General features: G+C 68.2%; 60 protein-coding genes, 1 tRNA gene, 1 other RNA gene and 1 pseudogene (2 of these 63 running past the window's edge). 26 read left to right on the forward strand and 37 right to left on the reverse strand.

Going from position 1 to position 56417, the window contains the following annotated elements; all coding sequences use genetic code 11:
- The 3 genes from A5775_RS09245 to A5775_RS09255 all read right to left on the reverse strand — a co-directional run.
- Positions 1–1372, reverse strand: partial view of an alpha/beta hydrolase gene (locus A5775_RS09245; protein WP_067251013.1) — the 5' portion only. 464 nt of this gene lie to the left of the window's left edge; 1372 of the gene's 1836 nt are visible here — the first part of the coding sequence; the start codon lies at positions 1370–1372; the stop codon falls past the left edge of the window.
- A gap of 326 nt (positions 1373–1698) precedes the next feature.
- Positions 1699–2325 (reverse strand): restriction endonuclease, encoded by a 627-nt coding sequence (locus A5775_RS09250; protein ID WP_067251014.1) that lies wholly within the window; start codon positions 2323–2325, stop codon positions 1699–1701.
- 132 nt (positions 2326–2457) lie between these two features.
- A complete protein-coding gene (locus A5775_RS09255; RefSeq protein ID WP_067251016.1) occupies positions 2458–2760 on the reverse strand; it encodes a DUF4193 domain-containing protein in 303 nt (100 codons plus the stop codon).
- Positions 2761–3096: 336 nt separating this feature from the next.
- Here A5775_RS09255 and A5775_RS09260 point away from each other — a divergent pair, with 336 nt between their 5' ends.
- Positions 3097–3792 (forward strand): HAD family hydrolase, encoded by a 696-nt coding sequence (locus A5775_RS09260; RefSeq protein ID WP_067251019.1) that lies wholly within the window; start codon positions 3097–3099, stop codon positions 3790–3792.
- Between the two features lie 14 nt (positions 3793–3806).
- On the opposite strand, the gene A5775_RS09265 is transcribed toward A5775_RS09260, so the two are convergent.
- Together A5775_RS09265 and A5775_RS09270 are read right to left on the reverse strand one after the other, a co-directional pair.
- Positions 3807–4307, reverse strand: coding sequence for a DUF6328 family protein (locus A5775_RS09265; RefSeq protein ID WP_067251021.1), 501 nt, complete (start codon positions 4305–4307; stop codon positions 3807–3809).
- Between the two features lie 45 nt (positions 4308–4352).
- On the reverse strand, positions 4353–4721 hold the full coding sequence (locus tag A5775_RS09270) for an STAS domain-containing protein (protein WP_156660635.1): 369 nt from the start codon (positions 4719–4721) through the stop codon (positions 4353–4355).
- A 168-nt stretch (positions 4722–4889) separates the two neighbouring features.
- On the opposite strand from A5775_RS09270, the gene A5775_RS09275 reads away from it, so the two are divergent.
- From A5775_RS09275 to A5775_RS09300, 6 genes are all read left to right on the forward strand, one after another.
- On the forward strand, positions 4890–5792 hold the full coding sequence (locus tag A5775_RS09275; protein WP_067251026.1) for an STAS domain-containing protein: 903 nt from the start codon (positions 4890–4892) through the stop codon (positions 5790–5792).
- A gap of 22 nt (positions 5793–5814) precedes the next feature.
- Positions 5815–6204 (forward strand): STAS domain-containing protein, encoded by a 390-nt coding sequence (locus A5775_RS09280; protein ID WP_067251028.1) that lies wholly within the window; start codon positions 5815–5817, stop codon positions 6202–6204.
- Positions 6194–6604 (forward strand): anti-sigma regulatory factor, encoded by a 411-nt coding sequence (locus A5775_RS09285; RefSeq protein WP_067251393.1) that lies wholly within the window; start codon positions 6194–6196, stop codon positions 6602–6604. The genes A5775_RS09280 and A5775_RS09285 overlap by 11 nt, the downstream gene beginning before the upstream one ends.
- Positions 6597–7217 (forward strand): SpoIIE family protein phosphatase, encoded by a 621-nt coding sequence (locus A5775_RS09290; RefSeq protein ID WP_067251032.1) that lies wholly within the window; start codon positions 6597–6599, stop codon positions 7215–7217. Before A5775_RS09285 ends, A5775_RS09290 begins: the two co-directional genes overlap by 8 nt.
- 1 nt (position 7218) lies before the next feature.
- Positions 7219–9435, forward strand: coding sequence for a SpoIIE family protein phosphatase (locus tag A5775_RS09295; protein ID WP_067251035.1), 2217 nt, complete (start codon positions 7219–7221; stop codon positions 9433–9435).
- 78 nt (positions 9436–9513) lie between these two features.
- Positions 9514–10515, forward strand: a complete 1002-nt coding sequence (locus A5775_RS09300; RefSeq protein ID WP_082952935.1) for an iron-containing redox enzyme family protein — start codon at positions 9514–9516, stop codon at positions 10513–10515.
- Here the strand turns inward: A5775_RS09300 and A5775_RS24720 are convergent.
- From A5775_RS24720 to A5775_RS09325, 6 genes are all read right to left on the reverse strand, one after another.
- Positions 10463–10711: a CDGSH iron-sulfur domain-containing protein gene (locus A5775_RS24720; RefSeq protein ID WP_082952936.1), complete on the reverse strand. Its 249-nt coding sequence runs from the start codon at positions 10709–10711 to the stop codon at positions 10463–10465. The genes A5775_RS09300 and A5775_RS24720 overlap by 53 nt on opposite strands.
- Positions 10708–11397: a HemK2/MTQ2 family protein methyltransferase gene (locus A5775_RS09305; protein WP_067251038.1), complete on the reverse strand. Its 690-nt coding sequence runs from the start codon at positions 11395–11397 to the stop codon at positions 10708–10710. Before A5775_RS09305 ends, A5775_RS24720 begins: the two co-directional genes overlap by 4 nt.
- A gap of 107 nt (positions 11398–11504) precedes the next feature.
- Positions 11505–12059, reverse strand: a complete 555-nt coding sequence (locus A5775_RS09310) for a type 1 glutamine amidotransferase domain-containing protein (protein WP_067251040.1) — start codon at positions 12057–12059, stop codon at positions 11505–11507.
- Between the two features lie 38 nt (positions 12060–12097).
- A complete protein-coding gene (locus tag A5775_RS09315) occupies positions 12098–12469 on the reverse strand; it encodes a malate dehydrogenase (RefSeq protein WP_067251042.1) in 372 nt (123 codons plus the stop codon).
- A 16-nt stretch (positions 12470–12485) separates the two neighbouring features.
- Positions 12486–13472: an LLM class F420-dependent oxidoreductase gene (locus A5775_RS09320; RefSeq protein WP_067251046.1), complete on the reverse strand. Its 987-nt coding sequence runs from the start codon at positions 13470–13472 to the stop codon at positions 12486–12488.
- 62 nt (positions 13473–13534) lie between these two features.
- Complete coding sequence (locus tag A5775_RS09325; RefSeq protein ID WP_067251396.1) at positions 13535–13999, reverse strand: GatB/YqeY domain-containing protein; 465 nt, start codon at positions 13997–13999, stop codon at positions 13535–13537.
- A 111-nt stretch (positions 14000–14110) separates the two neighbouring features.
- Here A5775_RS09325 and A5775_RS09330 point away from each other — a divergent pair, with 111 nt between their 5' ends.
- Genes A5775_RS09330 through A5775_RS09350 form a run of 5 tightly spaced genes read left to right on the forward strand, consistent with a single transcriptional unit; the run spans position 14111 to position 19401 of the window.
- Positions 14111–15277, forward strand: coding sequence for a hypothetical protein (locus A5775_RS09330; RefSeq protein ID WP_067251051.1), 1167 nt, complete (start codon positions 14111–14113; stop codon positions 15275–15277).
- A gap of 17 nt (positions 15278–15294) precedes the next feature.
- The gene (locus tag A5775_RS09335) at positions 15295–15948 is read left to right on the forward strand and encodes a DUF4129 domain-containing protein (protein WP_067251054.1); all 654 of its coding nucleotides are present in this window, start codon (positions 15295–15297) and stop codon (positions 15946–15948) included.
- The gene (locus tag A5775_RS09340; RefSeq protein WP_067251398.1) at positions 15948–17087 is read left to right on the forward strand and encodes a DUF4350 domain-containing protein; all 1140 of its coding nucleotides are present in this window, start codon (positions 15948–15950) and stop codon (positions 17085–17087) included. The genes A5775_RS09335 and A5775_RS09340 overlap by 1 nt, the downstream gene beginning before the upstream one ends.
- Positions 17084–18079, forward strand: coding sequence for a MoxR family ATPase (locus A5775_RS09345; protein WP_067251057.1), 996 nt, complete (start codon positions 17084–17086; stop codon positions 18077–18079). The genes A5775_RS09340 and A5775_RS09345 overlap by 4 nt, the downstream gene beginning before the upstream one ends.
- Positions 18079–19401 (forward strand): DUF58 domain-containing protein, encoded by a 1323-nt coding sequence (locus tag A5775_RS09350; protein WP_067251063.1) that lies wholly within the window; start codon positions 18079–18081, stop codon positions 19399–19401. The genes A5775_RS09345 and A5775_RS09350 overlap by 1 nt, the downstream gene beginning before the upstream one ends.
- A gap of 72 nt (positions 19402–19473) precedes the next feature.
- Here A5775_RS09350 and A5775_RS09355 read toward each other — a convergent pair whose 3' ends face one another.
- Positions 19474–20475, reverse strand: a complete 1002-nt coding sequence (locus tag A5775_RS09355; RefSeq protein ID WP_067251066.1) for a stage II sporulation protein M — start codon at positions 20473–20475, stop codon at positions 19474–19476.
- A gap of 77 nt (positions 20476–20552) precedes the next feature.
- On the opposite strand from A5775_RS09355, the gene A5775_RS09360 reads away from it, so the two are divergent.
- Positions 20553–21428: an RDD family protein gene (locus A5775_RS09360; protein ID WP_067251069.1), complete on the forward strand. Its 876-nt coding sequence runs from the start codon at positions 20553–20555 to the stop codon at positions 21426–21428.
- A gap of 7 nt (positions 21429–21435) precedes the next feature.
- Here the strand turns inward: A5775_RS09360 and A5775_RS09365 are convergent, their stop codons facing one another.
- Positions 21436–21780, reverse strand: a complete 345-nt coding sequence (locus A5775_RS09365) for a hypothetical protein (RefSeq protein WP_067251071.1) — start codon at positions 21778–21780, stop codon at positions 21436–21438.
- A gap of 199 nt (positions 21781–21979) precedes the next feature.
- Between A5775_RS09365 and A5775_RS09370 the strand changes: the two genes are divergently transcribed.
- Complete coding sequence (locus tag A5775_RS09370) at positions 21980–22708, forward strand: PadR family transcriptional regulator (RefSeq protein WP_067251073.1); 729 nt, start codon at positions 21980–21982, stop codon at positions 22706–22708.
- A gap of 33 nt (positions 22709–22741) precedes the next feature.
- Here A5775_RS09370 and glpK read toward each other — a convergent pair whose 3' ends face one another.
- Positions 22742–24268: a glycerol kinase GlpK gene (gene glpK / locus A5775_RS09375; RefSeq protein ID WP_067251401.1), complete on the reverse strand. Its 1527-nt coding sequence runs from the start codon at positions 24266–24268 to the stop codon at positions 22742–22744.
- A 135-nt stretch (positions 24269–24403) separates the two neighbouring features.
- Here glpK and A5775_RS09380 point away from each other — a divergent pair, with 135 nt between their 5' ends.
- Together A5775_RS09380 and A5775_RS09385 are read left to right on the forward strand one after the other, a co-directional pair.
- Positions 24404–25888: a glutamate--cysteine ligase gene (locus A5775_RS09380; RefSeq protein ID WP_067251075.1), complete on the forward strand. Its 1485-nt coding sequence runs from the start codon at positions 24404–24406 to the stop codon at positions 25886–25888.
- Positions 25889–25898: 10 nt separating this feature from the next.
- Positions 25899–26579 (forward strand): class I SAM-dependent methyltransferase, encoded by a 681-nt coding sequence (locus A5775_RS09385; protein WP_067251078.1) that lies wholly within the window; start codon positions 25899–25901, stop codon positions 26577–26579.
- A gap of 3 nt (positions 26580–26582) precedes the next feature.
- Here the strand turns inward: A5775_RS09385 and egtE are convergent, their stop codons facing one another.
- The 8 genes from egtE to A5775_RS09425 form a co-directional block, all read right to left on the reverse strand.
- Positions 26583–27689: an ergothioneine biosynthesis PLP-dependent enzyme EgtE gene (egtE, locus tag A5775_RS09390; protein ID WP_231995140.1), complete on the reverse strand. Its 1107-nt coding sequence runs from the start codon at positions 27687–27689 to the stop codon at positions 26583–26585.
- Between the two features lie 47 nt (positions 27690–27736).
- A complete protein-coding gene (gene egtD / locus A5775_RS09395) occupies positions 27737–28702 on the reverse strand; it encodes an L-histidine N(alpha)-methyltransferase (RefSeq protein WP_067251082.1) in 966 nt (321 codons plus the stop codon).
- On the reverse strand, positions 28702–29424 hold the full coding sequence (gene egtC / locus A5775_RS09400) for an ergothioneine biosynthesis protein EgtC (protein ID WP_067251084.1): 723 nt from the start codon (positions 29422–29424) through the stop codon (positions 28702–28704). The genes egtD and egtC overlap by 1 nt, the downstream gene beginning before the upstream one ends.
- Positions 29424–30734, reverse strand: a complete 1311-nt coding sequence (gene egtB, locus A5775_RS09405) for an ergothioneine biosynthesis protein EgtB (protein ID WP_067251086.1) — start codon at positions 30732–30734, stop codon at positions 29424–29426. Before egtB ends, egtC begins: the two co-directional genes overlap by 1 nt.
- The gene (gene egtA / locus A5775_RS09410; protein ID WP_067251089.1) at positions 30731–32041 is read right to left on the reverse strand and encodes an ergothioneine biosynthesis glutamate--cysteine ligase EgtA; all 1311 of its coding nucleotides are present in this window, start codon (positions 32039–32041) and stop codon (positions 30731–30733) included. The genes egtB and egtA overlap by 4 nt, the downstream gene beginning before the upstream one ends.
- A 179-nt stretch (positions 32042–32220) precedes the next feature.
- The gene (locus A5775_RS09415; protein WP_067251092.1) at positions 32221–32883 is read right to left on the reverse strand and encodes a sensor domain-containing protein; all 663 of its coding nucleotides are present in this window, start codon (positions 32881–32883) and stop codon (positions 32221–32223) included.
- Positions 32884–33013: 130 nt separating this feature from the next.
- The gene (locus A5775_RS09420; RefSeq protein WP_067251094.1) at positions 33014–33508 is read right to left on the reverse strand and encodes a hypothetical protein; all 495 of its coding nucleotides are present in this window, start codon (positions 33506–33508) and stop codon (positions 33014–33016) included.
- A gap of 149 nt (positions 33509–33657) precedes the next feature.
- Entirely contained in the window at positions 33658–34059 is a 402-nt protein-coding gene (locus A5775_RS09425; protein ID WP_197512475.1) for a hypothetical protein, read from the reverse strand.
- 182 nt (positions 34060–34241) lie between these two features.
- Between A5775_RS09425 and A5775_RS26220 the strand changes: the two are divergent.
- A pseudogene (locus A5775_RS26220) lies at positions 34242–34394 on the forward strand (HNH endonuclease); the annotation flags it as partial.
- A 111-nt stretch (positions 34395–34505) separates the two neighbouring features.
- Here A5775_RS26220 and A5775_RS24730 read toward each other — a convergent pair.
- The 4 genes from A5775_RS24730 to A5775_RS09440 all read right to left on the reverse strand — a co-directional run bounded on the left by A5775_RS24730 (position 34506) and on the right by A5775_RS09440 (position 38751).
- Complete coding sequence (locus tag A5775_RS24730; protein ID WP_197512451.1) at positions 34506–34934, reverse strand: cupin domain-containing protein; 429 nt, start codon at positions 34932–34934, stop codon at positions 34506–34508.
- Between the two features lie 330 nt (positions 34935–35264).
- Entirely contained in the window at positions 35265–36419 is a 1155-nt protein-coding gene (locus tag A5775_RS09430; protein WP_067251099.1) for a DUF4185 domain-containing protein, read from the reverse strand.
- A gap of 7 nt (positions 36420–36426) precedes the next feature.
- Entirely contained in the window at positions 36427–37485 is a 1059-nt protein-coding gene (locus A5775_RS09435) for an aspartate-semialdehyde dehydrogenase (RefSeq protein WP_067251101.1), read from the reverse strand.
- A complete protein-coding gene (locus A5775_RS09440) occupies positions 37486–38751 on the reverse strand; it encodes an aspartate kinase (RefSeq protein WP_067251103.1) in 1266 nt (421 codons plus the stop codon).
- Between the two features lie 294 nt (positions 38752–39045).
- Here A5775_RS09440 and leuA point away from each other — a divergent pair, with 294 nt between their 5' ends.
- A complete protein-coding gene (leuA, locus tag A5775_RS09445) occupies positions 39046–40854 on the forward strand; it encodes a 2-isopropylmalate synthase (protein WP_067251106.1) in 1809 nt (602 codons plus the stop codon).
- Here the strand turns inward: leuA and A5775_RS09450 are convergent, their stop codons facing one another.
- Positions 40855–41847: a DEDDh family exonuclease gene (locus A5775_RS09450; RefSeq protein ID WP_067251108.1), complete on the reverse strand. Its 993-nt coding sequence runs from the start codon at positions 41845–41847 to the stop codon at positions 40855–40857.
- 167 nt (positions 41848–42014) lie between these two features.
- On the opposite strand from A5775_RS09450, the gene A5775_RS09455 reads away from it, so the two are divergent.
- Genes A5775_RS09455 through A5775_RS09465 form a run of 3 tightly spaced genes read left to right on the forward strand, consistent with a single transcriptional unit; the run spans position 42015 to position 44390 of the window.
- On the forward strand, positions 42015–43256 hold the full coding sequence (locus A5775_RS09455; RefSeq protein ID WP_067251110.1) for a Mur ligase family protein: 1242 nt from the start codon (positions 42015–42017) through the stop codon (positions 43254–43256).
- A gap of 4 nt (positions 43257–43260) precedes the next feature.
- On the forward strand, positions 43261–43956 hold the full coding sequence (locus tag A5775_RS09460) for a type 1 glutamine amidotransferase (protein WP_197512479.1): 696 nt from the start codon (positions 43261–43263) through the stop codon (positions 43954–43956).
- Positions 43957–43967: 11 nt separating this feature from the next.
- Entirely contained in the window at positions 43968–44390 is a 423-nt protein-coding gene (locus A5775_RS09465) for a hypothetical protein (protein ID WP_067251114.1), read from the forward strand.
- Positions 44391–44396: 6 nt separating this feature from the next.
- Here the strand turns inward: A5775_RS09465 and recR are convergent, their stop codons facing one another.
- Positions 44397–45008 carry a recombination mediator RecR gene (recR, locus tag A5775_RS09470; protein ID WP_064935010.1) on the reverse strand — a complete coding sequence of 204 codons (612 nt, stop codon included), beginning with the start codon at positions 45006–45008 and terminating at the stop codon, positions 44397–44399.
- 13 nt (positions 45009–45021) lie between these two features.
- The gene (locus A5775_RS09475; RefSeq protein WP_067251116.1) at positions 45022–45366 is read right to left on the reverse strand and encodes a YbaB/EbfC family nucleoid-associated protein; all 345 of its coding nucleotides are present in this window, start codon (positions 45364–45366) and stop codon (positions 45022–45024) included.
- Between the two features lie 98 nt (positions 45367–45464).
- Here A5775_RS09475 and A5775_RS09480 point away from each other — a divergent pair, with 98 nt between their 5' ends.
- Positions 45465–46226 carry an Rv3717 family N-acetylmuramoyl-L-alanine amidase gene (locus A5775_RS09480; protein WP_082952939.1) on the forward strand — a complete coding sequence of 254 codons (762 nt, stop codon included), beginning with the start codon at positions 45465–45467 and terminating at the stop codon, positions 46224–46226.
- A 7-nt stretch (positions 46227–46233) separates the two neighbouring features.
- On the opposite strand, the gene A5775_RS09485 is transcribed toward A5775_RS09480, so the two are convergent.
- Positions 46234–46671 (reverse strand): SRPBCC family protein, encoded by a 438-nt coding sequence (locus A5775_RS09485; protein WP_067251119.1) that lies wholly within the window; start codon positions 46669–46671, stop codon positions 46234–46236.
- A gap of 80 nt (positions 46672–46751) precedes the next feature.
- On the opposite strand from A5775_RS09485, the gene A5775_RS09490 reads away from it, so the two are divergent.
- Together A5775_RS09490 and A5775_RS09495 are read left to right on the forward strand one after the other, a co-directional pair.
- Positions 46752–48167 (forward strand): FAD-binding oxidoreductase, encoded by a 1416-nt coding sequence (locus A5775_RS09490; protein ID WP_197512453.1) that lies wholly within the window; start codon positions 46752–46754, stop codon positions 48165–48167.
- Complete coding sequence (locus A5775_RS09495) at positions 48164–49474, forward strand: class I SAM-dependent methyltransferase (protein WP_197512455.1); 1311 nt, start codon at positions 48164–48166, stop codon at positions 49472–49474. The genes A5775_RS09490 and A5775_RS09495 overlap by 4 nt, the downstream gene beginning before the upstream one ends.
- Positions 49475–49489: 15 nt before the next feature.
- Here the strand turns inward: A5775_RS09495 and A5775_RS09500 are convergent, their stop codons facing one another.
- The 3 genes from A5775_RS09500 to ffs all read right to left on the reverse strand — a co-directional run bounded on the left by A5775_RS09500 (position 49490) and on the right by ffs (position 52938).
- Positions 49490–51343, reverse strand: coding sequence for a DNA polymerase III subunits gamma/tau (locus A5775_RS09500; protein WP_067251121.1), 1854 nt, complete (start codon positions 51341–51343; stop codon positions 49490–49492).
- Positions 51344–51418: 75 nt separating this feature from the next.
- Positions 51419–52702, reverse strand: coding sequence for an aminotransferase class I/II-fold pyridoxal phosphate-dependent enzyme (locus tag A5775_RS09505; RefSeq protein WP_156660647.1), 1284 nt, complete (start codon positions 52700–52702; stop codon positions 51419–51421).
- Between the two features lie 141 nt (positions 52703–52843).
- Positions 52844–52938: signal recognition particle sRNA small type (gene ffs / locus A5775_RS09510), an RNA gene on the reverse strand.
- Between the two features lie 65 nt (positions 52939–53003).
- Between ffs and A5775_RS09515 the strand changes: the two genes are divergently transcribed.
- Both A5775_RS09515 and A5775_RS09520 read left to right on the forward strand, forming a co-directional pair.
- A tRNA-Ser gene (locus tag A5775_RS09515) sits at positions 53004–53092 on the forward strand.
- Positions 53093–53182: 90 nt separating this feature from the next.
- Positions 53183–53986, forward strand: coding sequence for a hypothetical protein (locus A5775_RS09520; RefSeq protein ID WP_067251125.1), 804 nt, complete (start codon positions 53183–53185; stop codon positions 53984–53986).
- Between the two features lie 9 nt (positions 53987–53995).
- On the opposite strand, the gene A5775_RS26035 is transcribed toward A5775_RS09520, so the two are convergent.
- The 4 genes from A5775_RS26035 to A5775_RS09535 form a co-directional block, all read right to left on the reverse strand.
- Positions 53996–54127 (reverse strand): hypothetical protein, encoded by a 132-nt coding sequence (locus tag A5775_RS26035; protein WP_255362108.1) that lies wholly within the window; start codon positions 54125–54127, stop codon positions 53996–53998.
- 18 nt (positions 54128–54145) lie between these two features.
- A complete protein-coding gene (locus A5775_RS09525) occupies positions 54146–54685 on the reverse strand; it encodes an NTP transferase domain-containing protein (protein ID WP_067251410.1) in 540 nt (179 codons plus the stop codon).
- A 310-nt stretch (positions 54686–54995) separates the two neighbouring features.
- Complete coding sequence (gene lpdA, locus A5775_RS09530) at positions 54996–56384, reverse strand: dihydrolipoyl dehydrogenase (RefSeq protein ID WP_067251128.1); 1389 nt, start codon at positions 56382–56384, stop codon at positions 54996–54998.
- On the reverse strand, positions 56384–56417 hold the 3' portion of the coding sequence (locus tag A5775_RS09535) for a dihydrolipoamide acetyltransferase family protein (protein WP_067251130.1). 1181 nt of this gene lie beyond the right edge of the window; 34 of the gene's 1215 nt are visible here — the last part of the coding sequence; the start codon falls outside the window, past its right edge; its stop codon occupies positions 56384–56386. The genes lpdA and A5775_RS09535 overlap by 1 nt, the downstream gene beginning before the upstream one ends.

Raw genomic sequence — 56417 nt, forward strand, 5'->3', positions numbered from 1 at the left:
CCACTGTGGTCGAGCCATAGGAATGGCCCATGACGGTTACGTGGGAGGGGGCACCGTCGTGAGTCACCGCGAGCGCGTTGACGTCCCCGGCGAGAAGGCCGCCCCCGTTTCTCGCCAGCGTCGTTTGGCCGATCTGAGGGTCAATTGCGCTGTCGGGCGCGTGATAGCCCATCCACACCAGAACCGAATTGGACTTGGTCGGGTCGGCTCGCTGGGCTTCGCTGTAGACATTGAGCCCATCACGGTGCGTCAGGTAGCCGTCCCGGACACTGCTGCCAGTCCCCGGCACCAGCACGGTGGTGTTGTCGGCATGGTCAGGGTTGCCGATAGCAATGGCTTCCCTGCCCCGGCCCTCGAACGCCTCCGGGTCATAGGTCTGTAAGAAGACCGGGTTCTTGCCGCCGTCGGAATCTGTACTGAGCCCACTCTTGGTCTTCACCGCGTTGTCGTAGCGCGTGACGGCCGACGGCGCGAGGCCATACAACTCCGGGTGTTGGGTCACCTGGTCGACCGAAACCTGATTTTGCGCGGCGGCGTTCTCGACGCGGGCGATGTCGTCGTTCATCACCGCCTGGTTGACCGTGTCACGAGAGACGGTGTCGATGCCGTTGAGGTTGCCCAACTCGGGCGGATGCTGAGCGAGTAGCTGATCCCTTTCCTGCTGGCTGAGGGAATCCCACCATCGCTTGACATCTTCGGGCTGGGTGCCAGGTGGCGGGACTGCGAACTCTTCGGGGCTCGCCTGGGCGTCCGCCGGCGCGAGGGGCTTGGGGTCGTAGCCGTCGGAACGCAGGGTGGTCAGTGAGTTCTGCAGCGTGCCCGAATAGCCATTTCGTATGCCCTGCAGTTGACCCAGGGCTGATCGCGTGTCGTCGGCAGCATCGGCTTTAGCGTCGTTGATCAACGACTGCAGCACACTTCGGGAATTCGCGTCCAGGGCGGGGTCTTGCAGGTCCTGGATGGCCGCCCCGATGATGGTGTCGAGCTGCTGCAGTTGGGCCTCTAACGTGGCGATTTCTTTGGCGCCGGCCTGCTGCGCCGCGGCCAAGGCGGCGGCGACGTTCTGCAGGTCCGCCGCGATCTTGGGCAGTTGCAGGGATTGCGCACCAAGCGATTTGACGGTGCGCTGCACTTCGGCGGAATCGTTGATCGGGTGGTCGCCATTCTGGTGATTCCAGGCCGCATTGAAGCGGCTGCGGGCTTGCTCGAAGGCATGGTCGGCCTCCGCGGTGCATCGGCCCGCTTGATGAAACGCATCCGCCAATTGAGAAATCTCGAATGGGCTGCCGGCCTGCAAACTCCGGTTGATCTCCCAGGGATCACCGCCAGCCTCGGCGATCAGGGCGGCAGCGCTTAGCCAGACCAGCTGCATCGCACCGCCCGCGAATCCGCTACGTGTTCTCCCAGAGCAGCTATGACGCTACCCCCGCTGGCGGTCGTCCAAGCCGGCCACTCGCCGGAGTTCGCCATCGATGTTCGCGATGCCTCGCATAGATAAGCAGGTTATGGGTGAACGTCGGGGACCGCACTTCACCAACGGCGCCAGCCTCGACGCGGTGCCGACCGGGGTCCTGTCGAAACCATCGGCCACGCACTGCAAGTCATGCCCGCGCTCGAGCGCCCGGTCATTGACGACACGGCTCGGCGCTGACGTGAACAGCGCCGGAATGCACTGCGCTCCGGGGCATCTCGCGGCCGCTAGTTTCCGCCGCCGGTGCCCGGCGCGACGCTCGGTGCGCGCCGGGGGCCGCGCACCGGGATGGGCGCCACCCGCGTCCAGCCCTGCAGCTGCGTGCGCCCTACCAGCCGGCATTGGTGGGTCAATGCCAGCTGGCGGGCCGCCTTGGTGAACGTCTGGTTGGTCACCACGACCGTCCGATTGCAGCCGTACTGCAGCGCCCCGGAAACGACCTGTTGCACCGCGGCGACACCGACGGCCTTCGCGAGCCTTTTGCATTGCACCGCCATGCGGACACCGTCTTTCTTGGCGATCAGATCCACCCCGTAGTCACCGGTGCTCGCCGTCGGCGTGACGACGTAGCCGGCGACGCGAAGCTGGGCGGCGACGAATTCCTCGAATTCGGCGCCGGGCATTCGATCGATGGCCCGCAGCCCGGATCTCGCATATTTCAAGTCGCGCCGGCGGTGTGCGTCGGCCTGATAGCGGTCCCGTTGCACCGAAAGCCACCACAGGAGCACGACCGCCACCACGAGCCCGCCGAGTCCGGCCAGAAATCCGGCCGGCGCGCTGCCGGTGGCCTTCTGCGTGAAATACCAAGGGAGAGCTAACCCCAGCAAGAGGAGCGACCCCAGAATCTTCTCCATGACTCCTCAACGTGCCGTTCGCGCCGACGCGGACTTGTCCGATGAAGATAGATCAAGCCTGTGACATCTCGGCGCAGGCGCGAGTCGGCGCCACGGCACGCTCAGCGGGTCAACCCGCAAGCCCTCGCGTCGTTACGCGCAGTCAGCGCAGACCGGAAGGCCGGAGCTGGAGCGACGCAACCGGCTGCGGTGCTGCACCAAAAAGCAACTCGAGCAGGTGAACTCGTCGGCCCGCTGGGGAACCACGGTCACCGTCAGCTCTTCCCCGGACAGGTCGGCACCGGGCAGCTCGAAGACGTGCACGTCGTTGGGGTCCTCATCCACCACGGCGGTGCCGGCCCCCTGCAGGGTCGGTGCCAGCTCGCGAAGCGGGGACTTGTCCTGGGTGTCGTTGTCGGATAGACGGCGTGCGTCGTAGTCGGTGGTGGTCGCCATCGGAGTTCCTCCCTGCTCTGCAACGGGCTGACGCACTTTCCTGTACTCCCCCGTGGCGCAGGCAGTACCCCGTTCGCGCACGCCCTACACCCATCTGAGAAAAGAAATTTCGGCCGCGGTCAGCATCCGCTTACGTGTCCGGGGTCTCCCCCGCCGGGCCGGGATAACCGACCGCGCCGCTCCCGCGGTAATCCAACCTGGTTGCTCGTGAGAACCATTGGGTGCCAGCGCTATTCGCGCGAACGCGCGGACGAACCTGGCGGCGGTTGCGCGGATCACCACGACGCCCCACCACCGCCTGGTGTCAGCCCGGCCCGGCATGGGTATGCCCGGCATATGACAGTGCGACCGGATGCGGGCGGCGCGCCCGCCGTCCTGTTCGACGTCGACGGGACCCTGGTGGATTCGAACTACCTGCACGTCCACGCGTGGCAGCGCGCGTTCGAAGCCGAAGGCATTGTGGTGGGGTCGTGGCAAATCCACCGCTGCATCGGCATGGACGGCTCGCGGCTGGTGCGCACGCTGTCGGATGACGCGCCCGCCGATGTGGCCGAGCGGCTCAGCGACACACACAGCCAGTACTACCGGGAGCTCACCGGGCTGCTGCAACCGTTGCCCGGGGCCCGCGCATTGCTGCGCCGGGTCGCGGACCTGGGGCTGCAGGTCGTGCTCGCCAGCTCGGCACCCGAGGACGAATTGGAGATCTTGCGCAAGGTGCTCGATTGCGACGACGTCATCTCCGCGACGACGTCGTCCCGGGATGTCGACACCGCCAAACCCGAACCGGGCATCGTGCGGGTAGCGCTGGACCGAGCCGGGGTGGACGCCGAGCACGCGGTGTTCGTCGGGGACGCCGTATGGGATGCGCACGCCGCGGCGGGTGCGGCATTGCCGTGCATCGGACTGCTCAGCGGCGGCATCGCCCGTGCGGAGTTGCAGGAGGCCGGGGCCACCCCGATCTTCGCCGATCCGCAAGACCTGCTCGACCACCTGGAATCCACCCGGATCACGGCACTCGCGCCCGGCCGCTGACCGCGGGTGCGTGTCTACATGCCGCGGGTGCGCAGCATCAGCGGCAGCACCAACCAGAAGAAGATGAACAGCGGCAGCGCGCACGCCCCCGCGACGAGGCCCACGTCCCGCCCGGCCACCGCGGCGAAAATGATGGTGGTCACGCCGATCAGCGCCAGGCCGAGCAGCCCGAGCCCGGCGTAGGCGCAGCGGTGAGCGGCGGACACGAGAACTTGGAGCCGATGCCGCCGGAAGAGGATCCGGTGCATGGCAACCGGGGCGATCAGCAACACCGTCGAGCACACCGCGCAGACCACTGTGGCCAGATAGACCTCGCGCATGTGGTGGCCGAGTACATCGAATCGCTGCTGGAACGGCAGCGTCAACAAGAATCCGGTCAGCAGCTGCACCCCGGTCTGGACGACGCGCAGCTCCTGCAGCAGGCTGTTCCAATTGCGGTCCAGCCGTTGCACTTCGGTTTCACCACGCGCACGGTGATCCCACCGCTGGTCGTCTTGCGGATGATCGACGTCCATAGCCGCGATCATCGCACCTGGCGCGCCCGGCGTCGCGCGGAATTGCTAGCCGCTGAATTTGCCGTCGCGCACCGCGGTCAACGCATCGTCGAGCGTCGGGTACAGCGGGAACGTCTTGTCCAGACCGGTCAGGTGGATCGGCCGGCGTGTGGCCGGACCGCGCGCGACCACGCCGAACCCGGTGTCCTTGCCCAACTTCTCGTAGGTCGCGGCCAGGATCTTCAGCCCGACCGAACCGAGGAATTCCACCGCCGAGAGATCGATGACAAGTGCCGTGGGATTCTCCGCAACGACCGCGCCGATGGCCTGTTCCAGGGCGGGAGCCGTGACCAAATCGATTTCGCCGCTGACACTGACCACGGAAACACCGTCGTGGTCCTCAACCAACGTGGTAATCGAGTCAGGTGCTGACAATGGCAATCCTTTGTCCTGGGCCGTGGCGTCGTTCAACCCTAGCCTGCCGTACGAACTGCGGGAAGAATATGCCCTCTACACGTGCCCCGCGGCAACCCACGCTAGTCTCCCAAAGGGAACTGCAGACCGCAGGGCGTGACGCGTACTCGGGAGGCCTGGGGAGGCCATATGTCAGATTCGCCATCGGATTTCCACAGTAGCGGCACCGGAGCGCAAGTCGTCGGCATTTCCAGCGAGGGGTTGCTGCCCCAGCTAGTTCAACATCTGCGGCAGAACCGGACCGTTTTGCGAGAGGAATGGGCCCGCCGCATCACCGTGGCCGAGTTGCTCACCGCGATGACCCCTGAGGAGCTCTTTTCCGAAGCGACGGCCGTCTACGACAACTACGTCGAGGTGCTCGAGACCGGTAGCGTCGAGGCGCTGCAGGCCTATGCGCGTGACCTGTCCGAACGCATCATCCCGCGAGGCGTGGAAACCGACGAGGTCGTCGGCATCGTCCTGCTGCTCCGCGACGTGCTGGCGCGCTCGTTGTTCGAGAAGTACCAGACCGAATTCGAGATGCTCAACCGGGTGCTGGACGCCTATGAGCCGGCCGCCAACCGGATCGCCAACACCGTGGCGGTCAGCTTCGTGCAGGAACGCGAGCGCATCATCCGCCAGCAGCAGGAGGCGATCCGGGAGCTGTCGACGCCGGTGCTGCAGGTGCGTGAGCAGCTGCTCATCCTGCCGATCATCGGTGTGCTGGACAGTCAGCGCGCTCGCCAGGTCACCGAACAGCTCTTGCGCGCCATCCGCGCCAACCGGGCGAAAGTGGTGGTCATCGACATCACCGGTGTGCCGACCATCGACTCGACGGTGGCCAACCACCTGGTGCAGACCGTCGACGCGTCGGGGTTGATGGGTGCCAGCGTGATCATCACGGGCCTGTCCTCGGAAATTGCGCTGACATTGGTGACGATCGGCCTGGACCTGTCCAAGATGAACGCCGTCGGTGACCTGCAGGGTGGCATCGAGGAAGCCGAGCGGCTGCTGGGTTACGAGGTGACTCGTACCGGCGAGCAAACCGGGTGACAGTTAGGAACGCGAGCGCCGCATGCCAGTACCGATCCTGAAACAAGGTTCAATCCTCATCGCCTCGGTGCAGGCCGCGTTGTCCGACTCCGACGCCGAACGGCTGCGCTACGACCTCATGGAGCGCGTCAGCCGGTTCCGCGCGCAGGGCATCATCGTCGACGTCACCGCCATCGACGTGATGGATTCCTTCGCGGCCCGGTCGCTGCGCACGATCGCGCACATGACCCGGCTGCGCGGCGCGGACACGGTGATCGTCGGCCTGCAGCCGGAGGTGGCCTTCGCGATGGTCCAGCTCGGTCTGGCGTTCGACGACATGAACACCGCACTCGACCTGGAGGAGGGCCTCGCACTCCTGAATCGTCAACTGGCGCAGCGAAAACCGACGATCGGGCGAAATGGTGGCGGCTGATATCGTCTTCGCCATCGACAATCCCGACGACATCGTCGAAGCCCGCAAGGCCGGACACCAACTTGCCCTCGACTTGGGATTCTCGCTGACCGACGTCACAATGATCGCCACCGCGATCTCGGAAATCGCCCGCAATATCACCAGCTACGCCGGCCGCGGCTCCGTCCGGGTCGGGGTGGCCGACCGGGAGGGCCGCAAGGCCCTGGTGGTGCGCGCCGAGGATCAGGGGCCCGGGATCGCCGACATCGAACGCGCGATGGAGGACGGTTATTCGACCGGCCGCGGGCTGGGGATGGGGCTGCCGGGTGCGCGCCGTTTGATGGACCGGTTGGTCGTCGAGTCCACTGTCGGCCAGGGAACCGTCATCGAAATGTGGAAATGGGTCCCTCCCCGTGCATGAAAGCGGCCGCTTCGGACCCATCGAGTGGGCGAGGGCGGGCCGCCCTTTGCCCAGCGAGTACACCTCCGGCGATCGTGGTATCGCCGTCGACGTCGACGGCAATGCCGCGCTGTTCGGCGTATTGGATGGCCTCGGCCACGGGCCTGCTGCCGCGGAAGCCGCGCTGCGTGCCATCGATGCGGTCAACTGCGCCTGTTCCGAGCGGGTGGAGGTTTTGATTCAGCTCTGCCACCGCGTGTTGACCGGCACCCGAGGAGTCGCAATGACGTTGGCGCGGGTGGATTTTGCCGCCAACACGCTGACGTGGACCGGTGTGGGCAACGTCTCCGCCGATCTGGTGGCCAAGGCACCCGCCGGGGTCAACATCCGCTCCAGTGCACGTCTCACCGCGGGCATCGTCGGTTACCGCATACCGGAAATCCGGCCCGCGCAGGTAATTTCGATTCGCCCCGGCGACCTACTCGTGATGAGAACCGATGGAATCGCCGACGATTATTTGGACCACATCGACTTCTCGGCCACCGCTATGTCTATCGCTGAGGAACTACTCGGAAAGCACGCCAAGGAATCCGACGATGCGATGGTGCTGACCGCACGTCACAGGGGGCGTTGACATGAGCGAGCACGACGGCTTCCACGCGCAGTACGCCGCCGCGCTGCGCGCCTACCTTGACACCCGCGACGAGGCCAGCTTGGCGATCGGCTACGAGCTCGGTCGCACGGCGCTGCAGGATCAGGTCAGCCTGCTCGAGATCGTCGAGAACCACGTCCGGCTGGTGTTTGACATCGCGCAAGACGCGCGCATCGATGGGCCGATCGCGCTGGAGTTCCTGCTGCAACTGCTGGTCCCCCTCGACGTCGCCATGCGCGGTTTCATCGACGGCAACAGGCGCTATGCGGAACAGCGGGCGCGCGCCGAGGGGCTGGCCGACCGCGACAAATTCCGCAACGCGCTGGTGAATTCGCTACAGGAAGGGTTCTTCGTCGCCGATCACGAGGGCTCCGTGGTCGAGATAAACAGCGCCTTCATCGACATCCTCGGGTTTCCCAGCGAGGGTTTGCCCTACCGGTGGCCGCACCCGTGGCTGGTCGACACGAAGACGGCGGCCGAACAAATAGGCCTGGTGATGAACCACGGCAGGGCCGACTACGAAACGCCGATCCGCCATGGCGACGGGCATCTCGCCTGGGTGAAGGTGAGCATCAGCGCGGTCAAGGAATCCGGCAGTGACCGCGACGCCTACGTCGGGACCATTCGCGATATCACCGCGGAACGCGCTTTTGCGGCGCGGGAGAGCGCGGTGCTGCGCCTGGCCACGGCGGTGGCGGTGGCCAAGAGCGTCGACGAGTTGTTGTCGATCACGCTCGACGAGTGCCGCGCGGCAATCGACGTGCAGCGCGTGGTCGCGGTGTTGTGGCCCAGCGGCGAGGGCGACCCGACGGTCCACGTCGCGGGCGAGCCCCCGGCAACGTCGTGGCGCAAGCTGGACCGGTCGTTGCGTGACACTTTCCAGGATGCGCGTCACCAACTACCGCTGACCGCGAAGACCGTTGAGTCACAAGATCATCCCGGTAAGGCACAGGGATTGGTCGCGGTGCTCTCCGGCACCGGGGACCTGGCGCTGTGGCTGGAACTACGCACACCTCGCTGGGTCAGCGGGGAGGACCGCCTGTTGGTCACCGTGTTGATCAGCCATCTGAGTCTGGCCATGCAGCATGTCCGGCAATTCGAGAACGCCCGCGAGACGTCGCTGACGTTGCAGCGTGCGATGCTCCCACCGGTGCAGCCCCCACCGGGTTTCACGGTGCGCTACGAACCAGCGGTGCTGCCGTTGGAGATCGGCGGTGACTGGTATGACGTGTTGCCCATCGGCGATCACCGTATCGGCATCGTCGTCGGCGACTGCGTGGGTCGCGGCCTGCCGGCGGCCGCGATCATGGGGCAGCTACGCAGTTCCGCGCGAGCGCTGTTGATCAACGGTGCCGAACCCGCGGTGCTGCTCGATCAACTCGACTCGGCGGCATCACTCATCCCGAATGCCTACTGCACCACCGTCTTTCTCGCGATCCTGGACACCGAGACCGGAGCGTTGCAATACAGCAACGCCGGGCACATGCCGGCCGTGCTCACCGGACCCGAGCCCGGCACGACGACCCTGTTGACCGATGCCGCCTCGGTACCGCTGGCGGTTCGCCGCGATGCACCGCGCCCGCAGACCACGCGCGTGCTGCAGCCCGGCTCGACCCTCATGCTGTTCACCGACGGGTTGGTGGAACGCAAACATGAGTCGATCGACGACGGAATCGCCCGCGCGGCAGCGGTTCTGGCGCAGACGATGACGTTGCCGTTGGACACCGTCGCCGATGAGGTGCTTCGTGAGCTGGCGCCGGAGGCCGGGTATGACGACGACGTGGCGATGGTGATCTACCGTCACCACCAGTCTCCGCTACGCATCGAAAGCAACGCGACCGCAGATCAATTGGTCCGCATCCGGCACCGGCTGGCGGACTGGCTGCGCGCCGCCCACATCACGGATGAGCTGGCCGCCGACATCGTGCTGGTCGTCAACGAAGCCTGCACCAACTGCGTCGAGCACGCGTACCGGGGATTCGTCGCCGGGACCATGGTGGTCGAGATCAGCCTTGACGGCGACGAAGTACGCACCCGGATCACCGATTACGGTTCGTGGAAGCCACCGGCCACCAACCCGGTCAACGGTGGGCGCGGCTTGCCGCTGATCACGGCGCTCAGCCAGTCGATGGAACTCGAGACCGCAGCCACCGGCACCACGGCCGCCATCACCTTCCGATTGCCGACAGAATCCGATTAGTGCACGCCGAAAAGTGTTGCGGCGCCGTTTGCCGGGGCCCCGTTACGGGTAGTCACCGGCGTGACTTCCACACCAACCATGACTGAACCCGTCCTGCCGGCGGCGCACGGGCCGCTGTCGACGGCCGTTCGTTGCGCACTGACCGGGCCGCCGTCGGTTGACCACTTCGCGCGCATCGGTGCATCCGTCCGCGATTCCGACCCTTACGGCCTGGATCTGCAGCTGGCGCTGTCCGTGTGCTACGAGCTGCACTACCGCGGGTTCACCGGCGTGGACCCCGCGTGGGAGTGGAACCCCGCGCTGCTGGCGCTGCGCGCCGAGCTGGAGCGCGTGTTTTTGGCCGGCGTGCGCCGCGACGTCGGGCCCATCGAACCCGACCGGACGGCGGCGGCCGAGATGGAGGCCATTTCGGTCGAACCCGTCGACGGCACCGGCCCGTCGTACTACCTGCGTGACACCGGAACGTGGCAGCAGATGTGCGAATACTTCGTGCACCGCTCCCTGTATCACCTCAAAGAGGGCGATCCGCACGCGTGGGCCATTCCGCGCCTGATGGGCACCGCCAAGGCGGCCTTCGTGGCCGTGGAGTTCGACGAGTACGGCGCCGGGCGGGGCCCGCGACTGCATCAGCAACTGTTCGCCGATCTGCTGGCGGCGGCCGGGCTGGATGCGACGTATTGGGGTTACGTCGACGCGGTTCCGGCCGAATCGTTGGCGGTGGTCAATCTCATGTCGCTGTTCGGACTGCACCGCTCCTTGCGCGGCGCCGCGATCGGGCACTTCGCGTCAACCGAGATCACTTCCCCACCGGGATCCCAACGCATGGTGCAGGCCTTGCAACGCCTGCAGGCACCCGCAGCCTGCATCGGCTTTTACAGCGAGCACGTCGAGGCCGACGCGGTACACGAACACGTCGTGCGCAGCGATGTGGTCGGCGATCTCGTCGCACGCGAGCCGCAGCTCGAGCAGGATGTCATTTTCGGGATCCGTGCCCACGCCGCGGTGGAAAACCGCTTGGCGGAAACGATTATGGCTTCGTGGAAGCAGGATCAGACGTCGTTGCGGGAGCCGCTGCGGTAGCGGTCGCCTCGTTGAGGCGACGGCACCTGCGATGGCTGGTGTCGCACAGGGGGTACCTGCCGCTGCGCCGGCAGGTACAGATCGCCACCATGAAGCGGTCGGACTCGACGACTTCGCCGCCGGGCATCTCGATCCGCACCGGACCCGACACCAGCACCGGCCCGTTGGGAACCACCTGAACCCGGGTGGGGCTCATTGCTTTTCCGCCCGGATCACGATCAGCTCTTCTTCCCGGCGCCCGCGCGGTATCAAGCCGACCTCCTCCAGCCAGTTCGCCCGGGACGACATCACCGGTCCGAACGGAATCCATTTCGAGGCAATCACTTCCGCGTCCATGCCGGCCCATTTGAGGGAATCCAGCGACTGTTGCACACCGGCGAGCGCCGAGTGCACCAGCAGCAGGGTCCCCCCGTCGCGCAACAGCTTGGGCGCCGATTCGCACAGCGGGTCGAGTATCAGGCGGCCGTCTTGGCCGGCATTCCAGGCCCACGACGGACCGGCGGCCGGGCAGACCTCGTCCAGCTCGGCGCCGGGCGGGGTGGGTACGTAGGGCGGATTCGACACCACAACGTCGAACGGGGCGCACTCCACTGCGGCTATCCACGACCCCTCGCGAATGTCGACATCGACGCCGGCGACCGCGGCGTTCGCCCGAGCGCAGCGAACGGCCTGCGGGCAGATGTCGAAGGCCGTCGCCTCGGCGCAGCCCATTCCCGCAGCCGCGATCGCGACGAAACCGCTGCCGGTGCACAAATCCAGGACGCGCCGTCCCGGGATCAGACCGGTATCGTGCATCACATCCACCAGCAGCCTGGAATCCTCTTGTGGCGAATACACGTTCTGAGTGGGCAAGACAGTGGGCTCGGGATACGTGGTCGTCACTGTTGGCCTTTCGAGAACCCCTACACGGATCGCCGCTCATCACGGCTTGGCGGGATAATGCCCGCAAACCCCCACATTCAAACCGACCGGCCCGAAAGTCGTCGCGGCTAACCGGCCGTCACATGGGCTAACTGCTCGACGACCGCCGCGCAGAACGCCGGGAGGTCCGATGGCGAACGACTGGAGATCAAATTGCCGTCGACGACGACCTCCTCGTCTACCACATGGGCGCCAGCGTTGCGGAGATCGGTGCGGATGCTCGGGTAGGACGTCAGCGTCCGATCCACTGCCACACCAGCTTCCACCAGCGTCCAGGGCCCATGGCAGATGGCGGCCACCGGTTTCCCCGACCTGACGAAATCACGGACGAACGCAACGGCGGAACGGTCCATGCGCAGCTTGTCCGGGTTCACCGTCCCGCCTGGGAGCACCAGGCCGTCGAATTCGTCCACCGACGCCTCGGACACCTTCCGGTCGACGGTGAACGTCCCGGCCGGTTCGAGATCGTGGTTGCGCGCCTGAATTTCGCCGTCCTCGAGCGAGAGCACCTCGACGCGCGCACCGGCCTCTTGCAGCGCCGTACGCGGCTGGTCGAGCTCCACTTTTTCCACGCCGTCGGCTGCGAGAAACGCTATTTTCTTTCCTTGCAATTCGTTTGACATCGCCGCTTTCCTTCCTGCGATCAACGGTTCCCCTCGGATCAAAGAGTTCGCAATGCGGCGTAGAGGTCCAAGCCGCCGATCCCGGACAGGACCGCGGCCGAGATGGCGCCCCGGCGCCGTCGCCCGGGACCGCGGGCGATCACACCCGCGATCAACAGGGCCATATCCGCGACGTCGCCCGCTACGCGCGTCCAGACCAGCTTGTCCCGACCGCCCAGCAGGGCCGCGCCGTGGCCGCATTCGCGCACCCCGAGCGCGCGGATCACCCGCCGGGAGCGGCTGGTGTCGTCTACGCCCGCGATCGCGGCGACTTTGCCCGGGGCCAGAAGTTCACCCAGCCCCAGGCCGAAACTGGCACCGCCGAGCGCCTTGACCAATGTGGCTGTGGTGTCGCCGGATTGATCGCTCATCTCGCTCCCCCGCCGCTCAGTTTGCCGCCTTGCGCAGCGCCGCAAGCAACGGTTCAGCGGCCTCTTTGAGGAACCTCTCCTGGGTTTGCCCGCCGATCTGAATGAGCGCGATGTCGGTGAACCCGGCTTCCCAGTAGGGCCGGACGCCCTCGACGATCGCGTCCAGGTCAGGGCCGCACGGAATGGTGTCGGCGACGTCTTCGGGGCGGACGAATTGGGTGGCACCGGCGAAGCCGGCCGGGGTCGGTAGGTCGGCGTTCACCTTCCAGCCACCGGCAAACCAGCGGAACTGGTCGTGCGCGCGTTTGACGGCGGTATCGCGGTCGGGATCCCAGCACACCGGTATCTGGCCGATCACCCGCCCGCCGCCGGCGAGGTTGGCGGCCTGACGGGCGCCGTGCCAGCCGTCGACGAGCTCCGCGTTCGGTTCCGTCGCGATCAGATGGTCGGCCAGCTTGGCGAACTTGTCGATCGCCCTGGGGCCGCCGACGGCCACCCCGATGCCGACCGGGACGTCGGGCACGTCCCACAACCGCGCCGAATCGACCTGGAAATAGTCGCCGGTGAAGTCCACCAGCTGCCCGCCGAACAGTTCCCGGATGATCTTGATGGCCTCACGCAGCATGTCCTGCCGACGGCCGACGGCCGGCCAGCCCTTGCCGACGACGTGCTCGTTGAGGTTTTCCCCACTGCCCAGGCCCAGGGTGAACCGGCCGTCGGACAGGATCTGCACGGTGGCGGCCTGCTGGGCGACGATGGCCGGGTGATACCGCATCGTCGGGCACGTCACATAGGTGTAGAGATCCACCCGTTCGGTGGCCTGTGCCACCGCACCCAGAACCGCCCAGGCGTTGGGCGCGTGCCCCTGCGAGGTGAGCCACGGTGAAAAGTGGTCACTGCAGACGTGGAAGTCGAAACCGCGCTGTTCGGCCGAAATGGCGTACTGGACAAGCTCTTTGGGTCCACTCTGTTCGGTCATCAAAGTGTAGCCAAAATTGGTCATGCGCAATTGGGTACCCGGCTGCACCGGGGGCAAACGACGTCACCGAAACGGTCGGGGACTTCCTAGAGGCGCTCTTTGACGGCGGCGGACAGGCGGGCGCCGTCGGCCTTGCCGGCCGCGATCGCGGTGGCGGCCTTCATCACCATGCCCATCTGTTTCATGCCCGGCCGCTCGCCGATCTCCTCGGCGACCTGCGCGATCGCGGTGTCGGCAACGTCGGCCACCTCCGCCTCGGTGAGCGGGGTGGGCAGGTACTCGTCGATGACCCGCGCCTCGGCGTGCTCGTTGGCGGCGAGATCTCCGCGCCCGTTCTGGGTGTAGATCTCCGCGGATTCGCCCCGTTTGCGGGATTCTTTGGCCAGCACCTTGATGACCTCCTCGTCGGTGAGGTCTTTGGCCTGCTTACCGGAGACTTCCTCGGTTTGGATCGCGGCCAGCAGCATGCGCAGGGTGGCCGTGCGCAGCTTGTCCCGGGCCTTCATCGCCGCGGTCAGGTCGGTCCGGAGCCGGGATTTGAGTTCCGCCATGCCTGAGACGCTACGCGTGGGCGCGGGGTCGACATTGTGAAATGCCACGAGCGCCGACAGGATGGAGCGCATGACGAACGACGCGCCCGGCTGCAAAGGCCTCGGGGTTCGGTGAGCGCGCCGCCGCCTGGTTATCCGGTTGGCCCGCCACCGGCATACGGCCCACAACCTCAATATGGCCCACCCCCGGTGTACGGTCCGCCCCCTGCGTATGGCCCCCCGCCGGGTTATCCACCCTCGTCCGGCTACGGGGTCCCGCCGGGCTACGGGGTCCCGCCCGGCTATGGCCCGCCGCCGGGCTACGGAACGGTCAAACCCGGCATCATCCCACTGCGGCCGCTGACCCTCGGCGACATCTTCAACGGGGCGGTCGGCTACGTTCGCGCCAACCCGAAGGCGACGTTGGGTCTGACCGCCATCGTGGTGGTCGTCATGCAGATCATCACCAAGGTCGCCTTCTTCGGACCGTTGGCCGCCCACGACCGGTTCACCACCGATCAGTCCGACAGCCTGACCGCGGGGGTCCTGGGCGCGTGGTCGGCGTCGGTGGGGGCCGGCATGCTGGTCGGCTGGCTGGGCGGCATGCTGCTGTCCGGAATGCTCACCGTCATCGTCGGGCGGGCGGTGTTCGGGTCGCCGATCAGCATCGGTGAAACCTGGGCCAAGATCCGCGGGCGGTTGCTGGCCTTGCTCGGCCTGGCACTGCTGGAGGCCGTCGTGGTGGCGGCCCTCGCCGGGCTGGTCGCGGTGATCATCGGCGTGCTGGCGGCGATCGGCAACGCCGCGGCGGCCGTGGTGCTCGGCATCCCGCTGGTGCTCGTCGTCGTCGCCGCGCTGGTGTACCTCTACACCGTGGTGCTGTTCGCCCCGGTGCTGATCGTGCTGGAGCGGCTGCCCGTCCTGGACGCGATCACCCGGTCGTTCAAGTTGATCCGCAACGGCTTCTGGCGGGTGCTGGGCATCCGGACGCTCACCTTCCTGGTGGCCTCCATCGTCGCCAACGCCGTCGCGGTGCCGTTCAGCATCGTCGGCCAGGTTTTCCAGATCACCTCGTCCGGCACGGCTTTCCTGATCAGCACCGCGGTGCTCTCCGTCGGCGCAGCGATCGGTGAGATCATCACCGCACCATTCAACGCCGGAGTCATCGTTCTGCTGTACACCGACCGCCGGATGCGCGCCGAGGCGTTCGACCTGGTTTTACAGACCGGAGCCGCCCAGGGCCCCTACGCGGCCGCGTCCACCGACCACCTCTGGCTGACGCGGCCGCTGTACGGCTGAGCGAGGACTAGCTGAGCATGCCTTCCATCGACATCGATCGCGATGCCGCGCACCGCGCCGCACAGGACGAACTCCACAAGCCGATCTATTCCAAGGGTTCGGCGGGAGACCAATTCCTCGACTGGCTCAACGACCTGATCTACCGGATGTTGCAGAAGACTTCCACGGTTCCGGGCGGATGGCTCACTGCGACAGTGCTTTTCATCCTGATGGCGATCGCGGTGGCGGTCGCCGTCCACATCGCGCGGCGCACCATGCGCGCCCGCCGTGGCGGTGACCATCTGCTGTTCGAAGCCGCGCAACTGACTGCCGCCCAGCATCGCGCGACGGCCGAAAGCTATGCGGCCGACGGCGATTGGGCGGCCGCGATACGCCACCGGCTGCGCGCCGTCGCTCGCCAGCTCGAGGAGACCGGCGTGCTCGCGGCGGCCCCCGGCCGTACGGCCAACGAGCTGGCTCGCGATGCTGGCGCCGCGTTACCCCATCTGGCCGGCGAATTAGCTGAGGCGGCAACCGCTTTCAACGACGTCACTTACGGCGAACAGCCGGGCACCGAGGCGGCCTACCAGATGATCGCCGACCTCGACGATCGCCTGCGGTCCCGCTGGCAGGGTGTCCCGGTGGAGCCCGGCCGGCCCACCGTGCCCGAGTCATGGGCGCAGGTGCGGTGATGGCCACGATCACCGATGGCCGTCCGGAGACCGCGCCGCGGGATCGGCGCTCCTGGCGCTGGGTGCTTGTCGCGCTGCTGGTGCTGGCCGCCATCGCCGGTGTCGACGCCTACCTGAGCGCACCGCGGCCCGGTGCGCGGATGGACCCGGCGTCCACCGGCCCGGACGGCGCCCACGCGCTGGTCGAGTTGCTGCGCAACGCCGGAGTCGACGTCGTCGTGGCCGACAGCATCGCCGACGTCGAACATGCGGCCCGCCCGGACGCACTGATCCTGGTGGCGCAGAGCCAGTACCTGACCGACACGGTGGCCGACCGGCTGGCGAAGATCCCGTCGGATCTGCTGCTGGTGGAACCGACGACGCGGGTCCGCGAGGCGCTGCTGCCGGGCGTGGGTGTGTCGGGCGCCGGCGGCTTTGACAGCGACCCGAATTGTACTCTGCGCGAGGCGGTCCGGTCCGGTTCGGTTAGGTTCGGGCCGAGCACCACCTATGCGGCCAAGGACGGCCGGGCGATGACCCGCTGCTACGACGGCGCGCTCATCCGCTTCCGAGACGGCGGGCGGACCCTCACCGTGGTTGGGAGCACCGACTTCATGACCAACGGCGGCCTGTCGCACGCGGGCAACGCCGCGCTGGCGATGAATTTGGCCGGGGATCGGCCCCGGCTCGTGTGGTACGCACCCCATCACGTCGAGGGTGAATCCTCCACCCAGGCATCGCTTTTCGACCTGATTCCACAGAACGTGATCTGGATCGTGTGGCAGCTGGCGCTGGTGGTGCTGCTGGTCGCCGCGTGGAAGGGCCGCCGGCCCGGCCCGCTGGTGGCCGAGGAGTTGCCGGTGGTGGTGCGCGCGTCGGAGACCGTCGAGGGTCGCGGCCGGCTGTACCGGTCCCGGCGGGCGCGCGATCGCGCCGCCGCCGCGTTGCGCACCGCCACGGTGGCGCGGCTGCTGCCTCGGCTCGGCCTCGGCGCCGGCGCATCGCCGGCGGCGGTGGCTTCCACCGTGGCCCAGCGCACCGGGTCCGATGCCGGGTTCGTCTCCTACCATCTGTTCGGTCCGCCCCCGACGACCGACAACGACCTGTTACAACTTGCCCGTGCGCTCGACGACATCGAAAGGCAGGTCGCACACCCGTGACTCAACCCACGCAACCATCCCCGCCGGCGGTAGCCGAGTCGCCCACCGCTGAATCGGCACGTGAGGCACTGCTGGCGTTGCGCGCCGAGCTCGCCAAGGCCGTCGTCGGACAGGAGGGCGTGGTCAGCGGCCTGGTGATCGCGCTGCTGTGCCGCGGCCATGTACTGCTGGAAGGCGTTCCGGGAGTGGCGAAGACGCTCCTGGTCCGGGCGCTGTCCGCGGCGCTGCAGCTGGAGTTCAAGCGGGTGCAGTTCACCCCCGACCTGATGCCCGGCGACGTGACGGGTTCCCTGGTATACGACGCCCGCACCGCCGCGTTCGTGTTCCGGCCGGGTCCGGTGTTCACCAACTTGCTGCTGGCCGACGAGATCAACCGGACCCCACCCAAGACCCAGGCCGCACTGCTCGAGGCGATGGAGGAGCGCCAGGTCAGCGTGGAAGGTCAACCCCAGCCGCTGCCCGACCCCTTCATCGTTGCCGCGACCCAGAATCCGGTGGAGTACGAGGGCACCTACCAGTTGCCCGAGGCCCAACTGGATCGCTTTCTACTCAAACTGAACGTGACGCTGCCGCCGCGCGACGCCGAGATCGCCATCCTGCACCGGCACGCGCACGGCTTCGACCCCCGCGATCTGTCGGCGATCAAGCCGGTGGCCGGGCCGACCGAGCTGGCCGCCGGCCGTGCGGCCGTGCAACACGTGCTCGTCGGCGACGAGGTGCTCGGCTACATCGTCGACATCGTCGGGGCCACCCGCTCCTCTCCCGCGCTGCAGCTGGGCGTGTCCCCGCGTGGGGCGACCGCCCTGCTGGCCACGGCGCGCTCCTGGTCCTGGCTGTCGGGCCGCAACTACGTCACCCCCGACGACGTGAAGGCCATGGCCCGACCGACGCTGCGGCACCGGGTGATGATGCGACCCGAGGCCGAACTCGAAGGGGCCACGCCCGACGGCGTGCTCGACGGGATCTTGGCGTCGGTTCCGGTGCCCCGCTAGTGATCCTGACCGGACGCACCGGGCTGGTCGCGCTGATCTGCGTCCTGCCCATCGCGGTGTCGCCTTGGCCGGCAACGGCTTTCGTGGCTCTGCTGGCGGCGCTGGCCGTCGCCGTCGCCGTCGACATCGGATTGGCGGCCCGCACCGCCAGCCTGCGCTACGTTCGTTCCCCCGATGGCTCCGTCCGGCTCGGGCAACAGGTGGATTGCGAGCTGGTGATCCACAACGAGGGCCGACGGCGCTTCCGCGGCCAGATCCGCGACGCCTGGCCCCCCAGCGCCCGCGCGCAGCCGCGGACCCACCCGGTCAACATCGCCGCCGGGCACGATCAGCACGTCGCGACGCGACTGGCACCGGTGCGCCGCGGTGACCAGCGCGCCACGGTGATCACCGCCCGATCGATCGGCCCGCTGGGCTTGGCGGGACGGCAACGTTCGCAACCGGTGCCCGGACAGCTGCGGGTGCTGCCACCGTTCCTGTCGCGCAAGCATTTGCCGTCGCGGCTCGCCAAGCTGCGGGAGATCGACGGCCTGCTGCCCACCCTGGTGCGCGGGCAGGGAACCGAATTCGATTCGCTGCGAGAGTATGTCGTCGGCGACGACGTGCGCTCGATCGATTGGCGCGCCACCGCGCGCCGCGCCGATGTGGTGGTGCGCACCTGGCGCCCCGAACGCGACCGGCGCGTGGTGATCGTGCTCGACACGGGCCGCACCGCGGCGGGCCGGGTCGGGGTGGATCCGACCGCGTCCGACCCCGCGGGCTGGCCGCGGCTGGATTGGTCGATGGATGCCGCGCTGCTGCTGGCGGCGCTCGCGTCGCGGGCCGGGGACAATGTCGACTTCCTCGCCCACGATCGGGTGAGCCGGGCCGGTGTCTTCGGCGCCTCGCGCACCGAACTGCTTGCCCAGCTCGTCGACGCGATGGCTCCGCTGCAGCCCACACTCGTCGAATCGGATTGGCGCGCAATGGTGTCCGCTATCGCACTGCGCGCGCGCCGGCGATCACTGGTGGTGCTGCTGACAGACCTCAATCCGACCGCCCTCGACGAGGGCCTGCTGCCCGTGCTGCCCCAGCTGTCGGCCAAGCATCACCTGCTGCTGGCCGCGGTCTCCGACCCCCGGGTCGACCAGATGGCCGCCGGGCGCTCGGATGCCGCGGCGGTATACGACGCCGCTGCGGCCGAACGATCCCGCAATGACCGCGGCGCCATGGCCACGCGGCTGCGCCGCGGCGGGGTGGAAGTCGTCGACGCCCCGCCCGCCGAATTGGCGCCCGCCCTCGCCGACCACTATCTGGCGATGAAAGCGACCGGAAGGCTGTAATCTGCACCGCGAAACTGCAACTACCGACGCATTTCCCGAGTAAGGCCATCGGCAGTTGCGGTCTCGCTGCATTCAGCCGGTGGGAATCACATCCGGCGCGTCTTCGATGTCGCCGCTTTCCCCGGCTTTGACCCCGCGGCGGCCGAAGTAGGCGATGTAGGACAAGAACGCCGCCTCGGCGATGATGCCGATGCCGACCCGTACGAAAGTCGGCAACGGCGACGGCGTCACCAGCGCCTCGATCAACCCGGAGACCAGCAACACGGCCACCAGTCCCACGGCTACCGACACGACGGCCCGGCCCTGTTCGGCGAGCACCTGCCCCCGGGGGCGATCGCCGGGCGAGATCACCGACCACCCCAGCCGCATTCCCACCGCTCCCGAGAGGAACACGGCCGTGAGCTCCAACAGCCCGTGGGGCGCAAGCAATCCCAGCAGTACGTCGCCCTTGCCGGCCGGGAACATCAGGCCGGCGATCACGCCCAGATTGGCCGCATTTTCAAACAGCACAAAGGGAATGGGCACCCCCAGCACCACCGACAGCGCGATGCATTGAGCCGAAACCCAGGAATTGTTCACCCAGATCTGCAGCGCGAACGCGGCGGCGGGGTGTTCGCTGTAGTAGGACTCGACATCGTGATTGACCAATTGCTGGATGTCACTGGGCGTTCCGAGCGCTGACTGCACCTCCGGGCTGCCGGCGACCCACAGCGCGACGATCACGACCACCGCGAAAAACCCCGCGCCCGTGGCCAGCCACCACCGCCAGGTTCGGTACGCGACGACCGGGAATGACACCGTCCAGAACCGGGTGAACGTCCTGCTCAGCGGTGCGTGGGCGCCGGTCACCGCGGAACGCGCCCGCGCGACCAGGCTCGAGAGCCGGCCGACCAGCATCGAATCCGACCCGATGTTCGCCGCCGAGCGCAGTATCGACAGGTGGGTGGACACCCGCTGGTAAAGCTCGACGAGTTCGTCGATTTCCGCGCCGCTCAGCGACCGACGCCGCCCGATCAATCGGTCGAGGCGGTCCCACGTACCGCGATGGGCCAGCACGAATGCATCGACGTCCACCCTGGGCAGCCTAATCGCCCCGCGGGCTCAGCAAGCGCGGCCGGCCACCCCCCACCCAGCCTGTACCGTTCGGAGTTATGTCGGAGGTGGTGACCGGGGACGCCGTGGTGCTCGACGTGCAGATCGCCCAGCTGCCGGTGCGGACGTTGAGCGCGCTGATCGATATCGCCGTCATGGTCGTCGGCTACCTGCTCGGGCTGATGCTGTGGGCCGCCACCCTGACCCAGTTCGACACCGCGCTGAGTAACGCCATCCTGCTTATATTTACGGTGCTGGTAATTGTGGGCTACCCGCTGATCCTCGAAACCGCGACGCGGGGCCGCTCGGTGGGCAAGATCGCCCTGGGCCTGCGCGTCGTGTCCGACGACGGCGGCCCAGAACGCTTCCGCCAGGCGGTCTTTCGCGCCCTGGCCTCGCTGGTGGAAATCTGGATGCTCTTCGGGAGCCCCGCCGTCATCTGCAGCATATTGTCGCCCAAGGCCAAACGGATCGGCGATATCTTCGCCGGCACGGTGGTGATCAACGAACGCGGACCCCGGCTGGGGCCTCCGCCGAGCATGCCTCCGGCGCTGGCATGGTGGGCCGCGTCGCTGCAGCTGTCGGGGCTGTCCGCCGGTCAAGCTGAGGTCGCGCGCCAATTCCTTTCCAGGGCACCACAACTCGACCGCCAGCTACGCGTGCAAATGGCGTACCGCATCGCCGGCGACGTCGTGTCCCGCATTGCGCCGCCACCGCCACCCGGCGCCCCGCCGGAACTGGTACTGGCCGCCGTCCTTGCCGAGCGGCACCGCCGCGAACTGGCGCGACTGCGCCCGCCCGCGCCCGCTCCGGGGTGGCCGATGATGCCGCCGGGGGCGGCGCCGCAGTACCCCTTGCCGTGGCCGGAATCGGGAAGACCCGGCCCGGGGCCGGGCTATGGCGGTTCACCCGGCGGTTTCGCACCGCCTCACTGACGCCGCGCTAACCGGCGACGCTTATCGCCATCAGGGCGACGTCGGCAATCAACAGCGCCCAGCCGATCAGCGGGACCGCGATGCCGGCGCGGTGTTTGGCGGTGAAAACCGAGACGACGATGACGACGACCGCGACCGCGGGCGCGCCGTAGAACGCGACGCCGAAATCGATCCCACCGTGGCCCAGGGTGGGACAGCTGCGTTCGCTGCAACCGGCGGTGCTCATCACGCCACCCAGCGCAAAGAGCATCACGATCGCGGCGGCGGGCACCGTCGCCAGCGCCAACCCCCAGTTGATCCACGGCCACGCGTTGCGGCGCGGCGCGACGGTCACGTCGTTGTCAGCGTCCATCCCTCAGGTCGTACCCGTCGTCCGTCGTATGCAAACCGACCCGCCCCCGTCGACCGAAGCTGCAGGGTGAGGATTTCCGCAGGTCAGCGCCCTTGGACGATATTTTCGAACATATCTGGTTGCATCGCGTTAGGTCACGATATATCGTAAAGTCCGTAGCGCGCATCCGGCGCGCAACCCACGAACGCAAGGACAGAAAATGAGCAACCCATTCATTCCCCCCGAGGGACCATTCGGCGGCCGGCCCGGTGCCGGATTCGGCTTTGGCTCCGGCCCCGTTGACCGGCACGCCCTGCATGAGGCACGGCGCCAGGCCCGTCGCGGCTTCCGCGAACACCTCCGCGACCACGCCGGCGGCCACCCCGGTGGCCACGAAGGCCCGTTGGGGTTCGGTCCCGGATTCGGCCCGGGCTTCGGGCCGGGCTTCGGCCCCGGCTTCGGCTTCGGTCCCGGTGGTCGACGCAGCGCTTGGCGCCGCGGCGGGCCGGGCCGCGGCAAGCGCGGTGACGTGCGAGCGGCCATCCTGACGCTGCTGGCCGAGCGGCCGATGCACGGCTACGAGATGATCCAGCAGATCGCCGAACGCAGCAACGGGCTGTGGAAGCCGAGCCCCGGCTCGGTGTACCCGACCCTGCAGCTGCTCGACGACGAAGGCCTGATCGCCGCGAGCGAAACCGCGGGCAGCAAGAAGCTTTTCGAGCTGACCGAACAGGGCCGCGGGGCGGCCGGAAAGATCGAGACCCCGCCGTGGGACGAGATCACCGAAGGCGCGGACCCCGGTCACATGAACCTGAGGGCCGCCGTCGGGCAGTTGTTCGGCGCGGTCGCGCAGTCCGCCCACACCGCTTCCGCCGAGCAGCAGCAGCGCATCGTCGACATTCTCAACAACGCGCGTCGCGAGATCTACGGCATCCTCGGCGAAGACTGATCCGCCTTCCCATTGGCCGCGAGCCGGGCCACTTCAGGTGATGGAGACCCAATCCAGGGTCCGCTGCACGGCTTTGCGCCAACCCGCATAACCCGCGGCGCGCTGCTCGTCGTTCCAGGCCGGTGTCCAACGCTTGCCCTCTTGCCAGTTGGCACGCAGGTCCGCCGGATCGGCCCAGAACCCCACGGCCAGACCCGCCGCGTACGCGGCACCCAGCGCGGTCGTCTCGGCGACCACCGGGCGCACCACGTCCACGCCCAGCACGTCGGCCTGGATCTGCATACATAGATCGTTGCCGGTGACGCCGCCATCGACCTTCAAAACCTCAAGGCGCACACCAGAATCCGCCGCCATCGCGTCCACCACGTCGCGGCTCTGGTAGCAGATCGCCTCCAGGGTGGCCCGCGCCAGGTGCGCGTTGGTGTTGAACCGGGACAGCCCGACGATCGCGCCGCGGGCGTCGGATCGCCAGTACGGCGCGAACAGCCCGGAAAACGCCGGGACGAAATAGACCCCGCCGTTGTCGTCAACCTGGCGCGCGAGCGATTCGCTGTGCGCCGCCCCGCTGATGATGCCCAGCTGATCGCGCAGCCACTGCACGGCCGCACCCGTCACCGCGATCGAACCCTCAAGCGCGTACACGGGTTTGGTGTCCCCGAACTGGTAGCAGACGGTGGTCAGCAGCCCGTTGTCGGACCGTACGATCGTCTCACCCGTGTTGAGCAACAGGAAATTGCCGGTGCCATAGGTATTCTTGGCATCGCCCTCCGCCAGACACACCTGGCCCACCATCGCCGCGTGCTGGTCACCGAGCGCCCCGGTGATCGGAATCTCTCCCCCGGCGGGGCCCGCCTGGATCGTCACCCCGTAGGGCTGCCGCGACGACGATGGCCCGATCCTCGGCAGCATCGCCCGGGGAATCGCGAAGAACGACAGCAGCTCGTCGTCCCAGTCCAGGGTCTCCAGGTCCATCAGCATGGTTCGGCTGGCGTTGGTCACATCGGTGACGTGCACGCCGCCCCGCGGTCCCCCGGTCAGATTCCACAACACCCAGGTGTCGGCGGTGCCGAACAACGCGTCGCCGCGCTCGGCGGCCTCGCGCACCCCGTCGACGTTCTCCAAGATCCATTGGAGCTTCGCGCCGGAGAAGTACGTCGCCGGGGGAAGTCCGGCCTTGCGGCGGATGACCTCGCCCCGGCCGTCGCGCTCGAGCGCCGACGCGATCCGGTCGGTGCGGGTGTCCTGCCACACGATCGCGTTGTAGTAGGGCCGTCCGGTCTTGCGGTTCCAGACCAGCGTCGTCTCGCGCTGGTTCGTGATACCCAGCGCGGCAATGTCTTTCGAAGCAAGGTTGGCACGGTTGAGCACCGACGTCAGCACCGAGGAGGTGCGCTCCCAGATCTCGACCGGGTCGTGCTCGACCCAGCCCGCTTGGGGCAGGATTTGTTCGTGCTCGAGTTGGTGGCGGGCCACTTCGGCACCCTCGTGATCGAAGATCATGCAGCGAGTGCTGGTGGTGCCCTGGTCGATGGCGGCCACGAATTCGGCGTGCTCGGCCAACTGCTCTCCTCCACCCGTGAGCTCGGACACTTTTGCGGCAAAAGTCCATCATGGTCTACCCGCCCGGCGCGCGCGGCCGGAACCGCGACGCCGGAGAGCTTGCGTTACCGGCGGTAACCCTGTTGCATCTGCGGTGTGGGCGAAGAGGTCAAGCGCACCGCGTACGACAGCGCACACCGCCGGGAATACCGACGCAAGGTTCAGCTGTGCCTGGACGCGTTCGAGACCATGCTCGCCCAGTCATGCTTCGATTCGGAACAGTCGCTCACCGGCATGGAGATCGAGTGCAACCTGGTCGACGCCGACTATCAGCCGGCCATGTCCAATCGCCACGTCCTGGACGCCATCGGCGATCCGGCGTACCAGACCGAATTGGGCGCCTACAACATTGAATTCAACGTTCCCCCGCATGCGCTGCCCGGACACACCGGCCTGGATCTCGAGGCCGAGGTGCGGACCAGCCTGAACGAGGCCGAGATCGAGGCCGGCGCCGCCGACGGCGCGCACATCGTCATGATCGGCATCCTGCCCACGCTGATGCCCGAACACCTGGACCACGACTGGATGAGCGAGTCAACGCGCTACGCCGCGCTCAACGACTCGATCTTCACCGCCCGCGGCGAGGACCTCCCCATCGACATCGACGGCCCCGAACCGCTCAACTGGCACGCCGCGACCATAGCGCCCGAATCCGCTTGCACCAGCATGCAATTGCACCTGCAATTGGCGCCGGAGACGTTCGCCGCCAACTGGAACGCCGCGCAAATCGTGGCGGGCCCCCAGCTGGCGCTAGGCGCCAACTCGCCGTACTTCTTCTCCCACCAACTCTGGGCGGAAACCCGCATCGAGCTGTTCACCCAATCCACCGACACCCGGCCCGAGGAGCTCAAAACCCAAGGCGTGCGCCCCCGGGTGTGGTTCGGCGAACAATGGATCACTTCGGTCCTCGACTTGTTTCAGGAGAACATCCGCTACTTCGGATCCCTGTTGCCCGAGGTGTCCGACGAGGATCCCGTCGCCGAACTGGCGGCCGGACGCATCCCGCAGCTGTCCGAACTGCGGCTACACAACGGCACCGTGTACCGCTGGAACCGTCCGGTGTACGACGTGGTCGATGGCCGCCCCCATCTGCGACTGGAGAACCGGGTGTTACCGGCCGGGCCGACAGTCGTTGACATGCTGGCGAATTCGTCCTTCTTCTACGGCATGCTGCGCAGCTTGTCCGAAGCGGACAACCCGTTGTGGGCCGGCATGGATTTCGCGGTGGCGGAGGCCAATTTTCTGACGGCGGCGCGCTATGGCATCGACACCCGGCTGCACTGGCCCGACGGGCGCTCCGGGATGAAGGAGGTGACGGCCCGCGAACTGGTGCTGGACACGTTGCTGCCGATAGCCGACGAAGGATTGCAGCGCTGGGGGGTCGACGCCGAGGTGCGCGACCGGTTCCTGGGCGTCATCGAGGGCCGCGCCCGCACCGGCCGCAACGGCGCCACGTGGCAGGTTTCCACCGTGCGGGCCCTGCAGGACGGCGGCATGAGCAGACCCGCCGCGCTGGCCGAAATGCTGCGCCGTTACTGCGAGTACATGCACGCCAACGAGCCGGTGCACACCTGGGAGTAGGTTGAAAACCATGACGTCTGATCAAGTGATGGACTGGGACAGCGCCTACCGCGAGCAGGCGCACTTCGAGGGTCCGCCGCCGTGGAACATCGGTGAGCCCCAACCCGAACTGGCGGCGCTGGCCGCGGCCGGCAAGTTCCGCAGCGACGTGCTAGACGCCGGCTGTGGAGTCGCCGAGCTGTCCCTGAGCCTGGCCGCGCAGGGCTATACCGTGGTCGGTGTCGACCTCACGCCGACTGCCGTCGCGGCGGCCACCAAGTCCGCCCAAGAGCGGGGCTTGACCACGGCCAGCTTCGTGCAGGCCGACATCACGTCACTGCGCGGCTATGACGGACGGTTCGCCACCGTGGTCGACAGCACACTGTTTCACTCGCTGCCGGTGGAGGGCCGCGACGGCTACCTGCGTGCGATACATCGCGCCGCGGCCCCGGGCGCCGGCTACTTCGTGTTGGTGTTCGCCAAGGGCGCCTTCCCGGCCGAGATGGAAACCAAGCCCAACGAGGTCGACGAAGACGAACTGCGCGCCGCGGTGAGCAAGTACTGGGAGGTCGACGAGATTCGGCCCTCCTTCATCCTGTCGAATGTCGTCAATATCCCCGATGCCCCCTTCGAATTCCCGCCGCATGATCGCGACGAGAAGGGCCGGATAAAGATGCCGGCCTACTTGCTCACGGCGCATAAAGCCGGCTAGCTCTCAGACGGACGAGGCCGCCGTCGCGCCGATCAGCGCCTCGGCGAAGGTCTCCAGATCGTCGGCCGTGGCATCCAGGTGCGGCGAGATCCGCAGCAGCGGCTCCGTCAGCTCGAGCGGCGCCCGTTGCACGCCGACGAAGGTGGTCAGGATCCGGCGTTCGGCGAGCAGCCAGGCCTGCACCGCCGCCGGGTCGGCGCCATCGGTCGGCGCCAAAGTCGTGATGGCGCTGGGTTCTTCGGCCTCCTCGACCACCGCCCATCCGGCCACGTCGGCCAATACCGCGCGGCTCAGGCCGCCCAGCTCGGCCAGACGCGCACAGACGGCGGCCGGCCCGTACGCCAGATGCTCCCCCAGCGCCAGCGAAAACCCTACGCGCGCAGCGATATTGGCCTCACCGAATTCCAGCTGCTGGGCCACCGACGGCGACCCCGGCGCCCACTGCGGGGACGCCAGCCGCGGGCGCAGGCTTTCCATCAGCTCCCGGCGCACCGCGAGCGCCCCGACACCCCGCGGCCCCGCGATCCACTTGCGCGACGATGAATAGGTCACGTCGGCCCCGGCCGCACAGTCAACCTGACCCAGCGCCTGCGCCGCGTCGACAACCAGCGGCAGCCCGAGCTCGCGGCAGAGCTCGGCGACCATCGAAACTGGTTGCACCACACCGCTATGGCTGGCCACCGCGGTCAGGTGCACGAGGTCCGGCGGATCGGTGTCGAGGGCCAGCGCGGCGTCGTCCAGGGCGACGCGGCCGTCGTCGAGGGTCGGCAGCAGCCGGCGGTCGAATCCGTGGGCGGCCATCACGGCCAGGTTGGGCCCGTATTCGCCGGGCAGGCACGCCAGCCTTTTTCGGTCCGCCGTTCGCGCCGGCCAGCCGCCCAGCAGCAGATCCAGGGCGTTGAGTGAGCCGGTGGTGAACACCACCTCGGCGTCGGACATTCCGGTCAGCGCGGCGAACGCAGCACGCCCGGCGTCGAGTACCGGCGCGGCCGCCTCGGCCGCGACATACCCGCCGACCTCGGACTCGTTGCGGGCGTGCTGCGCGGTGGCCTCGATGACCGCGAGGCTCTGCCGCGAACAGGCGGCATTGTCCAGGTGCAGGCCGGCCATCGGGGGGCGGGCTGACCGCCATCGGTCGGCCAGCGAATCGCCGACGGTCACTTCACGGCCAACGACAACCCGAAGTCACCCGCGCCGTCGGTCCACCATCGCGTGCGACGCAACGCCGCAGCGGCCAGTTCGGCGCTCACCTTGTCGGGACGGAACTTGCACGACACCTCGGTGAGCATTTCCTCGCCGGCCTCGAAGTCGACGGTCAGCTCGAGCGCACCGACACGCACCCGCTGGCGGCGTTCGGACCGCAACCACATCTCGATGCGTTCCTCCGACACGTTCCATCGCGCCACGTGCCGGAAGGCGTCGACGTCGAAATTCGCGTCCAGTTCCCGGTTTACCACCGCGAGCACATTGCGGTTGAACGCCGCCGTCACCCCGGCGGCGTCGTCGTAGGCGCGCACCAGACGCGCGGTGTCCTTGACCAGGTCGGTGCCCAGCAGCAGGCTGTCGCCCGGCCGCATCTGGGCGGACAGCGCGGTGAGGAAGTCCGCACGCGGTCCGGGCGTGAGGTTACCGATCGTCGACCCCAAGAACACGAACAGCCGTCGCCCGCCCGCCGGGATCTCGGTCAGATGTTCTTCGAAATCGCCGCAGACGGCCTTGATTTCGACCCCTGAGTATTCCTGCTGGATGGCCGTGGCGGCCGTCGACAGGATGCTGGCGTCGACGTCGAACGGGACGAACCGGCGCAACGAACCCCGTTCGCGCAGGGCGTCGAGCAGCACCCGCGTCTTCTCCGAGGTCCCGCTGCCCAGCTCCACCAGGGTGTCGGCCTCGCTGGCCGATGCGATTTCGGCCGCCCGCGCGCGCAGGATCTCGGCCTCGGCTCGGGTCGGGTAGTACTCGGGCAACCGGGTGATCTGGTCGAACAGATCGCTGCCCACCGCATCGTAGAACCACTTGGGCGGCAACGACTTCGGTGTCTTCTGCAGGCCATCGAACACGTCGCGGCGTAACGCGTGGTAGGCCGAGTCGGCGGCAAGGTGGTTCGACAGCGACAGCGTCATCAAGGCCCTTTCGGATGATCCAGCGGCGTCAGCGTGACACCATCGGCAGTGACTTCGACGAGGTGACGGTCCGGCACGTCCTCCCAGTCGGAGTCGTTGTCATAGGGTTCACTGGCCAGGACCACACCATCCGGGCGGCGCAGGATGGACAGTGTGTCGCCCCAGGCCGTTGCCAGCATGCGAGAGCCGTTGGCGGCCAATATATTCAGCCGGGCGCGGGGGTCGGATGCGGCTATCTCGGCGATCGTGTCAGCCAGCGCGTCGAGGCCACGCTCGAAGATGACTGCCGCCAGTATCGCGCTGTCGCAGACCGATTCGGCCCGTGAGGTTGCCGGTAACACGGCCCGGTCGACAACGCCGTTGTGCGACAACAACCACTGGCCGTCGGTGAACGGTGCCGTCGCAGTGATGTCGATCGGCATGCCGACGGTCGCCGAGCGCACGGCGGCCACCACGCAGTGGCTGCGCAACGCCGGCGCGACGGACTCGAACGACACGTCGCCCCACAGCGGCAGCTGGCTGCGCCAGCGCCGGGGCGCGGCGCCATCCGTGGAGCCACCTGAAGAAGCATCGAAAAACCCGACGCCCCAACCGTCCGCGTTCAGCAGACAGTGCTTTTGGCGGCGCGGCGCGTAGGCCTGCACCCGCAGCCCGAATGCAGGCTCGAGCACCAGCGAGGAGACCGTGACGTCGGCCCCGAGCCACCCCAGGTGCCGGCACATCAGACGACGTCCCCGTTCTCGGAAACGTCCCAGGCCAACCGGACACCGGAGAAGATCTGGCGCCGGTACGGGTGGTCCCAATTACGGAAGCTCGGCCGCAGGATGCCCGGCTCCACGGCCCACGATCCGCCGCGCAGCACCCGGTAGTCACCATCGAAGAACGGCTGCGAGTAACGCTCGTAGAGCATCGGGACAAACCCCGGCCACGGCCGCAGCGGGGACGTCGTCCACTCCCACACATCGCCGAGCATCTGCTCGGCCCCATACGCCGAAGCGCCGGCGGGATAGGCGCCGACGGGCGCCGGCCGCAGCGCGGTGCCGCCCAGGTTGGCCAGCGCCTCGCACGGCTCCTGAGCGCCCCAGGGGTACCGGCGCCGCGCGCCGGCGGAGGGGTCCCACGCGCAGGCCTTCTCCCATTCCATCTCGGTGGGCAGCCGCGCGCCGGCCCAGGCCGCGTACGCCTCGGCCTCGAAATAGCTGACGTGCTGGACGGGTTCGTCGTCGGGGATGTCTTCGATGTGACCGAACCGGGTGCGCGTGACGGCGTCGGGATTCCAGAACTGTGGCGCGGTCAGGCCGGCGGCCTGGCGATGCCGCCAGCCCCGCGCCGACCACCACCGCGGCTCGTCGTATCCGCCGTCATCGACGAAGTGCCGCCATTCGCCGTTGGTGACCGGGACCCGGCCGATCCGGAACGCGGGCAGGTCGACGACGTGGCCCGGGCGCTCATTGTCCAGCGAGAAGGGCTCGCGGGCGGAGTCCACACCGAGTACGAACTCACCGCCGGGCACCAGCACCGAGGAACCGGCCACCCCCGGCCGGGCGGGGGGCAGCACCGGAACGTCCCGCAGTAGCGGCGCGCCGCTGCGCAGATTCAATGCCTGCAGCATGGTTTCGTCGTGCTGATTTTCGTGGCTGACCACCATCGCGTACACGAAGGCGGCCTGGTCACCCGCGGGGTCGTCGGGCAACGCGTCCAGGGCGTCGAGCACGGCGGACCGCACGGTGCGGCAGTAGGCCCGCGCCTTGTCGGGCGGCAGCAGCGGCAGGTCCACACGGCTGGCGCGGGAGTGCACGAAGGCGTCGTAGAGGCCCTCGACGGCCGGCGGCAACATCGACGGCCGGGCGGGATCGCCGCCCCGCAACAGCCACAGCTCTTCTTGCTGACCGATGTGCGCCAGATCCCACACCAACGGGCTCATCAGCGGGTCGTACTGCCGGCACAGTTCGGCATCGTCGAAGTCGACCAGCCGCAACGTCCGCGTCCGCGTCCGCGCCAACTGGTCGGCAAGGGCCTCCCGTGACGTCACGGTCCCCCTTGCGTCGATCGCGCCACCCGCGAAAGCTCGGCGGCGACCCCATGCTCGATCACCTGGTCGGCGAACTCGTCGCCGGGACAACGGCCCTGCTCGACGAGGCGGACCAACCGCTGCATCGCGTCGCCGAGTTCGGTCGGCGCCTTCTCGGCGGCGATGGCCACGCACGCATTGGCGGCGGCGTGGAGCCGTCGGTCACGCAGCCCCAGCCGGGCCGCGATGTCCCAGGCGGTGGACACCGGCTCGACGGCCTCGGCCGCGGCGTCGGCGGCGGCGGGGTCATCGAGCAGGGCCACCAGGGTGAACACCACCGCGGGCCACAGCACGTCCGGGACGCTGTCCAGATAACGGATTTCCAGCCACTGCCGGGGGCGGACCGGCGGGAACAAGGTGGTCAGGTGGTACTCGAGGTCGGCGACGCTGGGGCGGCGATCACCGAGCAACGCCCGGCCGTCGACCCAGTCGGCGAAGGGCACCCAATGCGTGACCGCCTCGGCGTCCGGGGTGTGCACCAGCATCACCGGGGCCTTGAGGGCGTAGCGCGCCCAATCGGTGCCCGGGTCGTCGCCACTGGCACCCAGGATGGGGCCGCAGCGCGCCGAATCCATCTGGCCCCATACCCGCTGCCGGCTGGACACCCAGCCGGTGAAGTCGCCGCCCAGCATCGGCGAGTTGGCGGTGATGGCGATCATGGTGGGCCCCAACGCATGTGCCAGCCGCACCCGAGCAGCCCAGCCTTCGCGCGGCCCGGCGTCCACGTTGACCTGAATCGACGCGGTGGACGTCATCATCGCCGCGCCCGCTTCCCCGGAGCGGCTGGTGGCGAAGAACCGTTCCATGGCGCGGTACCGGGCGCCGGGGTTGATGCGCTGGGGCGGTCGCAGCGGGTCGGCGCCGAGGAAGACCAGGCCCAGGCCGGCCTCAGCAAACGCCGGCTGCAGCACGGCCTGGTCCCGCTGCATCGCGTCGATCGCGGGCAGGACACCGTCGGCCGGCGGGCCGGAAAGTTCGACCGCACCGCCCGGCTCCACGGTGATCCTGCTGCCACCCGGGAGGGTGGGGAGCGCGTCGAGCACCGCGGCGATTTCGCCCCAGCCGGGTCTGCGGTATGGATCGGCCGGGTCATGGCAGTGGGCTTCGAGTTCCAGACCCACCCGCCCCAGCGGGGCATCCACCAGGCAGCCCGCCGCGATGTACTGCGCGACGGCCGCGGAATCGGTCAGCTCGGCGATCTTTCGCTCCGGGGCAGGGGCGGCACCGGTCGACCGCGGATCCGCCGCAGTGATCGGGGCGAATGTCATATCACGATCCCTTCGGGCCCGACCAAGGCTGAACATGCACCTGCGGACCGCTTCCCTGCGCAGCTAATCGAACGATATTCGGCACTATTTCGTCTAGTGCTTCATCTATCAGACGCCCCCGACATATTCCCTTCCCGCGCCAGTAGGTGGACGGCACGGACAGATACCCCATCGCTCGACTATTGACCCAGCGCGTTCTGCATCGCCCCAGCTAGCACGTTCACGGCGGGCCCGGCGTTGCCGGACTGACACACTTTTGCCTGCAGCAACACATTTTCACGCAGCCTGGTTTGATCGAAGCAGCGCCGATCGGTGCCCGCCTCCTGCTTGGTCCAGTTCGCGTCGGCGGGGCCGGCCGGCCCGCCGTCGAAAGACCACACCTGGGTGCTGCCGTTGTCCAGGTGCATCGCGGTCGTCTGTCCCGAACAGCCGACCGTTCGATCCACTACCCGATGGAATGCCCGAGCCGCGGCGTCGGTGGTGGCGAACACCCCGACCGCCTGCTTGACCAGATGCGTCTGATCGGTCGCCGAAGTCTGGGTGACGGCTCCGTTGAACGAAGCCAGATCGGGGTCTTCGTACACCTCGGGCAGCCCGATGTCCGCCCAGTTGTTGCACTCCGGGAGATCCACCCAGGCGCCTTGTCCAGGCTGGGTGAACACCGACTCCCACCCCATGGGTCCGCCGACGATGTTGCCGACCGACCCCTTGCCGAGGACGGCGTAGTTCACCACGCCCGGCTCCGAGGGGTGGGCGGCCGCGACCACAGGCGCAACCGTGCCCGCCAACGCGAAGCCGACGGCGAGGACCGCCGGGTAAACCCGCGTAGCCCGCATGGTCATGCAGCGATCATGCCAGGCGCCCGGACGTTCGGTCAGCCCCCCGCAGCACCGAGCCTTTGAGCGCTTGTGCAAACGTGGCCAATGATGTTGTGCGCCCAGCGTTTCCGCTAGCGCCCGTCGAGTGTGTGACCTAGGGGCGCGGTGCGGGCGCGCTCGGAGCGGGACTGACACCCGTCGGCTGGCTGGGGCCGCTGATGCCGGGGCCGGAAACCGGACCACCGGGACCGCCCGGACCACCGGGGGGCATCGGAACGATCAGCCCGGGACCGCCGGGCCCGGGTCCCCACGGCCCATTGTCGGGTCCGGGGCCGCCGTACCACGGTCCGGGACCGCCGGGTCCTGGCCCCCACGGCCCGTTGCCCGGTCCGGGACCGCCGGGACCGCCGGGACCTGCCGGGTGGAACATGCCGTGGTGATGGTGGTGGCAGTGGTAGTTGTGCATCCAAATCGAGGCGCCGACGAAGAACACCGAGGTGAGGATGAACACGATGCCCGCGACGATCACCACCCAGGCCGCCGCCGTGTAGAGCCGCGGCGGCTTCACCCGCTGCGGGGGCGGCGGCGGTGGCGCAGTGGCCGCGGCGGCTGGGGTCGGCTCGGGTTGTGGTTCGGGTGTCTCGCTCATGCCATGCCATATTGCCCCGCACGCCATGTCCGTACCAGGCCCCGGCGACAAAATTGCTGCGAATCGAGACGCGGCAGTGACCGCGGTTGCCGCGAAGACAGGTGGCCCGACGCTCGATCAGAGCGCCGGGCCACTCGCGAGTAAGGGTGCTAGTTGGTCAGGACGGTGACGCTCGGGGCCGCCGCGGAGTGGAAGACCGACGCCGGGAGCTCGCCGGGGGCCATGCCGCTGGGCCGCACGGACGACGGAGCCGGAGGCGCGGTGGTGGCACCCGGGGCGTTCGGTCCGCCCGGCGCGCCCGGGGCGACGCCACCGGGTCCGCCGGGGCCACCGGGGCCGCGGTGATGCAGCATCGCGTGGTGGTGGTGCTTGTGGTGGTGGTGGCCGTGATGGCCGCCGCGGTGGCCGAGGATGAAGCCGGTGAAGAAGATGACCGCGACGATGAACACGATCCCGGCGATGATGGCGACCCACGCGGCGAGTTGGAAGACGCGCGGGGCCCGGTAGGCCGCTGCAGCTGCGGCCGGTGCAGTTGCGGTGGAGGTCCGCACGGTGGGGGTTTCAGGTGTTTCACTCATGAGACAAATGATGAAGCCGTTAACAGTAGTGACGGCTATGCGCTAGTTATGTAGCAGCTGTGAACCAACGCCGCCGCTCAGCGGGCATATTGCGCCGTAGCAGCCGGAAACCAGCGCACGATCGACCAGCGCGCCCATCACCGGGTCCACGTTGCCCGGTCTCCAGGGGTGGCATGTCCGCGCCGGACAATCTGCAGACGCTGTGCTCGAGATGCAACCGGACCAAGTCGGACAAGGTCGCCGCCTGGCCCGGCGTGTATCCGCTACGAATGGCAGAGGAGCGGGGAAATTCGTCGGGCCCCGTTTGAAGACACGATCGGAGACCTCCCGTTTCTGTAGAAACGGGAGCGACCTGTTGGAGCGCTTGCCGTGAGGTGCGGTAGTAGGCCGTTCCACGTACTCCTCGGCCTGCGGCGCGACTACGCGACTGGTGGTCCGAGAATGTCGCACCCGAACCGCGCAGCGAGTTCAGCAACCTTTCCCGGCGCCGAGTCCTTCACCGCATACACGATCTGCTCAAATCCGCCCGGAGTGATGGTCGCCAGCAGCCGGCTCTCGGTGGCGGCCACATTGCGCCAGCTGTGCGGCGTACCCCTGGGAACAGTCACACTCGTTCCGGGCAGTGCGTCAATAACCTTGTCATCGAGGGCGATCCGGTAATGACCGGAGAGCACTAACAAATGCTCCTCTTCGTGCCGGTGGCGGTGTGTTGGGACGGAACAACCGGGCTGGGCAACGGACTCGACTACCGCGTAGGCGCCGTCGGTGGAGCGGCTGTCGACCCGGACGGCTTGGCGTTCACCAGTAGCACCGTCGAACCAAACGTGCTGCCGATCAGGGTGACTCACGTCTGCAGAATACTCGTTCGTTTGAGTTGCAGTTAGCGGCAACGGTCTAGCTCCCGGGATGAGGCGATGCCAAGCAAACCGACTCCGTGCAACCCGGGCACACATCAAAGTCTCCCTGCATGACGTGGCTGTTCACACTCGGTCCAGAGCAACCGTATCGCCCGGCTGCTTTAAGGCCTCGACCGTTACGACATGCTTCATAAGCGCGTGACAGGAAACGATCGGCCCAGTCTGAATCTCCCTCCCGCGCGGAACGGGCAATTGTCCGCACCTCGGACACGGCCCTTATCCCGGGGGTGCGGCGGACGGACATCGCAGAACACCCTCTGACTAGGGCTTGAACGGGTTCACCGCGAACTGGATGACCCGGTACGGCGCCGCCACCCGCGCGCGAGTATCCCACTGGCTCACGAAGATTCGCAGCTCCTCAAGCGTCGAACCGGGCGAGATGTAGCCGCCGTACGGTTGCGCCAGCCGGTTGTCGTAGGGCGGGGGCAGGCTTTCCGCCGGCTCCGGCCACTCGTCGTGCTGCACCACGGTGGTGACCGGGGCGTCGCCCAGCGCCGTCGGGTCGTCGGCCACCCGGACCTCCATGTTGCCCGTGACGGCATTGAAGTAGGACAGCACGGCCTTGCCATCGATCTGTCTGATGCACATCTCACCCACCGCGTCCGGCCACAGCGGTGTCGGCGGCTTGCCCCAGCCCCCCTGCGGCCCGGCCGCCCAGCCCTGCCAGCGGGACCGGTCGGTGAACGTCTGCGGCGTCGCGCGATACAGGACAACCGGGTCCCGGCGGGTGAAGCTGTCGGCCGCGATGTAGACCCACCCGGTGGGCGAATCCGGGGTGGGAATCGGGTCGTAATAGCCGCTGATCTGCGTCTGCGAGCCGCCTTGATAGGAGGCCGGCCGCTGGGAACCCGGGATGGTCTGCCAGCCCGCGCGCACCGGTTCGGCGGTCACCAGCCGGGAACTCTGCGGCTCCAGGTTCTTCGTCGTCGTCACCATCATGTAGTTGCGCCGGTTGATCTGGACCACTCCGGCGGGCAGTTGCGAGGCGTCCGGCGGGGTGGGATCGGCCAGCAGCGGGTTACTGATCCCGGTGACCCCGGTGTAGCGCACCCCGGCCGGGTCGTCGACCGACGCGGTGTCGACGTGCAGCGCCACCGGCGCAAACCAGCCGCCGAACCCAACGCCCTGGCCGGCGAAGCTGTCGCCGCAGACCTGCAGCAATTCGGTGGGGAATTCGACGAACTCGCACAGGTCGGTCGCGCCGATGCCGTAATCCCCTGTGGGGGTGCCGGTTCCGGCGGTGGGGCCGATCCGCAGCACCTGACCGGGCACCAGCGGCTGCAGGATCGGCTCGGGGGCGGGGGCCGGCGGATCGGCGCGAGCAACACTCCAAAGCCATTGCGGCACAACCAGACACACTGCCGACGCGGCGAACAGGGAGCACCGCGCGACCAGGCGAGTGGGGGCGGTGCTCACCCGCGGATCACAGCTGGGCGGCCAGCAGCTCGGCGATCTGGATGGTGTTCAGCGCAGCGCCCTTGCGCAGGTTGTCTCCCGAGACGAACAGGGCCAGGCCGCGCCCGTCGGGCACCCCCGGGTCGCGCCGGATCCGGCCGACCAGGGATTCGTCCGCCCCGGCGGCCGCCAACGGGGTCGGCACGTCGACGACCTTGACGCCGGGCGCACCGTCGAGCAGCTCGCGGGCACGCTCGGGCGACAGTGGGCGCGCGAATTCGGCGTTGATCGACAGCGAATGCCCCGTGAACACCGGCACCCGCACGCAGGTACCGCTGACCGCCAGGTCGGGGATGCCGAGGATCTTGCGGCTCTCGTGGCGCAGCTTCTGGTCCTCGTCGGTCTCGCCGGAGCCGTCGTCCACCAGCGATCCGGCCAGCGGCACCACGTTGAAGGCGATCGGCGCCACGTAGGTCCGGGGCGCCGGGAACTGCACCGCGTTGCCGTCGTGCACCAGCTGCTCGGCGCCGTCGACGACCGCGCGCGCCTGCGTGGACAGCTCCTCCACCCCGGCGATCCCGCTGCCGGATACCGCCTGATAGCTGGACACCACGAGGCGTTGCAGGCCGGCCTCGTCGTGCAGCACCTTGAGCACCGGCATCGCCGCCATGGTGGTGCAGTTCGGGTTGGCGATGATGCCCTTCTTGAGAGACCGGGCCCGGTTTGCGACATCTCTTACAAAGTTCACCTCGGACACCACCAGGGGCACGTCCGGGTCCTTGCGCCAGGCCGACGAGTTGTCGATCACCGTCACCCCGGCCGCGGCGAACCGCGGCGCCTGCACCAGCGACATTGTCTTACCGGCGGAGAACAACGCGATGTCCAGGCCGCTCGGGTCCGCCGTCGCGGCGTCTTCGACCTCGATCTCCTGGCCGCGGAATTCCAGCTTGCGGCCCTGCGAACGCGCCGACGCGAAGAACCGCACCGATGTCGCCGGAAAGTCCCGCTCGTCGAGCAACCTGCGCATCACCTGGCCGACCTGGCCGGTGGCGCCCACAACCCCTATTGACACCCGATGGTCAACCATTTATCTACCCGTTCCCGCATACACCGTCGCCGACTCCTCGCCGCCGAGCCCGAACGCCTCGTGCAACGCCACGACCGCCTTATCTAGTTCGGTGTCGCGGCACAGCACCGAGATGCGGATCTCGGACGTGGAGATCAGCTCGATGTTGACGCCCACTTCGGCCAGGCACTCACAGAAGGTGGCGGTGACACCGGGGTGGCTGCGCATGCCCGCCCCGATCAGGGACACCTTGCCGATGTGGTCGTCGTAGAGCAGCTGGCTGAACCCGATCTCGTCCTTGAGCGCGTCGAGCTTGGCCACCGCGGTCGGCCCGACGTCACGCGAACAGGTGAAGGTGATGTCGGTCTTGCCGTCCTCGATCTTGGAGACGTTCTGCAACACCATGTCGATGTTCACGTCGGCATCGGCGAGCGCACGGAAGACGCGCGCGGCATAGCCGGGGATGTCGGGAATGCCGACGACGGTCACCTTGGCCTCGCTGCGGTCGTGCGCGACTCCGGTCAGGATGGGGTCTTCCATGGCTATGTCCTTGATCGATCCGACGACGACGGTGCCTGCGTTTTCCGAATACGAGGATCGGACATGCACCGGAATGTTGTAGCGGCGCGCGTATTCCACGCAGCGCAGCATCAAAACCTTGGCGCCGCAAGCCGCCATCTCGAGCATCTCTTCGAAGGTGACCGTGTCCAGCTTGCGGGCGTTGTGCACGATCCTCGGGTCGGCGCTGAAGATGCCGTCGACGTCGGTGTAGATCTCGCAGACGTCGGCGCCAAGCGCCGCGGCCAGGGCCACCGCGGTGGTGTCCGAGCCACCCCGGCCCAGTGTGGTGACGTCCCGGGTGTCCTGGCTGACCCCCTGGAATCCGGCCACCAGCACGATGCGTCCCTCCTCGAGCGCGGTCTGCAGCCGTCCCGGGGTGACGTCGATGATCTTGGCGTTGCCGTGCGTGCCGGTGGTGATGACGCCGGCCTGCGAACCGGTGAACGAGCGCGCTTGGGCACCCAGCGATTCGATGGCCATCGCCACCAGGGCGTTGGAGATTCGCTCACCGGCGGTCAGCAGCATGTCGAGTTCGCGCGGCGGCGGGGCCGGACACACCTGTTGGGCCAGATCCATCAGGTCGTCGGTGGTGTCTCCCATCGCGGAAACCACCACGACAACGTCGTTCCCCTGCTTCTTTGTCGCGACGATGCGCTCGGCCACGCGCCGGATCCGATCGGCGTTGGCCACCGAGGATCCGCCGTACTTCTGCACGACGAGCGCCACGTTTCTTCCTGCCTCTCCGGCCCTGGCATTGAAATTCCGGGATTTAAGTCCACAACAGAATACGTGCCGCCGCATGGTGATTTACGTCGCGATACCAGCCGCCCCGGACTGCGGTTTCGGCGGCGTCCGGCCGCAATTTTCACCACGGCGCCAAAAGCGGTAAAGTTGCCGACGTGCAGCGGGTGCTCCTCCTCGGACGCCGCGACGGGGTCTGATCCAGACCGGCTTCCCGTCGCGGGTGTTCGCGATGCGCCGGTCTGAAGTTCCCCTTCTGAGACCCCCGGAGCGATCACCGTGACTACCAATCCCGACGCATTCAGCTCGACACGAACCATCGTCCAACCCGCGGGCCCGCCCGGGTCGGGGCAGCCCGCCTGGAACCCCCAGCGGGGCTCGTCGATGCCGGTCAACCGATACCGGCCCTTCGCCGACGAGGTCGAGCCCATCGCGCTCGCCGATCGCAGTTGGCCCGATCGGGTCATCACCAGCGCGCCGCTGTGGTGTGCGGTGGATCTGCGGGACGGCAACCAGGCGCTGATCGACCCGATGAGTCCCACCCGCAAGCGCCGCATGTTCGATCTGCTGGTTCGCATGGGCTACAAGGAAATCGAGGTCGGGTTCCCGTCGGCCAGCCAAACCGACTTCGACTTCGTCCGCGAGATCATCACCGACGGCGCCATCCCCGACGACGTCACCATCCAGGTGCTGACCCAGTGCCGCCCGGAACTGATCGAGCGCACGTTCGAGGCGTGCCACGGCGCGCCCCAGGCCATCGTGCACTTCTACAACTCGACCTCAATCCTGCAGCGCCGCGTCGTGTTTCGCACCGACCGGGCCGCCGTGCAGGACATCGCGACCGAAGGCGCCCGCAAGTGCGTCGAACAGGCCGCCAAGCACCCGGGCACGCGGTGGCGGTTCGAGTACTCGCCGGAGTCCTACACCGGAACCGAACTCGAGTATGCCAAGCAGGTGTGCGACGCCGTCGGCGAAATCATCGGGCCCACACCGGAAAACCCGATCATCTTCAACCTGCCCGCCACCGTGGAGATGGCCACCCCCAACGTCTACGCCGATTCGATCGAGTGGATGAGCCGCAACCTGGCCAACCGGGAATCGGTCATCCTGAGCCTGCACCCGCACAACGACCGCGGAACCGCCGTCGCCGCAGCGGAATTGGGCTACCAGGCGGGCGCGGACCGTATCGAGGGCTGCCTGTTCGGCAACGGGGAGCGCACCGGCAACGTCTGCCTGGTGACGCTGGGCCTGAACCTGTTCTCCCGCGGCGTGGACCCACAGATCGACTTCTCCAACATCGACGAGATCCGGCGCACGGTCGAGTACTGCAACCAGCTGCCGGTGCACGAGCGGCACCCCTACGGCGGCGACCTGGTCTACACCGCGTTCTCCGGCAGCCATCAGGACGCGATCAACAAGGGCCTGGACGCGATGAAGTTCGACGCCGACGCCGCCGACACCGACGTCGACGACATGCTCTGGCAGGTGCCGTACCTGCCGATCGACCCCAAGGACGTCGGGCGCACGTACGAGGCGGTGATCCGGGTCAACTCGCAGTCCGGCAAGGGCGGGGTGGCCTACATCATGAAGGCCGATCACGGCCTGGCCCTGCCGCGACGGCTGCAGATCGAGTTCTCCCAGGTGATCCAAAAGATCGCAGAGGGCACTGCAGGGGAAGGCGGCGAGGTCAGCCCCAAGGAGATGTGGGACGCCTTCTCCGAGGAGTATCTGGCCCCGGTGTGGCCGCTGGAGCGGGTCAAACAGCGCGTCGACGCTTCGGAGGAAGACAGCGGCGTCACCAGCATCGCCGCGACGGTCAAGCTCAACGGGGTGGAGACCGAGATCAGCGGGGCCGGCAACGGCCCGCTGGCCGCGTTCGTCCACGCGCTGGGCGGCGTCGGCTTCGACGTGGCCGTCCTGGATTACTCCGAACACGCGATGAGCTCCGGCGACGACGCGCAGGCCGCGGCCTACGTCGAGGCGTCGGTCAACGGCCAGACGGTGTGGGGGGTCGGCATCGCGCCGTCCATCACCACGGCGTCGCTGCGTGCGGTCGTCTCCGCGGTCAACCGCGCCGCTCGCGCCTGATCAGAACAGCGCGAGCTGCGGGTCCGCGTCGGTGGTGTCGGTGAATTCGTCCATGCTGGTGCCGCCGATGACGGCGCCGACGCAGTTCATGAACTTCGCGTCGGAGATCACCGGCACCCCCAGCTGCCGCGCCAGGTAGCCTTTGCCCTGCTCGGGGGCGGGATCGTTGCAGACCACCAGCGAGGTCTCCCGGTCGACGGCGTCGCTGTAGGCCAGCCCGGCGTGCAGGATCCGCTCGACGAGTTCCTCATGGGTGCGGCCGACCTCGGCGGCCAGCGCCACCCGCATGCCCTGGACGAGTGGCCGGCCGCCCACGTAGGGGCCCGGGTTGAGATACGGGCAGGGCATCCGCGAGGCCAGCACCTTCAACGGGCGTAGCTCGTCGTGGGTGACCCGGCCGTTCGGCCAGCGGCGCCGGGTCACCGGATGCACCGGCAGCCAGATGTCGCCGTCGCGGGCCAGCTTGAGGGCCGAGGCCAGCACGCCGGTCAACACCATCGCGTCGTCGAACGCGTCGTGGGGGCGCTCCTGGGTCACGCTCCAATGCGCCGCCAGCGTTTCCAGCCGCAGGTTGTCGACGCCGAGGTCCAAGCGGCGGGCCAGCTCGACCGTGCACATCACGGAGTCGACGGGAAGTTCGATGTCGGCGAGTTCGGCCTCGGCGGCAAGAAAGGAGTAGTCGAACGCCACGTTGTGGGCCACCAGCGTGCGGCCGCGCAGCACGTCGATCACGTCTCCGACGATGTCGGTGAACTGCGGTTGGTCTTCCAGCATGGCGGCGGTCAGGCCGTGCACGTGGGTGGGGCCCGGATCGACCCCGGGGTTGAGCAGGCTCACCACCGATTGCTCGACTTCGCCGTCGGCGTCCAGACCGAGCACCGCAAGGCTGATGATACGTGCCTGACCTGGCCGGAAGCCCGAGGTTTCGACGTCGATGACGGCCCAGCCCGCGTCCGGCTCGCTGGCCGGCCGACCCCAGCACACCGCGCTCATGCACTGAGGATGGCACGGCCGACCGACATCGCCTGGTCGTTGCGCCGCCGTGTCGGGCCGGAAATCGGTGCGGGAATCCAACGCGGGCCGATCGCCCTTATCGATGAGGGCGACCCGCTGCGCCCGGCCGCAAGCGCCGCGCTTGCGATCGCCCTTAAACTTCCCGGGTGATCACGACCCGCGCCCGTCTGGCCCTCGCCGCGGGAGCGAGCGCGCGCTGGGCGTCGCGGGTGACCGGACGCGGGGCCGGGGCGATGATCGGCGGCCTGATCGCGATGACCCTGGACCGCTCGGTGCTCCGGCAGCTCGCCTCCGGGCGGCGCGCGGTCGTCGTCACCGGCACCAACGGCAAATCGACCACCACCCGGATGACGTCGGCCGCGCTCGAAACCCTGGGCCCGGTCGCGACCAACGCCGAGGGCGCCAACATGGACGCCGGCCTGGTGGCCGCGCTGGCCGCCAACCGCGATGCGCCGCTGGCGGCCCTGGAAGTGGACGAAATGCACGTCCCGCACGTTTCCGACGCCGTCGAGCCCAGCGTCGTCGTGCTGCTCAACCTGTCGCGCGACCAGCTGGACCGGGTCGGCGAGATCAACGTCATCGAACGAACGCTGCGCGCGGGCCTGGCCCGGCACCCGAACGCGGTCGTCGTGGCCAACTGCGACGACGTACTGATGACGTCGGCCGCCTACGACAGCGCGAACGTGGTGTGGGTGGCCGCCGGTGGTTCGTGGTCCAACGACTCGGTCAGCTGCCCGCGCAGCGGTGAGGTCATCGTCCGCGACCCCCCTGGTGAGGAAGGCCACTGGTACTCCACCGGCGCCGACTTCAAGCGCCCCAGCCCGCAGTGGTGGTTCGACGACGAGACACTCTATGGCCCCGACGGCTTGTGCCTGCCGATGCGGCTGACGCTGCCGGGCGCGGTGAATCGGGGCAACGCCGCCCAGGCCGTGGCCGCCGCGGTCGCGTTGGGCGCGGACCCGGCGTCGGCGGTCGCGGCCGTCTCGGCGGTCGACGAGGTCGCGGGGCGCTATCGGACCGTCCGCGTCGGCGAGCACGAGGTGCGGATGCTGCTGGCCAAGAACCCGGCGGGCTGGCAGGAAGCGCTGTCGATGGTGGACAAGCACGCCGCCGGGGTGGTCATCTCCGTCAACGGCCAGGTGCCCGACGGGGTGGACCTGTCCTGGTTGTGGGACGTGCGGTTCGAGCACTTCGAACAAACGGACGTCGTCGCCGCCGGGGAGCGCGGCACCGACCTCGCGGTGCGCCTCGGGTACGCGGGCGTCGAGCACACCTTGGTGCACGACACCGTCGCCGCGATCGCGTCGTGCCCGCCCGGCCGGGTGGAGGTCGTCGCCAACTACACCGCGTTCCTCCAGTTGCAACGAGCGTTGGCGCGCCATGGCTGACTCGGTGCTGCGGATCGGGCTGGTGCTGCCCGACGTGATGGGGACTTACGGCGACGGCGGCAACGCCCTGGTGCTGCGGCAGCGGCTCCGGCTGCGCGGCATCCCCGCCGAGATCGTCGAGATCACCCTGGCCGACCCGGTGCCCGAGTCGTTGGACCTCTACACGCTGGGTGGGGCCGAAGACTACGCGCAGCGGCTGGCCACCCGGCACCTGATCAAACACCCGGGCCTGCAGCGCGCTGCCGAACGGGGCGCACCGGTGCTGGCGATCTGCGCGGCCGTCCAGGTGCTCGGGCACTGGTACGAAACGTCGGCCGGGGAACGCGTCGACGGCGTGGGCATGCTGGACGCGACGACGTCACCGCAAGAGACGCGCACCATCGGCGAGCTGGCGACCAAGCCGCTGCTGGCGGGCTTGACCGAGCGTCTCACCGGCTTTGAGAACCATCGCGGCGGCACCGTGCTGGGCCCGTCGGCGTCGCCGCTGGGCGCGGTGGTCAAGGGCGCCGGCAACCGGACCGGCGACGGCTTCGACGGCGTGGTGCAGGGCAACGTGATCGCGACCTACATGCACGGGCCGTGCCTGGCCCGCAACCCGCAGCTGGCCGACCTGCTGCTGAGCACGGTCGTCGGTGAGCTCTCCCCGCTGCCGATGCCGGAAGTGGACCTGCTGCGCCGCGAGCGGCTGGCGGCGCACTAGATTTTGCCGAGATGACGAAGATCCGCCCGAGACTCGCCGCCGGTGCCGCACTGGTCGCCGCGTTCATCGCGTCGTCGACACCGTCGCACGCCAACCCCGAAGTGCTCAACGGCCGGTACAACGTGCTCTACGCGGACAACGACAAACCGACCGCCTGGCTTTTCGTCCCCTGCGGATCGGACTGCATCCTGGCGACCTCCCAAGATGGCGGGACGTTCGTCATCAGCTGGGAATTCCACCTCGCCAATGGACGATGGACCCACAGCGGCACGGCCCAGGCGCCGTGCCCGAACGGCGCACCCGCCCCGGTGACCGTCAACTACAGCTTCGATGCCGTGTCGCTTGCCGGCGAAGGCCAGCAGACGACGACGGACGCGTGTGGTGGAGAGGCGGGGAAGACCTTTACCAGGTCGTTCCAATTGAGCAAGGCCTGACCAACGTCAGACCATGGCCCGGCGGCCGGCCAGCGCGCGGCCGAGCGTCAGCTCGTCGGCGAACTCGAGGTCACCGCCCATCGGCAGCCCGGAGGCGATCCGCGTCACGGTCAGGCCGGGGATATCGCGCAACATCCGAACCAGGTAGGTGGCCGTCGCCTCGCCTTCGGTGTTCGGGTCGGTGGCGATGATCACCTCGGTGATGTCCACGTCGTCGACTCGCTCCCCGATCCGGGTCAGCAGCTCGCGGATCCGCAACTGGTCGGGCCCCACCCCGGACAGCGGATCGAGCGCACCGCCCAGCACGTGGTAGCGGCCGCGGAATTCGCGGGTGCGCTCGACGGCCTGCACATCCTTCGGCTCCTCGACGACGCACACCTGCGAGCCGTCCCGGCGGGGATCGGCACAGATCCGGCACCGTTCGTTGTCGGAGACGTTGCCGCACACCGCGCAGAACCGCACGCCGTCGCGGACCTTCGCCAGCACCGCGGTCAGCCGGTCGATATCGGGCGGCTCAACCGACAACAGGTGAAACGCGATGCGCTGGGCGCTTTTGGGTCCGATGCCCGGCAGCTTGCCCAGCTCGTCGATCAAATCCTGGACGGGTCCTTCGAACATGTCGGGAGCGGGTCTACTGCCCGGGCGCCGGCGCGGGCGGTTGCCCCGGCGGCGGGCCGAACCCGCCGGCCAGCGCACCCAGCCGCTCCTGCGCCATCCGGGTGACCTGCGCAGACGCGTCGGCCATGGCGCCGACGACCAGGTCCTGCAGGGTCTCGATGTCCGACGGGTCGACGACGGAGGGATCGATCTTCACCGCGACCACCTCGCCGCTGCCCTTGACGACGACCTTGACCAGACCCCCACCGGCCTGACCATGCACCTCAGCGTTCGCCAGATGTTGCTGGGCCTCCATGAGCTTCTGCTGCATCTGCTGCGCCTGGGCCAGCAGCGCCGACATGTCGCCTCCGGGTTGCATGACAGTCCCCTCGCATCTTGGTCTCGACTTGATTTCGCTCGTGAGTCTCCGGCGATTCGGAACACCCAGCGTAAACCGCGCGACGTTACCTTTGCGCCGTGGACCTACGACTGAGCAGACGTGTCGGGATCAAATTGGCGGTCGGTGTGCTCGTTGCCGCTTCGACGGCGATCACTCCGGCGGCGTGGGGGGTCCCCTCCAACATTGCCGGCATGGTGGTTTTCATCGATCCGGGCCACAACGGCTCCAATGACGCGTCCATCAACCGTCAGGTTCCCACCGGCCGCGGCGGCACCAAGGACTGCCAGGCCAGCGGGACAACAAGCACCGCCGGCTATCCGGAGCACACCTTTACCTGGGACACCGCGCTGCGGGTCCGCGCCGAGTTGACCGCGCTGGGTGTCCGGACCGCCCTGGCCCGCGCCAACGACACCGGGCTGGGACCGTGTGTCGATGAGCGCGCCAGCATGGCCAACGCGCTTCATCCCAACGCGATCCTGTCCATCCACGCCGACGGCGGCCCGCCGTCCGGCCGCGGGTTCCACGTCAACTATTCGGCGCCCCCGCTCAACCAGGCGCAGGCCGGGCCGTCGGTGCAGTACGCGCGCATCATGCGCGACCAGATGCAGGCCTCGGGCATCCCGCCGGCCAACTACATCGGGCAGAACGGCCTGTATGGACGCTCGGACCTGGCCGGCCTGAACCTCGCGCAGTACCCGTCGGTTCTGGTCGAGTGCGGCAACATGAAGAATCCCGCGGACTCGGCGCTGATGCAGTCCGCGGAAGGCCGGCAGAAATACGCCGACGCAATGGTCCGCGGAGTCGCGGGCTTCCTGGGTTCCCAAGCCCAGGCGCGCTAGGCCGGCGCTAGCCCTCCAGCTCCTTCTTCAGGTTGGCCAGCACCTCGCCCTGAATCCTCTTCAGCCCCAAGGGCGCAAAGGTCTTTTCGAAGAAGCCCTTGACGCCGCCCGCGCCGGCCCAGGTGGTCTTGACGGTGACGCTGGAGCCTGGCCCGGCGGGCGCCACCGTCCAGTTGATCACCATGGTCGAGTTCGCGTCCTTCTCGATGACGGTGTGCCCGGCCACGTCGACGTTGACCTGCACGTCGCGCACGCGTGATTTGGTGGCCTGCAGCCTCCACTTGGCGACCGTGCCCGCCCCCTGCCCGCCCTGCAGCACCTGGTAATCGCTGTACTGGGGGGAGAGAATTTTGCGACGCACCGTCTCATAATCCGCGACGGCGGCAAGGGTTGCCGCAGGCTCGGCGTTGATCAAGATGGTGCTGTCGGCGCTCACCTGTCCCACGGCGATCCCTCCTCGTGATGTTTTCCCCGTGCCGCCACTCGCGGCGGGTGCACGGGCTGTTGTCGAAGACTAGGGTATATGTGGTGCCTGTCCCTGGATCTGCACTCTCGGCCCACAAGTCGGGCGTTGACCGGCTGCTGGAAAGCTATCGATCCATCCCCGCGACGTCCGCGGTCCGGCTGGCCAAGCCGACGTCAAACCTGTTCCGCGCCCGCAGCAAACGCGATGCGCCCGGTTTGGACACCTCGGGGCTGACCGGCGTGCTGAGCGTGGATCCCGAAGCCCGCACCGCCGACGTGGCCGGCATGTGCACGTACGAGGACCTGGTCGCCGCGACCCTGCCCTACGGTCTTTCGCCGCTGGTCGTCCCGCAACTGAAGACCATCACGCTCGGCGGCGCGGTCAGCGGCCTGGGTATCGAGTCGTCGTCGTTCCGCAATGGGCTGCCGCATGAATCGGTCCTGGAGATGGATATCCTCACCGGCGCTGGCGATTTGCTCACCGCATCCCGTACCCAGCACCCCGATCTGTTCCGTTGCTTCCCGAATTCCTATGGGACACTTGGATATTCAACCAGGCTTCGGATCGAGCTGGAATCCGTCGCGCCGTTTGTGGCGCTGCGCCACGTCCGCTTCCGCTCCCTGCCCGCCCTGATCGCGGCGCTCGAACGCATCATCGACACCGGCGGACAGGGCGGAACGCCGGTCGACTACCTCGACGGGGTGGTATTCAGCGCCGACGAAAGCTACCTGTGTGTAGGCCGACGGACCGCCACCCCCGGCCCGGTCAGCGACTACACGGGTAAGGACATCTACTACCAGTCCATCCGGCACGACTCTCCGGGCCCAGAAGCCACGACAGAAGCGACCAAGGATGACCGGCTGACCATGCACGACTACTTCTGGCGCTGGGACACCGATTGGTTCTGGTGCTCACGCGCGTTCGGCGTGCAGAACCCGCGGTTGCGTCGCTGGTGGCCGCGCCGCTATCGGCGCAGCAGCGTCTACTCCAAGCTGATCTCCTTGGACCGGCGCTTCGGGGTGTCCGACCGCATCGAAGCGCGCAGTATTCGTCCGCCGGTCCGACCCGCGCGCGAACGGGTGGTGCAAGACGTCGAGATCCCGGTCGAACGGACCTGCGACTTCCTGGAGTGGTTCCTGGAAAACGTGCCCATCACACCAATCTGGTTGTGCCCGTTGCGTCTTCGCGACCACCACGACTGGCCGCTGTACCCGATGCGACCGGATCACACGTACGTCAACGTCGGCTTTTGGTCGTCGGTGCCGGCGGGCACCACCGACGGCGCCACCAACCGGATGATCGAAGCCAAGGTGGGCGAACTCGACGGGCACAAGTCGCTGTATTCCGATTCCTTCTACTCCCGCGAGGACTTCGACGAGCTGTACGGCGGCGAGGCCTACAACACTGTCAAGAAAACCTACGACCCCGATTCTCGTTTACTCGACCTCTACGCAAAGGCGGTACAACGGCGATGACGACTACCAAAGAGCCCCACCGCACGCCGACCGGGAAACTCAGCATGGCCGAGATCTTGGAGGTCTTCGCCGCAACCGGGCGACATCGTCTGAAGTTCACCGCCTATGACGGCAGCACCGCCGGCAGCGAGGACGCCGAACTGGGCCTGGACCTGCGGAGTCCCCGCGGCGCCACCTATCTGGCCACCGCCCCCGGCGAACTCGGTCTCGCCCGGGCCTACGTGTCCGGCGACCTGCAGGCGTACGGCGTACATCCCGGCGACCCGTACCGACTGCTCAAGACGCTGACCGACCGGGTGGAATTCAAGCGGCCGCCGGCGCGGGTGCTGGCCAACGTCGTGCGGTCGCTGGGGTTCGAGCGGTTGTTACCGGTCGCACCGCCGCCGCAGGAGACGCGGCCCCGGTGGCGCCGCATCGCCGACGGGCTGATGCACACCAAGACCCGCGACGCCGAGGCCATCCACCATCACTACGACGTGTCCAACGCCTTCTACGAGTTGGTGTTGGGGCCGTCGATGACCTACACGTGTGCGGTGTATCCCGATGCCGACGCGACGCTGGAAGAGGCGCAAGAGAACAAGTACCGGCTGATCTTCGAGAAGCTGCGGTTGAAGCCGGGCGACCGGCTGCTCGACGTCGGCTGCGGCTGGGGCGGCATGGTGCGCTACGCGGCGCGCCGCGGCGTCCGGGCGATCGGCGCCACCCTGTCGGCCGAGCAGGCGAGATGGGCACAGCGGGCGATCGCCGAGGAAGGCCTGGCGGAGCTGGCCGAGGTGCGCCACACCGACTACCGCGACGTGGGCGAGGCGGCGTTCGACGCCGTGTCCTCGATCGGGCTGACCGAGCACATCGGCGTCAAGAATTACCCCGCCTACTTCGGCTTTTTGAAGTCGAAGCTGCGCACCGGCGGCTTGTTGCTCAACCATTGCATCACCCGCCACGACAACACCTCGACCTCGTTCGCAGGCGGGTTCACCGACCGCTACGTCTTCCCGGACGGGGAGTTGACCGGCTCGGGACGCATCACCAGCGAGATCCAGGATTGCGGCTTGGAGGTGCTGCACGCGGAGAATTTCCGCCACCACTACGCGATGACGCTGCGCGACTGGTGCCGGAATCTCGTCGAGAATTGGGACGCCGCGGTCAGCGAGGTCGGTTTGCCGACCGCGAAGGTGTGGGGCCTGTACATGGCGGCGTCACGGGTTGCCTTCGAGCAGAACAACCTTCAGCTGCATCACGTGCTGGCGGCCAAGACCGACGCGCGGGGCGACGACGAGCTGCCGCTGCGACCGTGGTGGACGGCCTGACGCGCTGAGGCTGGTTCAGCCGTTCTCGATGCGGCGCGCGCCCAGCTCGTTCTGAAGCAGTTCGAGGGCAACCTCTTCGGGATCGCGTCGCGGGGCCGACGGCTCCTCGCGGACCGCTTCGGCAAGCATGTGTTCCTCTTCGGCCCGCCGCGCGGAATCCGGTTCGGGGGCAGGCTCTTCCGGCTTGGGCGTCAACGGGCCGGCGGCGGCCGGTGCCGACGTGCCGGCCTCACACCGCACCCGCCAGTCGACCCCCAGCGCGTCCTTGAGCGCCTCGGCGATGACGTCGGCGTTGCGCTGTTCGCAGAGCCGCTTGGCCAGCGGCGCCGATTCGTGGCTCAGCACCAACGTGTTGCCCTCGATCGCCCGGACGGTGGCACCGGCCAGCATCACCTCGGTGGTGCGGCTGCGCTGACGCACCTTGTCGCGCACCGTCGACCACATGCTGCGCACCGCGGCGGCGTTGAGTTCACCGGGCGCAGAGGGTGTTTCGGCTGCGGGCGCCGGATCGGGTTCGGGAGCGGCCACCGGAGCCGGCGCCGGAGCTGGGGCCGGCTCGGGTGTCGGTGCGGGCTCGGGTTCCGGTTCGCGCTCGGGTTCGGGCTTGGCGGTGGATGCGGACGGCCGGGTGAACCGGACCGGCCGGTCGGCGGGCTCGGCCGGTGCGGGCGCGCTGCGCGGTGCCCCCGCGGCAGTGTCGGCGCCGGGAATGGACATGTCCAGCCGGGTCTCGATCCGCTCGACGCGTTGCAGCAGCGCGGATTCGGTGTCGCTGGCCGAGGGCAGCAGCAGCCGCGCGCACACGACCTCGAGCAGCAGCCGCGGCGCCGTCGCACCCCGCATCTCCCCCAGCCCCGCCTGCACCACCTCGGCGTAGCGGGTCAGGGTCGCCGTCCCGAGCCGAGTCGCTTGATCCCGCATCCGCTCCAGCACGTCCTCCGGTCCGTCCACCACGCCGCGGGCCGCCGCGTCCGGGACCGCCTGCAGCAGGATCAGGTCGCGAAACCGCTCCAGCAGATCGGTGGCGAAACGCCGGGGGTCGTGGCCCGCATCGATCACCGACTCCACCGCCCCGAACAGCGCTGCGGCGTCCGCGGCGGCCAGGGCATCCACGGCGTCGTCGATCAGCGCCATGTCCGTGGCCCCCAGCAGGCCCAGCGCCCGCTGGTAGGTCACGTGGGCGCCTTCGGCACCGGCCACCAGTTGGTCCAGCACCGACAGGGTGTCGCGAGGCGAGCCGCCGCCGGCGCGGATCACCAGCGGGTAGACCGCGTCGTCCACGACGACGCCCTCTTGCTCACAGATCCGCCCGATCAACGCGCGCATCGTCTTCGGCGGCAACAGCCGGAACGGATAGTGATGGGTGCGCGACCGGATCGTCGGCAGCACCTTCTCCGGTTCGGTGGTGGCGAAGATGAAGATGAGGTGCTCGGGCGGTTCCTCCACGATCTTGAGCAGCGCGTTGAACCCCGCGGTGGTCACCATGTGCGCCTCGTCGACGATGAACACCCGGTAGCGCGACTGCGCCGGCGCGTAGAAGGCCCGGTCCCGCAGCTCGCGGGTGTCGTCCACGCCGCCGTGGCTGGCGGCGTCGAGCTCGACCACATCGATGCTGCCGGGCGCGTTGGGCGCCAGCCCCACGCACGAGTCGCAGATTCCGCAGGGAGTCGCCGTCGGCCCCTGCACGCAGTTCAGCGACCGTGCCAGGATGCGCGCCGAGGAGGTCTTGCCGCAGCCGCGCGGACCCGAGAACAGATACGCGTGGTTGATCCGGCCCGCTTCCAGCGCGATCGACAGCGGCTCCGTGACGTGCTCCTGCCCCACCACTTCGGCGAAGGTTGCCGGACGGTACTTGCGGTAGAGGGCCACGGTCAGCAGGCTACCGGCGCGCGCTGACTAGAGCGCGGCTGGCGTCTGCCCTCAGTGCGCGGTCAAAGCCGTCGGTCAGACTCGATCGCGAGCCAGCAGCGACTCCGAAGCCGCCAGCAGCGCGCAGATGGCCAGGCCGTCGACCGCGTCGCGCAGATCCGGCAGCGCCGGGAAGGTGGGCGCGATCCGAATGTTCGTGTCGTCCGGATCTTTCCGGTACGGGAACGACGCACCCGCCTCGGTCACCGCGATCCCGGCGTCCTTGGCCAGCGCGACGGTCCGCTTGGCCGTGCCGGACAAGACGTCGAGGCTGATGAAGTAGCCGCCCTTGGGGTCGGTCCACGACGCGATCTTGGAATCGCTGAGCCGCTGATCCAGGATTTCGGCCGCCAGCGCGAACTTCGGCGCCAGGATCTGCTGGTGCCGCAGCATGTGCAGGCGCACCCCGTCGGCGTCGCGGAAAAAGCGCAGGTGCCGCAGCTGGTTGATCTTGTCCGGTCCGATCGACTTCTTCCCCGCGTGTTGCAGGTACCAGGCGATGTTGCCCAGCGATCCGCCCAGGAAGCTCACGCCCGCGCCCGCGAACGTGATCTTGGAGGTCGACGCGAACACATACGGTCGATGGGGGTTGCCGGCCGCGGCCGCCAGGCCGAGCACGTCGACCTGCCGGATGAAGTCGTGCGTCAGGGTGTGCACCGCGTACGCGTTGTCCCAGAACAGCCGGAAGTCGGGTGCGGCGGTCCGCATCTGGACGAGCCGCAGCACCGTGTCCCAGGAGTAGGTGACCCCGGTGGGGTTGCCGAACACCGGCACGGTCCACATGCCCTTGATCGCCGGGTCGGCAGCGACCAGTTCCTCGATCAGGCCGATATCGGGGCCGTCGGACAGCATCGGGACGGGGATCATCTCGATGCCCATCGTCTCGGTGATCGCGAAGTGCCGGTCGTAGCCCGGGACCGGGCATAAAAACTTGACGCTGGGTTCGTCCTTCCAGGGCCGCAGCGAATCCACACCGCCGTACAGCATCGAGAAGGCGACGAGGTCGTGCATCAGCTCCAGGCTGGAGTTGTTTCCCGCGATCAGGTTCTGCACCGGGATGCCCAGCAGCTCGCCGAAGATGGCTCGGAGCTCCGGCAGGCCGTGCAGGCCGCCGTAGTTGCGGGTGTCGGTGCCCTCGCTGTCGCGGTAGTCATCGCCGGGCAGGCTCAGCAGCTGGTTGGACAGGTCGAGCTGGGCGGGGGCCGGTTTGCCGCGGGTCAGGTCCAGGGCCAGCTTCTTGGCCTGCAGATCCGCGTAATCCTGTTGGTGGCGAGCGTGCTCAGCGGCAAGCTCGGCGGGGCTGAGGGACTCCAGCGACACCATGGACCCTTTCGCTTTCGAACGCGTGAGAGGTGGCGATCGCAAGCGCGGCGAAGCCGGGCGCAGCGGGTCGCCACTCATGGACCTAGTGGCGATCGCAAGCGCGGCGGAGCCGGGCGCAGCGGGTCGGCACCCGTTTAACCTAGGGGACCCCGCGCACCCGACAGAGCCCATTGACCCTTGCTGCCTTCCGGCCCTGGGGGAGTTCACAGGATAGACGCCGCGCGGGGTCCACCGAGAGTCTAATACCTGAGCCGGAGCAACTGGCGGCCGCCGTCCGGCCCTCGGTTACCATTGCCACGGAGGATTCGCCTAGTGGCCTATGGCGCTCGCCTGGAACGCGGGTTGGGTTAACAGCCCTCGCGGGTTCAAATCCCGCATCCTCCGCCATCGGTCCGCCCGGCGGACACGCACAACGCGGTTTGGTATCGAGTCGATCGCCTTTAGGCTGGCTCGAGCCAACCCAGCATGAGGAGGCTTATGGGGCGCAAGGTCGCCATCCCGTGGCACGCGTCATTCACGATCGCTGCCGGCTTCCTCTACTTCTTCTTCGTGTTGCCCCGCTGGCCTGAGTTGATGGGTGACACGACGCATTCGTTGGGGACGGCGCTGCGCATCGTGACGGGTGCGCTCGTCGCGCTCGCGGCGCTGCCGGTGGTGTTCACGCTGCTGCGCACCCGCAAGCCGGAACTGGGCACCCCGCAGATGGCGCTGTCCATCCGGGTCGCCTCGATCGTGGCCCACGTGCTGGCCGGCGTGCTGATCATCGGAACGGCGATCAGCGAGATCTGGTTGAGCCTGGACGCCGCCGGACGGTGGTTGTTCGGGATTTACGGCGCGGCCGCCGCGATCGCGTTGCTCGGCTTCTTTGCCTTCTATCTGTCCTTTGTCGCCGAGTTGCCGCCGCCGCCTCCCAAACCGATCAAGGCGAAGAAGCCCAAGAAAGCCAAGAAAAAGGGTCTTCGCGGCAAGAAGGGCGAGGAGGCTGACGCGGAAGCGGCCGCCGACGAAGAAGCCGAAGCGTCCGAAGCCGAGGCCGACGAGCCCGACGAGACGGACGAGCGGGCTGACGCCGAAGCGGCCGCCGAACCGGACGCCGACGAACCCCAGGAGACCGAGGCAGCGCCGGTCGCCGACACGGCCGACGCCGCCGAGGCGACCGAAGAGGGCGACGAGCCGCGAGCCAAGTTGCAGAACCGGCGCCCGACGGGCAAGGGATCGCATCGGATGCGCAGGCGCACCCGGGGCGGCACCGCGGTGGACGAAACCGTGGACGAGGACTAGCGAGCGCAATCAGCGGCGTACCACCGCGAGCACCATCGGGATGGCCGTGTTCTCGTCGGTGTGATAACTCGCGCAGAAGCGGTAGTACCCGTCGGCGATCTGCACCGGAACACCGGTCGTGAAGTCGCCCAGGTGTTCCAAGTCAGCCGCGACGGCTGACTACGGTTCGTCGATGTCGGCCCCGCTGGCGAGGTCGCTGCAGTCCACGTTCTCGACATCGTCGCGGGTGCGCAAGTAGGCGCCGGCACCCGAGTCCCCCGATATCGCGGCCAATACGCCCGGCCAGTGCCGGCGTGCGATCACGACGGGGTGGCCCGGCCGTTCATCGAACCAGGCTCGGCCTAGTCCTTCGCGTGAGGCCAACGCGCGGTGCAGGACTCGGGCAACAACCGCCGCGCCGACGTCGGGGGTGTCGATGAGGTGCAGCACGGCGTAGTCGGCGTCCATGCGCTCCGCCTGAGCCAGCCCGGTGCGCACCGACGCGCTCAGCCCCCTTTCCCAGTCCGCAGCGGTAACCGTAACCACACCAGGTGGAGCCGGGATCTCCACAGCGCCGAGCACGAGCACGACGGTTCCGCACCCGCCGTCGCGCAGTGCTCGCACCGCGATCCGCAGCCAGTCGTCCACCAGCACCTTGGGCTTGCCGTAGCGTCGCCCGGCGCCGGCGGCCAACAGCACTCCAACGACACGTCGGCTCATGGCCTCATTGTTGTCGTGAATGCAGCCGTGAGCCTCGCCCAGCAGCTGCCCGGCCACCGCCCCAGCGACGCGATGATGTCCGCCGTGACCGATACGGCTGTTGCCTCCAAAGCATGCGGGCACCGAGATCCAGGGCGATCCCTGCCTCGGTCAACCCCCTGCGCCCAACCGCCGCAACGGGTCATCGTGCGTGCGGCGCGACCGCCTGGCTGACCGTGGGCAAGCCAAGGCCCGCAGCGCCGGCACGTCGCCCTCCGGATCGTGGGTAGGCACGCAAATGGCGGTCCAGGCATCGATCACGCCAGCGGAGTCACACGTGTGCATGCAGCGGCGAGCCGGCCAATGCCAGCACCGCTTCGCCCAGTGCCTCGTTCTGGGTGGGATGGGCGTGGACAAGCGGTGTGACGTCCGTAGGCAGCGCTTCCCAAGCAACCATCAGCTGGGCCTCCCCGACCAGCTCGCCAACGCGATCGCCCACCATGTGGACACCGACCACCGGGCCGCCACTGTCGGCTGGTCCGCGGCGAATTACCTTGACTCCACCCGCAGTTCGTAGGATCTGGCTCTTCGCGTTGCCGCCGAGGTCGTAGACGATCGCGGTGATATCGCCATACTGCTCGCGCGCCGACGACTCGGTGAGTCCCACCGAAGCGACCTGCGGGTGGGCGTAGGTTACCCGCGGAATCAGCTGGTCCGCCAGCAGTACCGGGTCCCGGCCGGCAATCTGTTCGGCAACGAAGATGCCATGCGCGAAGCCACGGTGGGCCAGTTGTGCCCCGGCCACGAGGTCGCCGACCGCGTAGACGCCGCCGTGGTTGGTACTGAGTCGGCGATCGACCGCCACAAACCCGCGATCCGTGGCGATTCCGGCCTCGGCGAAGCCGGACGATCTGGGTTCGCGGCCGACGGCGACCAGCAACACGTCAGCCCCCATCGCCTCACCGCCGGCCAATTCCACGGCAACCCCGGCGCCGTTCTGTCTGGCCGCGGTGACGGTCGCGCCGGTCTTGACCGTGATACCCCGACGACGCAGCGCCCGTTCGAGCGTCATCGAAGTCCAGTCGTCTTCGCCCGGCAACAGCCTGGGCATGGCTTCCAGCACTGTCACCTCAGCGCCGTACGACGCCCACATGCTGGCGAACTCGACGCCAATCACACCGCCGCCGAGCACGATCGCAGTCCGCGGGATCTCGGGCAACTGCAGGGCGTGATCGCTGGACATGATCCGGTCACCGATCGGGATGTTCGCGATGGCTCGAGAGGTGGAACCGGTCGCCAAGACCACCGCCCCGCCGGTGTAGGGACTGCCGTTCACGACGATGGTGCGGTTTCCGACATAGCGGCCGTCACCCTGGATGACCGTGATACCGCGGCCGGCGATCAACCCGTTCAGTCCGGTGTGTAACCGGTCAACCACCGACTGCTTGTAGGCGTGCACGGCCGCCATGTCGATGGCGTTCAGGGTTGCGCGCACACCGAAACGTTCGGCCGCGCGCGTCACGTCGGCGACCTCGGCCGCATGCAGGAGCGCTTTGGTGGGAATGCAGCCGCGGTGCAGACACGTGCCGCCAACCTTGTCCGCCTCGATCAGGGCCACGGAGAGACCCAGTTGACCTGCCCGCAGCGCACAGGCGTAGCCAGCCGAGCCGCCGCCGAGAATCAGGACGTCGCTGTGCTGGGCAGGCTGGGAATCGCCCATCACAGCCGCGCCAATGCCGCGATCGGGTTCTCG

Source organism: Mycobacterium sp. 852002-10029_SCH5224772 (assembly GCF_001667315.1).
GTDB lineage: Bacteria > Actinomycetota > Actinomycetes > Mycobacteriales > Mycobacteriaceae > Mycobacterium.

Coding starts and splice junctions, on each gene's coding strand:
- A5775_RS09250 (WP_067251014.1), bottom strand. CDS start 2,325: ATGGAGAAGATTCTGGGGTCGCTCCTCTTGCTGGGGTTAGCTCTCCCT.
- A5775_RS09255 (WP_067251016.1), bottom strand. CDS start 2,760: ATGGCGACCACCACCGACTACGACGCACGCCGTCTATCCGACAACGAC.
- A5775_RS09260 (WP_067251019.1), top strand. CDS start 3,097: ATGACAGTGCGACCGGATGCGGGCGGCGCGCCCGCCGTCCTGTTCGAC.
- A5775_RS09265 (WP_067251021.1), bottom strand. CDS start 4,307: ATGGACGTCGATCATCCGCAAGACGACCAGCGGTGGGATCACCGTGCG.
- A5775_RS09275 (WP_067251026.1), top strand. CDS start 4,890: ATGTCAGATTCGCCATCGGATTTCCACAGTAGCGGCACCGGAGCGCAA.
- A5775_RS09280 (WP_067251028.1), top strand. CDS start 5,815: ATGCCAGTACCGATCCTGAAACAAGGTTCAATCCTCATCGCCTCGGTG.
- A5775_RS09295 (WP_067251035.1), top strand. CDS start 7,219: ATGAGCGAGCACGACGGCTTCCACGCGCAGTACGCCGCCGCGCTGCGC.
- A5775_RS09300 (WP_082952935.1), top strand. CDS start 9,514: ATGACTGAACCCGTCCTGCCGGCGGCGCACGGGCCGCTGTCGACGGCC.
- A5775_RS24720 (WP_082952936.1), bottom strand. CDS start 10,711: ATGAGCCCCACCCGGGTTCAGGTGGTTCCCAACGGGCCGGTGCTGGTG.
- A5775_RS09310 (WP_067251040.1), bottom strand. CDS start 12,059: ATGTCAAACGAATTGCAAGGAAAGAAAATAGCGTTTCTCGCAGCCGAC.
- A5775_RS09315 (WP_067251042.1), bottom strand. CDS start 12,469: ATGAGCGATCAATCCGGCGACACCACAGCCACATTGGTCAAGGCGCTC.
- A5775_RS09320 (WP_067251046.1), bottom strand. CDS start 13,472: ATGACCAATTTTGGCTACACTTTGATGACCGAACAGAGTGGACCCAAA.
- A5775_RS09325 (WP_067251396.1), bottom strand. CDS start 13,999: ATGGCGGAACTCAAATCCCGGCTCCGGACCGACCTGACCGCGGCGATG.
- A5775_RS09335 (WP_067251054.1), top strand. CDS start 15,295: ATGCCTTCCATCGACATCGATCGCGATGCCGCGCACCGCGCCGCACAG.
- A5775_RS09340 (WP_067251398.1), top strand. CDS start 15,948: ATGGCCACGATCACCGATGGCCGTCCGGAGACCGCGCCGCGGGATCGG.
- A5775_RS09360 (WP_067251069.1), top strand. CDS start 20,553: ATGTCGGAGGTGGTGACCGGGGACGCCGTGGTGCTCGACGTGCAGATC.
- A5775_RS09365 (WP_067251071.1), bottom strand. CDS start 21,780: ATGGACGCTGACAACGACGTGACCGTCGCGCCGCGCCGCAACGCGTGG.
- A5775_RS09370 (WP_067251073.1), top strand. CDS start 21,980: ATGAGCAACCCATTCATTCCCCCCGAGGGACCATTCGGCGGCCGGCCC.
- A5775_RS09385 (WP_067251078.1), top strand. CDS start 25,899: ATGACGTCTGATCAAGTGATGGACTGGGACAGCGCCTACCGCGAGCAG.
- egtE (WP_231995140.1), bottom strand. CDS start 27,689: ATGGCCGGCCTGCACCTGGACAATGCCGCCTGTTCGCGGCAGAGCCTC.
- egtD (WP_067251082.1), bottom strand. CDS start 28,702: ATGACGCTGTCGCTGTCGAACCACCTTGCCGCCGACTCGGCCTACCAC.
- egtC (WP_067251084.1), bottom strand. CDS start 29,424: ATGTGCCGGCACCTGGGGTGGCTCGGGGCCGACGTCACGGTCTCCTCG.
- egtA (WP_067251089.1), bottom strand. CDS start 32,041: ATGACATTCGCCCCGATCACTGCGGCGGATCCGCGGTCGACCGGTGCC.
- A5775_RS09415 (WP_067251092.1), bottom strand. CDS start 32,883: ATGACCATGCGGGCTACGCGGGTTTACCCGGCGGTCCTCGCCGTCGGC.
- A5775_RS09420 (WP_067251094.1), bottom strand. CDS start 33,508: ATGAGCGAGACACCCGAACCACAACCCGAGCCGACCCCAGCCGCCGCG.
- A5775_RS09435 (WP_067251101.1), bottom strand. CDS start 37,485: ATGGTTGACCATCGGGTGTCAATAGGGGTTGTGGGCGCCACCGGCCAG.
- A5775_RS09450 (WP_067251108.1), bottom strand. CDS start 41,847: ATGAGCGCGGTGTGCTGGGGTCGGCCGGCCAGCGAGCCGGACGCGGGC.
- A5775_RS09465 (WP_067251114.1), top strand. CDS start 43,968: ATGACGAAGATCCGCCCGAGACTCGCCGCCGGTGCCGCACTGGTCGCC.
- recR (WP_064935010.1), bottom strand. CDS start 45,008: ATGTTCGAAGGACCCGTCCAGGATTTGATCGACGAGCTGGGCAAGCTG.
- A5775_RS09475 (WP_067251116.1), bottom strand. CDS start 45,366: ATGCAACCCGGAGGCGACATGTCGGCGCTGCTGGCCCAGGCGCAGCAG.
- A5775_RS09495 (WP_197512455.1), top strand. CDS start 48,164: ATGACGACTACCAAAGAGCCCCACCGCACGCCGACCGGGAAACTCAGC.
- A5775_RS09520 (WP_067251125.1), top strand. CDS start 53,183: ATGGGGCGCAAGGTCGCCATCCCGTGGCACGCGTCATTCACGATCGCT.
- A5775_RS09525 (WP_067251410.1), bottom strand. CDS start 54,685: ATGAGCCGACGTGTCGTTGGAGTGCTGTTGGCCGCCGGCGCCGGGCGA.
- lpdA (WP_067251128.1), bottom strand. CDS start 56,384: ATGGGCGATTCCCAGCCTGCCCAGCACAGCGACGTCCTGATTCTCGGC.